Annotated in this window: 58 protein-coding genes (2 of these 58 cut by a window edge); 19 read left to right on the plus strand and 39 right to left on the minus strand. The window is 63.4% G+C overall.

Annotated features, from left to right (window positions below; translation table 11 throughout):
* Positions 1–1,159, minus strand: the 5' portion of a protein-coding gene (locus tag EG244_RS10995; protein WP_124965042.1) for an efflux RND transporter periplasmic adaptor subunit. 26 nt of this gene lie to the left of the window's left edge; only the first 1,159 of its 1,185 coding nucleotides appear in the window; it begins with the start codon at positions 1,157–1,159; the stop codon falls past the left edge of the window.
* A gap of 132 nt (positions 1,160–1,291) precedes the next feature.
* Here EG244_RS10995 and EG244_RS11000 point away from each other — a divergent pair, with 132 nt between their 5' ends.
* The 3 genes from EG244_RS11000 (at position 1,292) to EG244_RS11010 (ending at position 3,560) form a co-directional block, all read left to right on the plus strand.
* Entirely contained in the window at positions 1,292–1,945 is a 654-nt protein-coding gene (locus tag EG244_RS11000) for a GntR family transcriptional regulator (RefSeq protein WP_124965043.1), read from the plus strand.
* Positions 1,946–2,032: 87 nt separating this feature from the next.
* Positions 2,033–2,575, plus strand: a complete 543-nt coding sequence (locus EG244_RS11005) for a biotin transporter BioY (protein ID WP_124965044.1) — start codon at positions 2,033–2,035, stop codon at positions 2,573–2,575.
* Positions 2,576–2,858: 283 nt separating this feature from the next.
* Positions 2,859–3,560: a helix-turn-helix transcriptional regulator gene (locus EG244_RS11010; protein ID WP_124965045.1), complete on the plus strand. Its 702-nt coding sequence runs from the start codon at positions 2,859–2,861 to the stop codon at positions 3,558–3,560.
* 145 nt (positions 3,561–3,705) lie between these two features.
* Here EG244_RS11010 and EG244_RS11015 read toward each other — a convergent pair whose 3' ends face one another.
* The 7 genes from EG244_RS11015 to fliF form a co-directional block, all read right to left on the minus strand.
* The gene (locus tag EG244_RS11015) at positions 3,706–3,966 is read right to left on the minus strand and encodes a hypothetical protein (RefSeq protein ID WP_124965046.1); all 261 of its coding nucleotides are present in this window, start codon (positions 3,964–3,966) and stop codon (positions 3,706–3,708) included.
* An 89-nt stretch (positions 3,967–4,055) separates the two neighbouring features.
* Complete coding sequence (locus tag EG244_RS11020; protein WP_124965047.1) at positions 4,056–4,724, minus strand: acyl-homoserine-lactone synthase; 669 nt, start codon at positions 4,722–4,724, stop codon at positions 4,056–4,058.
* Between the two features lie 106 nt (positions 4,725–4,830).
* Positions 4,831–6,462 carry an MFS transporter gene (locus EG244_RS11025; RefSeq protein WP_124965048.1) on the minus strand — a complete coding sequence of 544 codons (1,632 nt, stop codon included), beginning with the start codon at positions 6,460–6,462 and terminating at the stop codon, positions 4,831–4,833.
* A 150-nt stretch (positions 6,463–6,612) separates the two neighbouring features.
* Complete coding sequence (fliP, locus tag EG244_RS11030) at positions 6,613–7,326, minus strand: flagellar type III secretion system pore protein FliP (RefSeq protein WP_124965101.1); 714 nt, start codon at positions 7,324–7,326, stop codon at positions 6,613–6,615.
* Positions 7,326–7,601, minus strand: coding sequence for a FliM/FliN family flagellar motor switch protein (locus EG244_RS11035; protein ID WP_124965049.1), 276 nt, complete (start codon positions 7,599–7,601; stop codon positions 7,326–7,328). Before EG244_RS11035 ends, fliP begins: the two co-directional genes overlap by 1 nt.
* Positions 7,594–8,181 carry a FliH/SctL family protein gene (locus EG244_RS11040; RefSeq protein WP_124965050.1) on the minus strand — a complete coding sequence of 196 codons (588 nt, stop codon included), beginning with the start codon at positions 8,179–8,181 and terminating at the stop codon, positions 7,594–7,596. The genes EG244_RS11035 and EG244_RS11040 overlap by 8 nt, the downstream gene beginning before the upstream one ends.
* The gene (gene fliF / locus EG244_RS11045; RefSeq protein ID WP_124965051.1) at positions 8,178–9,734 is read right to left on the minus strand and encodes a flagellar basal-body MS-ring/collar protein FliF; all 1,557 of its coding nucleotides are present in this window, start codon (positions 9,732–9,734) and stop codon (positions 8,178–8,180) included. The genes EG244_RS11040 and fliF overlap by 4 nt, the downstream gene beginning before the upstream one ends.
* A 107-nt stretch (positions 9,735–9,841) precedes the next feature.
* On the opposite strand from fliF, the gene EG244_RS11050 reads away from it, so the two are divergent.
* From EG244_RS11050 to EG244_RS11095, 10 genes are read left to right on the plus strand one after another with little or no spacing between them, the layout of a single operon-like run.
* Positions 9,842–10,309 (plus strand): flagellar basal body-associated FliL family protein, encoded by a 468-nt coding sequence (locus EG244_RS11050; RefSeq protein WP_124965052.1) that lies wholly within the window; start codon positions 9,842–9,844, stop codon positions 10,307–10,309.
* Positions 10,310–10,320: 11 nt separating this feature from the next.
* Positions 10,321–10,704 (plus strand): hypothetical protein, encoded by a 384-nt coding sequence (locus tag EG244_RS11055; protein ID WP_124965053.1) that lies wholly within the window; start codon positions 10,321–10,323, stop codon positions 10,702–10,704.
* The gene (locus tag EG244_RS11060; protein WP_124965054.1) at positions 10,704–11,294 is read left to right on the plus strand and encodes a MotE family protein; all 591 of its coding nucleotides are present in this window, start codon (positions 10,704–10,706) and stop codon (positions 11,292–11,294) included. Before EG244_RS11055 ends, EG244_RS11060 begins: the two co-directional genes overlap by 1 nt.
* 54 nt (positions 11,295–11,348) lie before the next feature.
* Positions 11,349–12,221 (plus strand): flagellar motor stator protein MotA, encoded by an 873-nt coding sequence (gene motA / locus EG244_RS11065; protein ID WP_124965055.1) that lies wholly within the window; start codon positions 11,349–11,351, stop codon positions 12,219–12,221.
* Between the two features lies 1 nt (position 12,222).
* A complete protein-coding gene (locus EG244_RS11070; protein ID WP_124965056.1) occupies positions 12,223–14,334 on the plus strand; it encodes a hypothetical protein in 2,112 nt (703 codons plus the stop codon).
* Positions 14,331–14,975, plus strand: coding sequence for a transglycosylase SLT domain-containing protein (locus EG244_RS11075; protein ID WP_124965057.1), 645 nt, complete (start codon positions 14,331–14,333; stop codon positions 14,973–14,975). The genes EG244_RS11070 and EG244_RS11075 overlap by 4 nt, the downstream gene beginning before the upstream one ends.
* Position 14,976: 1 nt before the next feature.
* A complete protein-coding gene (locus tag EG244_RS11080) occupies positions 14,977–17,046 on the plus strand; it encodes a flagellar biosynthesis protein FlhA (RefSeq protein WP_124965058.1) in 2,070 nt (689 codons plus the stop codon).
* Positions 17,043–17,816: a flagellar biosynthetic protein FliR gene (locus EG244_RS11085; RefSeq protein ID WP_124965059.1), complete on the plus strand. Its 774-nt coding sequence runs from the start codon at positions 17,043–17,045 to the stop codon at positions 17,814–17,816. Before EG244_RS11080 ends, EG244_RS11085 begins: the two co-directional genes overlap by 4 nt.
* The gene (gene flhB / locus EG244_RS11090) at positions 17,816–18,883 is read left to right on the plus strand and encodes a flagellar type III secretion system protein FlhB (protein ID WP_124965060.1); all 1,068 of its coding nucleotides are present in this window, start codon (positions 17,816–17,818) and stop codon (positions 18,881–18,883) included. Before EG244_RS11085 ends, flhB begins: the two co-directional genes overlap by 1 nt.
* On the plus strand, positions 18,883–19,254 hold the full coding sequence (locus EG244_RS11095; protein ID WP_124965061.1) for a hypothetical protein: 372 nt from the start codon (positions 18,883–18,885) through the stop codon (positions 19,252–19,254). Before flhB ends, EG244_RS11095 begins: the two co-directional genes overlap by 1 nt.
* Before the next feature lies 1 nt (position 19,255).
* On the opposite strand, the gene EG244_RS11100 is transcribed toward EG244_RS11095, so the two are convergent.
* The 9 genes from EG244_RS11100 to flgB are packed head-to-tail and all read right to left on the minus strand — an operon-like array spanning position 19,256 to position 23,721.
* Entirely contained in the window at positions 19,256–19,711 is a 456-nt protein-coding gene (locus EG244_RS11100; RefSeq protein ID WP_124965062.1) for a flagellar basal body-associated FliL family protein, read from the minus strand.
* 12 nt (positions 19,712–19,723) lie between these two features.
* On the minus strand, positions 19,724–20,446 hold the full coding sequence (gene flgH / locus EG244_RS11105; RefSeq protein ID WP_124965063.1) for a flagellar basal body L-ring protein FlgH: 723 nt from the start codon (positions 20,444–20,446) through the stop codon (positions 19,724–19,726).
* Positions 20,446–20,865 carry a flagellar basal body P-ring formation chaperone FlgA gene (gene flgA, locus EG244_RS11110; protein ID WP_199737935.1) on the minus strand — a complete coding sequence of 140 codons (420 nt, stop codon included), beginning with the start codon at positions 20,863–20,865 and terminating at the stop codon, positions 20,446–20,448. Before flgA ends, flgH begins: the two co-directional genes overlap by 1 nt.
* A 1-nt stretch (position 20,866) precedes the next feature.
* Complete coding sequence (gene flgG, locus EG244_RS11115; RefSeq protein ID WP_124965064.1) at positions 20,867–21,652, minus strand: flagellar basal-body rod protein FlgG; 786 nt, start codon at positions 21,650–21,652, stop codon at positions 20,867–20,869.
* Between the two features lie 10 nt (positions 21,653–21,662).
* Entirely contained in the window at positions 21,663–22,382 is a 720-nt protein-coding gene (locus EG244_RS11120) for a flagellar hook-basal body complex protein (RefSeq protein WP_124965065.1), read from the minus strand.
* 3 nt (positions 22,383–22,385) lie between these two features.
* The gene (locus EG244_RS11125; RefSeq protein WP_124965066.1) at positions 22,386–22,655 is read right to left on the minus strand and encodes a flagellar biosynthetic protein FliQ; all 270 of its coding nucleotides are present in this window, start codon (positions 22,653–22,655) and stop codon (positions 22,386–22,388) included.
* The gene (gene fliE / locus EG244_RS11130) at positions 22,655–22,939 is read right to left on the minus strand and encodes a flagellar hook-basal body complex protein FliE (RefSeq protein WP_124965067.1); all 285 of its coding nucleotides are present in this window, start codon (positions 22,937–22,939) and stop codon (positions 22,655–22,657) included. The genes EG244_RS11125 and fliE overlap by 1 nt, the downstream gene beginning before the upstream one ends.
* 21 nt (positions 22,940–22,960) lie before the next feature.
* Positions 22,961–23,338: a flagellar basal body rod protein FlgC gene (gene flgC, locus EG244_RS11135; RefSeq protein ID WP_124965068.1), complete on the minus strand. Its 378-nt coding sequence runs from the start codon at positions 23,336–23,338 to the stop codon at positions 22,961–22,963.
* Positions 23,338–23,721, minus strand: coding sequence for a flagellar basal body rod protein FlgB (gene flgB / locus EG244_RS11140; RefSeq protein ID WP_124965069.1), 384 nt, complete (start codon positions 23,719–23,721; stop codon positions 23,338–23,340). The genes flgC and flgB overlap by 1 nt, the downstream gene beginning before the upstream one ends.
* A gap of 81 nt (positions 23,722–23,802) precedes the next feature.
* Here flgB and EG244_RS11145 point away from each other — a divergent pair, with 81 nt between their 5' ends.
* Entirely contained in the window at positions 23,803–25,116 is a 1,314-nt protein-coding gene (locus EG244_RS11145; RefSeq protein WP_124965070.1) for a FliI/YscN family ATPase, read from the plus strand.
* Here EG244_RS11145 and EG244_RS11150 read toward each other — a convergent pair.
* From EG244_RS11150 to EG244_RS11170, 5 genes are read right to left on the minus strand one after another with little or no spacing between them, the layout of a single operon-like run.
* Complete coding sequence (locus EG244_RS11150) at positions 25,113–25,346, minus strand: formate dehydrogenase subunit delta (protein WP_124965071.1); 234 nt, start codon at positions 25,344–25,346, stop codon at positions 25,113–25,115. The genes EG244_RS11145 and EG244_RS11150 overlap by 4 nt on opposite strands.
* Positions 25,336–26,121: a formate dehydrogenase accessory sulfurtransferase FdhD gene (gene fdhD, locus EG244_RS11155; RefSeq protein ID WP_124965072.1), complete on the minus strand. Its 786-nt coding sequence runs from the start codon at positions 26,119–26,121 to the stop codon at positions 25,336–25,338. The genes EG244_RS11150 and fdhD overlap by 11 nt, the downstream gene beginning before the upstream one ends.
* Positions 26,118–29,000, minus strand: a complete 2,883-nt coding sequence (gene fdhF, locus EG244_RS11160; RefSeq protein WP_124965073.1) for a formate dehydrogenase subunit alpha — start codon at positions 28,998–29,000, stop codon at positions 26,118–26,120. Before fdhF ends, fdhD begins: the two co-directional genes overlap by 4 nt.
* Positions 28,993–30,519: a formate dehydrogenase beta subunit gene (locus EG244_RS11165; RefSeq protein WP_124965074.1), complete on the minus strand. Its 1,527-nt coding sequence runs from the start codon at positions 30,517–30,519 to the stop codon at positions 28,993–28,995. Before EG244_RS11165 ends, fdhF begins: the two co-directional genes overlap by 8 nt.
* A complete protein-coding gene (locus EG244_RS11170) occupies positions 30,516–30,992 on the minus strand; it encodes an NAD(P)H-dependent oxidoreductase subunit E (RefSeq protein WP_124965075.1) in 477 nt (158 codons plus the stop codon). The genes EG244_RS11165 and EG244_RS11170 overlap by 4 nt, the downstream gene beginning before the upstream one ends.
* 149 nt (positions 30,993–31,141) lie before the next feature.
* Between EG244_RS11170 and EG244_RS11175 the strand changes: the two genes are divergently transcribed.
* On the plus strand, positions 31,142–31,882 hold the full coding sequence (locus EG244_RS11175; protein ID WP_124965076.1) for a tyrosine-protein phosphatase: 741 nt from the start codon (positions 31,142–31,144) through the stop codon (positions 31,880–31,882).
* Here EG244_RS11175 and EG244_RS11180 read toward each other — a convergent pair.
* The 3 genes from EG244_RS11180 to EG244_RS11190 form a co-directional block, all read right to left on the minus strand.
* Positions 31,874–33,112 carry an Hsp70 family protein gene (locus EG244_RS11180; protein ID WP_124965077.1) on the minus strand — a complete coding sequence of 413 codons (1,239 nt, stop codon included), beginning with the start codon at positions 33,110–33,112 and terminating at the stop codon, positions 31,874–31,876. The genes EG244_RS11175 and EG244_RS11180 overlap by 9 nt on opposite strands.
* 63 nt (positions 33,113–33,175) lie before the next feature.
* Positions 33,176–34,126, minus strand: a complete 951-nt coding sequence (locus EG244_RS11185) for a hydroxyacid dehydrogenase (RefSeq protein ID WP_124965078.1) — start codon at positions 34,124–34,126, stop codon at positions 33,176–33,178.
* Positions 34,127–34,226: 100 nt separating this feature from the next.
* Entirely contained in the window at positions 34,227–35,090 is an 864-nt protein-coding gene (locus tag EG244_RS11190) for a LysR family transcriptional regulator (RefSeq protein WP_124965079.1), read from the minus strand.
* Positions 35,091–35,190: 100 nt separating this feature from the next.
* Between EG244_RS11190 and EG244_RS11195 the strand changes: the two genes are divergently transcribed.
* The 3 genes from EG244_RS11195 (at position 35,191) to EG244_RS11205 (ending at position 38,660) form a co-directional block, all read left to right on the plus strand.
* Positions 35,191–36,411 carry a pyridoxal phosphate-dependent aminotransferase gene (locus EG244_RS11195; protein WP_124965080.1) on the plus strand — a complete coding sequence of 407 codons (1,221 nt, stop codon included), beginning with the start codon at positions 35,191–35,193 and terminating at the stop codon, positions 36,409–36,411.
* A 75-nt stretch (positions 36,412–36,486) separates the two neighbouring features.
* Positions 36,487–37,434 carry a 2-hydroxyacid dehydrogenase gene (locus tag EG244_RS11200; RefSeq protein ID WP_124965081.1) on the plus strand — a complete coding sequence of 316 codons (948 nt, stop codon included), beginning with the start codon at positions 36,487–36,489 and terminating at the stop codon, positions 37,432–37,434.
* A 131-nt stretch (positions 37,435–37,565) separates the two neighbouring features.
* Positions 37,566–38,660, plus strand: a complete 1,095-nt coding sequence (locus EG244_RS11205; protein WP_124965082.1) for a TRAP transporter substrate-binding protein — start codon at positions 37,566–37,568, stop codon at positions 38,658–38,660.
* Between the two features lie 169 nt (positions 38,661–38,829).
* On the opposite strand, the gene EG244_RS11210 is transcribed toward EG244_RS11205, so the two are convergent.
* From EG244_RS11210 to EG244_RS11275, 14 genes are all read right to left on the minus strand, one after another.
* Positions 38,830–40,221, minus strand: a complete 1,392-nt coding sequence (locus EG244_RS11210) for a TRAP transporter large permease (RefSeq protein ID WP_124965083.1) — start codon at positions 40,219–40,221, stop codon at positions 38,830–38,832.
* A 5-nt stretch (positions 40,222–40,226) separates the two neighbouring features.
* Entirely contained in the window at positions 40,227–40,778 is a 552-nt protein-coding gene (locus EG244_RS11215) for a TRAP transporter small permease subunit (RefSeq protein WP_124965084.1), read from the minus strand.
* A gap of 169 nt (positions 40,779–40,947) precedes the next feature.
* The gene (locus EG244_RS11220; protein WP_124965085.1) at positions 40,948–41,913 is read right to left on the minus strand and encodes a pirin family protein; all 966 of its coding nucleotides are present in this window, start codon (positions 41,911–41,913) and stop codon (positions 40,948–40,950) included.
* Positions 41,914–41,997: 84 nt separating this feature from the next.
* Positions 41,998–43,497, minus strand: coding sequence for an aldehyde dehydrogenase (locus EG244_RS11225; RefSeq protein WP_199737937.1), 1,500 nt, complete (start codon positions 43,495–43,497; stop codon positions 41,998–42,000).
* Positions 43,497–44,633 (minus strand): zinc-dependent alcohol dehydrogenase family protein, encoded by a 1,137-nt coding sequence (locus EG244_RS11230; RefSeq protein WP_124965086.1) that lies wholly within the window; start codon positions 44,631–44,633, stop codon positions 43,497–43,499. Before EG244_RS11230 ends, EG244_RS11225 begins: the two co-directional genes overlap by 1 nt.
* Before the next feature lie 12 nt (positions 44,634–44,645).
* On the minus strand, positions 44,646–46,139 hold the full coding sequence (locus EG244_RS11235; protein WP_124965087.1) for a sugar ABC transporter ATP-binding protein: 1,494 nt from the start codon (positions 46,137–46,139) through the stop codon (positions 44,646–44,648).
* Positions 46,139–47,179: an SMP-30/gluconolactonase/LRE family protein gene (locus tag EG244_RS11240; protein ID WP_124965088.1), complete on the minus strand. Its 1,041-nt coding sequence runs from the start codon at positions 47,177–47,179 to the stop codon at positions 46,139–46,141. The genes EG244_RS11235 and EG244_RS11240 overlap by 1 nt, the downstream gene beginning before the upstream one ends.
* On the minus strand, positions 47,176–49,290 hold the full coding sequence (locus EG244_RS11245; RefSeq protein ID WP_124965089.1) for an ABC transporter permease: 2,115 nt from the start codon (positions 49,288–49,290) through the stop codon (positions 47,176–47,178). The genes EG244_RS11240 and EG244_RS11245 overlap by 4 nt, the downstream gene beginning before the upstream one ends.
* A 61-nt stretch (positions 49,291–49,351) precedes the next feature.
* Positions 49,352–50,374, minus strand: a complete 1,023-nt coding sequence (locus EG244_RS11250; protein ID WP_199737939.1) for a sugar ABC transporter substrate-binding protein — start codon at positions 50,372–50,374, stop codon at positions 49,352–49,354.
* Positions 50,375–50,412: 38 nt separating this feature from the next.
* A complete protein-coding gene (locus EG244_RS11255; protein WP_233588986.1) occupies positions 50,413–51,396 on the minus strand; it encodes an ABC transporter permease in 984 nt (327 codons plus the stop codon).
* A 206-nt stretch (positions 51,397–51,602) separates the two neighbouring features.
* Complete coding sequence (locus EG244_RS11260) at positions 51,603–52,565, minus strand: LysR family transcriptional regulator (RefSeq protein WP_124965090.1); 963 nt, start codon at positions 52,563–52,565, stop codon at positions 51,603–51,605.
* A 44-nt stretch (positions 52,566–52,609) separates the two neighbouring features.
* On the minus strand, positions 52,610–53,206 hold the full coding sequence (locus EG244_RS11265) for a hypothetical protein (RefSeq protein WP_124965091.1): 597 nt from the start codon (positions 53,204–53,206) through the stop codon (positions 52,610–52,612).
* A gap of 87 nt (positions 53,207–53,293) precedes the next feature.
* The gene (locus tag EG244_RS11270) at positions 53,294–54,247 is read right to left on the minus strand and encodes an acetamidase/formamidase family protein (protein ID WP_124965092.1); all 954 of its coding nucleotides are present in this window, start codon (positions 54,245–54,247) and stop codon (positions 53,294–53,296) included.
* A gap of 57 nt (positions 54,248–54,304) precedes the next feature.
* A complete protein-coding gene (locus EG244_RS11275) occupies positions 54,305–54,898 on the minus strand; it encodes a TetR family transcriptional regulator (protein WP_124965093.1) in 594 nt (197 codons plus the stop codon).
* A 176-nt stretch (positions 54,899–55,074) separates the two neighbouring features.
* Here EG244_RS11275 and EG244_RS11280 point away from each other — a divergent pair, with 176 nt between their 5' ends.
* Positions 55,075–55,828, plus strand: the 5' portion of a protein-coding gene (locus EG244_RS11280) for an efflux transporter outer membrane subunit (protein WP_124965094.1). It continues 632 nt past the right edge of the window; 754 of the gene's 1,386 nt are visible here — the first part of the coding sequence; the start codon lies at positions 55,075–55,077; its stop codon lies beyond the right edge, outside the window.

The following is a 55,828-nucleotide window of genomic DNA, read 5'->3' on the forward strand; positions in this document are numbered from 1 at the left end:
GACCACGCGAACCGGCGCCGCCACCCGCACCTGCACGGGTCGGACGGCCTGCGCTGACGACTTCTTCGCCCTCAGAAAGGCCTGACAGGATCGCCGCCTGGGTGGCCGTGGTCAGACCCACCTCAACCACGCGCTCAGCCGGCACAGCCGCGCCGGGGCTGAGAACCTTAACCACGCGCTGGCCGCCGGCATTGCTTGAAAGCGCCGCTGTGGGCACCGTCAGCACGTTTTCTGCCGAATCGAGCAGGATCGACACCTCCGCCGTCATCCCAATGCGCAGCACGCCATCGGGGTTGGGAACATCCAGCAATGCGTTGAAGTAAATGGCTTTTGAGGTGTCGATATCATCCGAGGTGGCGATGGAGGCCGGGGCGGGCTCGACCGCGCGAAGCGTTGCGCGAAAGCGCATCTCGGGCGCGCCCGGCAGGGTGAAAGTCGCCGGAAGACCGGGTTTGACGTTAATCACATCGGCCTCAGAGATCTCGGCCTTAACCACCATCGTGTCCAGACGCGCCAGTTTGATCACCGTTGGGCTGGACTGATTGGCGTTCAGGGTCTGCCCTTCCCGCACCGTCACCGCGACGACCGTGCCGTCTGAGGGCGCGGTGATTCGCGTGCGCTCCAGCGCGATGCGCGAGGATTGCACCGAAAGCTCCGCCTGCGCATGAGAGGCTTCGAGCGCCTTCAGATTGGCCTCTGCCACCTTCAGCTGCGTCTCAGCGGCCTCCAGATCCTGGGTGGTGGTCAGCCGCTTTTCGGTAAGCTGGCGTCTGCGATCAAGGGACTGGCGCGCCTCAACAATCGTGGCCTCCTGCGAGATGATCTGCGCATCGATCTGCGCCAGAGCGGCCTCAGCGCGCAACAGGGCGGTCTGCTGCTCTTCGGGATCCAGCTGCGCGACGAGGTCTCCGGCCTGCAGCACATCGCCCAGCTTCACCGGCAGCGACTGCACCTGGCCGCCGACCTGCGCCCCGACCGAGACGAGGCTGGCAGATTCGATGACGCCCGCGGCAAGCACCGACTGCCGCAGAGTGCCCCGCTGCACCGTCACGGTCTGCGGACGCTCAGCCGTTTTGGAGGCCGCATCCGCGCCCCAGACCCACCAGGCCGCGCCCCCCGCCAGTGCCAGCACCAGCAGCACCCAGATCCACCTGCGCATAAAGACCACTCCTTAAGTTCTTACCGCTCTATACGGATCAGCCCCGGCTTTCCGTCGAAAAACCTTGTGATCCGGCAAAGCGGGTTGTGGACAGGCTCGACAGACCGTCGCCGGCAGGATTATCTATAATTTATGAAGAAAGAAATGACCCTCTCGGAAGTGATCTTCGCCCGCCTCTCTGAGCGGATTATCAGCGGAGAGCTGGCCGCCGGAAGCCCCCTGCGCCAGGATCATATCGCGGCAGAATTTCAGGCAAGCCACGTCCCCGTGCGGGAGGCCTTTCGAGAGCTTGAGGCCAGGGGCCTCGCCCAAAGATTGCCCCGCCGGGGCACAAGGGTGGCCGAGGTCCCCGGCGGGGCCCTGCGTGAAGTCGCGGAAATGCGCGCCGTGCTTGAACCGCTCGCCCTGCGCCATGCCGCGCCACAGATCACCGGCGCGGTTCTGCAGCGCGCGGCAGATGCCAATCAAGAGGCTGAAAACGCAGACGATATTTACGCCTGGGAAGATGCAAACCGGCGCTTTCACCGCTCTCTTCTGGAGCCCTGCGGGATGGATCGGCTGCTGCGCAGCATCGATGATCTGCACCTCGCCTCGGCCCGCTTTCTCTTCGCGGGCAAAAGTCGCGAGTGGCAAAGCCCGTCGGACCGCGATCACCGCGCCATCCTGGCCGCCCTGCGCGCCGGGGATAGTGCAAGCGCCTGCTCTATTCTGGCGCGGCATGTGCAATGGACCCACCCGCGACTGCGCCTCCAGGGCAGCGGCTTCAACCCGCGGAACCCGCTCTGAATTATCTATAATTTGACAGGAGATCCTTTCAGCGACGCGCCGGGGCAGCAAGATCAGGCGCTGTTGTGACTGTTTTCGGAGGACCCCATGTCGATCCATTCCCCTGCTGCCCACCCGCTGCGCCGCCTGCCGCTGGCGCGTGAACTTTCAATCGCCTTCGCGGCCATTTTGCTGCTGGCGCTTTCGGCGCGGGTGCAGGTGCCGTTCTGGCCTGTTCCGATGACGCTGCAGACCCTGACCGTCATGGGCCTTGGCCTGACGCTTGGCGCGCGGCGTGGCGCGGCCATTACGGCGGGCTATCTGCTGGCGGGCCTTGCGGGAATGCCGGTCTTTGCCGGAGCGATGGCGGGACCTGCGGCCTTCATGAGTCCGACTGCGGGCTTCCTGATGGGCATGCCGCTGATGGCAGCGATCGCGGGCCTTGGCCGGGGGCGTGGCGCGCTGGTCCGAACCCTGGCTCTGATCGGCGCAAGCTTTGCGCTTTATGCGGCGGGGCTGGCCTGGCTGTCGCAATTCGTTGCGGCGGACCGCCTGCTTGCAGTGGGCCTGCTGCCCTTCCTTGTGGGTGACAGCGTGAAAATCGCACTTTGCGCACTTTTCCCGGCAATATCAGGCCGATTTACACGTTAAAATTGAGCGTCGTACCCCTTCGTCGCCGTGACGGAGGGGGATCCGCTTCACTCTTGTTAATAATTTTGCGCCCGTGCAGTATTGCGATTGACGGAGCCCGCGCCCAGGCGCACCTCCATCACACTGATGAGTTTCCCGCTTACCCCTAAGTCGACCACTGACCCCATGGCCGGATCGCTCCGCCATCACTGCAGGACCTGCCGATGCACACCGGCCCCAGCCCATCGCACCTGCCCCTGACGGCTCTTTCAGACCGGAGCTTTGCCATGTGGAGCGGCCGGATATGGAGCTGATAGACCTCGGCCATGATCCGGATGTGCCAGGGCAGATCGATGCCTTCCTGTTGCAGCTGCGCGAAAAACTGGAACTGGATCACCTGGCCTATGCGGGCATGAATCCGGTCTCCAACAGCGTGCATGGCTATGTGACCTATCCCGACGCCTGGAAAGCGCATTACGCCAGTTCCGGCTTTGTGACGATCGATCCGGCCGTGCATCTCGCGCGCCGCTCTATAGCGCCGGTCGACTGGAAGCGCTTTGATCGCAATGATGATTTTTCCAAAGTTTTCGCCAATGCCCGTGATTTCGGGATCAGCGATCAGGGGCTGACCATCCCGGTCCGTGGCCCCTATGGCGACACCGGCCTGCTCAGCGTGACGCGCGACTGCTCACCTGCGGAATGGCAGCTTTTAACGCGCAAGATCATCGGAGAACTGCAGTCGGTCGCGGTGCATGTCCATGATGCGGTGATGCGCTCGGACAAGCTGTCGCGGCTGTTGCGCACCCCGAACCTGTCGACCCGGGAGCGCGAGATCCTGCAATGGATCGCCGCCGGAAAATCGCAGCAGGATGTGGGGGATATTCTGGGAATTTCGCACCGCACGGTTGAGGTGCATCTGCGCTCGGCGCGCGACAAGCTTTATTCGCTGACCACGCCCCATGCCGTTGCCCGCGCGATTGCCTTCGGGCTGATTTATCCGATCTGAAAGAACCGTCCGTCCGTCCCGGGGAGCATCGGGACGGACGGACGGGAACATGCGCGCACCCGTGTTGGGGAACACCAGGCCCGGGGAGACCTGTCGGATGCCTTGCAGAGCGCTGTTGGCACCCTGCCGCCTGCTCAGAACAGGGTCAGGCGCTGCGTTCGAGGCGGCGACCGACGGTAGAGGTCGCCTCCTGCAGAGCCAGCAGATCGGCCTCAATTTCATAGGCCAGACGGTCACCGCAGGGGTTACGGTCGCCCAGCATCCGCATGAGGACAATCATGAACAACAGCCACGCGCCGCTGGTATAACTCAGCGCGATAAGGGAAAAGCCGGCCCCGAAAGCCCAGGCGATCAGGGCGCAGAACATTCCGAAGACGCTTGCGCCGATCAGTGAGATCAGTGCCATTTCAGCTTTCCTTCCTTCGCGCCGCCTGCACAGCGGAGCGGGTTTATCCACGGGTTCCGGACCATCCGGACTGTGGCTGTTGACAGGGCTCAGGCGGCGACCGGTTCGCGCAGTCGGGCCCGCAGAGCGACAACCTCATCTTCCGGTGCCATCACGTCATTATGGATGCCAGAGAAGGCCCGCACGCGGTCGATCCGCTCATCGCTGCAGTCCAGCAGCGCCGCCATCGCAGATACTTTGCCCATCGGATGGGTCGAGCCGAGATAGTCGTAAGGCGCGTTGTCCGACCGTTTGAGCACACGGTTCATCACCGGGTCGATCACGGTGATGATGTCGGTCACACCGGCATCACGGCAGTATTCCAGCGAACCGATCATCAGCTCACAGGTGGCCTGCGAGACGCCCTTCATGGTGCCGTCGCGGGTCAGACGCTCGGTATCGACGCAGAAACGGGTCGATTCCCAGATCTGCGAGGAGCGCAGCGGCGGCTCACCATCCAGAAGAACCTGAAAGACGTCCGAGAGCATATGCGGACCCGTGGTCTGCAGAGCGCGCACACAGGAAACCACATGGCCTTCGTCGTCCAGCCCGATGACATAAACCGGGTCAAGATGGTCAAACTGGTCGATTTCGCGACCGTTTTTCACATCGACTTCCCAGCCCAGACGGCCACCGAAAACCCGGCCGCGCAGCAGAAACATTTCATCCAGCAGATCGCTGAACCGGTGGCGATTAAGTGCGTCTACGACGATGATCATGTTGAGCTCCCTGACCCCTGTTATGAAGCCAGGATAGATCTGTCGTTCCGACCTGCCTATGCGGGAAATCCCGTAGAGGGCGAGCCGGGACCCGGTGCCGCCGCCGTCAAAGCGTCTTGGGCCGCTCAATAATCGGCAGATCGTCGTGCGAGGTGACGGCGCGGCGCTCAATCATACGGTGCACAACGGGGCGGCCGGGGCCTTTGTGCAGCGCCAGAAGGCGCTCAAAGTTCACCGCGTCGTTGCGGGTACGGCGTTGATTATGGCGGATATATTCGTCCCATGTCGGAACGTGATAGGCCTCCACCCAGATGTCAGGGTTCTCCAGATCACGCATGAGGGACCATTGCCGCGCCCCGTCCCGCAGCCGCACACGGCGGCGCTCAGACATCTCTTTTAAAAATTCTTCGGTCCTCTCAGCGGGGATTTCCCAGTCCAGCATGACCATAATCGGCCCCGAGCGCGCCTTCAGGTTCAGCCGAAGTGCCGGAGCGTGGAAGCTGTTGGCCGGATCAAGATCGACTTCCGAGAACTCCGGCATCGGAAAGAATCGCCCCCAAAGCGCGCCACCCAGCATGAAAAGCGCGGCCAGAAGCAGCGCCACCACCGGCCCCCAGACCTCTGAAACCGCGCCCCAGAGCCAGCTGCCAAAAGCCATGCCGCCGAATGTGGCGGTCTGATAAATCGCAATCACCCGCCCCACGACCCACCGCGGCGTGGCAAGCTGTGCCGAAACATTGAACAGCGAGAGGGCCATCACCCAGGCCAGACCCGCGATCATCAGCCCCGGGATTGCCGTCGCCACCGAATGCGACAGCCCAAGCAGCGTCACCCCCAGGGCAAAAGCCACGAAAGAGCCGGCAATGATCGTCTCAATCTGATAGTGCTGCCGCAGTTTTGGCGAAGCCAGCGCCCCGAAGATCGCGCCCACCCCAAAAGCGCCAAGCAGGATCCCGTAGACCTCGGCCGAAGCGCTTAAAAGATCGCGCGTCACCGCCGGCAGCAGCGCCAGCAGCACCACAGCCGCAATGCCGAAGATAAACCCCCGCGTCATAATCCGGATCAGGTTCGGCGAGAGCAGCACATAGCGCAGCCCCACCGCGATAGCCGATCCAAGCCGCTCACCGGGAAGGTTTTTCTCCTCCACCGGCCTTTTCCAGACCCAGAGCGCCCAGATCAGCGCCAGATAGCTGACCGCATTGATCGCAAAAGCCGCCGAAGGCCCGGACCAGGCCACCACCAGGCCGCCGATCGCCGGGCCGAGCGAGCGCATCATATTGAAACTCATAGCATTCAGCGTCACCGCTGAGGCCAGCTCCTCGCGGGGCACCAGATCTCTGACCGAGGCCTGCCAGGACGGCAGATGCAAAGCCGTGCCAAGCCCCAGCAGAAACGTGAAGCACAAAAGCGACCAGGGCGTCAGCACTCCGGCCCAGGCAGCTGCCGCCAGCGCCGCCGACACCAGCGCCATAAAGCTTTGCGAAACAAGCATCACTTTACGCCGGTCATAGTTATCCGCCATGGCCCCCGCCGGGATCGCCAGCAGCATGATCGGCAGCGTGGTCGAGGCCTGCACCAGCGCAATCATATCATGCGACGCGGTCAGACTGGTCATCATCCAGCCCGCCCCCACATTCTGGATCAGCGAGCCAAGATTGGCAAAGAGCGTCGATATCCAAATGATCCGATAGGCCGGGTAACTGAGCGGGGAGAAGGCGGAACGGTCTGGCTTGGTCATATCTCGACGCGGCTCTGGCGCCAAACGCGCCGGGATGAAGTTACGGGAACGCGGGCTCTCTCAACACCCGAACCGCCTGGCGACACGCCAGGCCCGGGCTGATCTGACACTGGCCCTGCGCCGCAACAGCGTCAACCGCCGAAAACCGGCTCAACCATAGCTTCGCACCAGGGCCGAAGCCACGAGCGTCCAGCCGTCCGCCACCACAAAGAAGGCCAGCTTGAACGGCAGGGCGACAATGGCGGGCGGCACCATCATCATCCCCATCGACATCAGAATCGCGGCCACCACCAGGTCAATGATGAGAAAGGGCAAAAATAAGATAAATCCGATCTGAAAGGCGCGCGTGATCTCGCTGAGAAGAAATGAGGGAATGAGCAGCGACAGATCTGCCTCAGCGGGATCAGCGATCGGGGTCAGGCCCGGGCGAAGCGCCTCGAGCGCGGCAAAGGTCTCCGGACTCAGGCGCGCCGCCATGAAGTGCCGAAAAGGCGTAATGGCCCTGGGGAAGGCTTCCTCAAGCGGCATTCGCCCCGCAGCAAAGGGCGCGCCGCCCGCCTCCCAAGCGGCGGTCAGCACCGGATCCATGACATACCAGCTGAGAAAAAGCGCAAGAGTTACAATGAGCATATTCGGCGGTGACGCCTGCAACCCCAGCGCCTGGCGCAAAATCGACAGCACCGTGACGATAAAGGGAAAACAGGTCACCATCACCGCAATGCCCGGCACAAGACTGAGCAGCGTCACCAGCACCAGCAGATGCAAAATCCGCCCGCTCGCGGCACCGCCCTCTCCGAGAGAGAGGGTCAGATCCTGCGCAGCGGCGGGTGTCGCGAGAAGCGCGATCAGAAGTGCAAGCCGGATCACAGCCCCTCCTGCCCGCCCGTCACTTCCGTCAGACGCACCGCAAGCGTGCCCGGCGGCTCCCCAGGCTGTTCCTGCAGCTCACCCCGCGCGATCAGCCGCCCGCCGACGTAAAGCTCAACCGGATCCTCGACCCGACGATCCAGCACCAGCACAGCATCCGGCCCGAGGCGCAGCAGGTCTTTCACCCGCGCCCGGGCTTTTCCGACGCAGACCGTGATCTCGATCGGCAGACTTGCGAAGGGGTTTTGCGGGGTCATCCTTGGGTCATCCATGGCGGCGCTCCTGCTCAGCCAGTGTAAAAAATTCTTCAATGCTGCGAGTGACTTCTGTCAGCGCCGCCGAGGTATCGATGCGCAGTTCGCCTGCAGCTGAGCGCAGCCAGACCTCTCCGGGCGGAGTAGCGGGATCTTCGTGCAGCAAAAGGCCTTCAACCGCAGCGCTCAGATCCCGCAGCAGGGCCATATCATCAGGATTGCAAAGAAGGATGATCCCCTCTGTGACCCCGGCCTCAATCCAGGGGGTCAGGGCCTCTGTGACCAGACCGGGAAGACCGCCGCGCGCGACCTGCGGCAGGCAGCGGGAGACCAGCTCATTGAGCAGGGGCGACAGCGCCTGAAGCACTTCTGCCCTTGCTGCCGTGAAGGTCAGATTAAGCGCTTTCAGAGCCGCAATAATGTCATCGCGCCGTGCCGATTCTGTCTGGCTGCGGGCAGCCTCGGCGTCGTCCCAGCCTGCCTGATAGCCGTTCTCGAAACCTTCGCGGTGGCTGTCTTCAAGAGCTGCGGCCTGGCCGGACATATCTGACAGCCCGCCAGAAAGCTGAAATTCTTCGAGCTTCAGGGGGAAATTCAATGAGTTTCCTCCTTCTCATCCATCCAGCTGCGGAGGATCTCAACCGATTCGGCCTGGCGTTCGGCGATCAGCAGGCGCAGGCGATCCACAGGATCAGCCGGGGCGGCGTGAGAGGTGCCCGGATCATGGCCCACGCGCAGCAGCGCACTCCCCGCGCCCGACAGAGTATCATCTTCATCCAATTCTCCGGTCAGCGCCGGAGGCATGGTCGCCGGAAGTGCCAGCGCCTCAGCCCCGGATCGGGGTGTCTTCAGGAGGGGGCGAATGACAAAAAGCCCGAGTGCGAGCGCCACGACAGCAATGATCGCCATCTGGATCAGTGTCATCAGATCAAGCGACCCAAGCAGGCCCGGCAACACACCTGGCTCCCCTGCCGGAAGAGGCTCAAACTCCAGAGATTTCAATGTAATGACATCGCCTCTCGCCTCATCATAGCCCACCGCAGAAGCCACCAGATCGCGCAGATCAGCGAGTTCCTCCCCGCTGCGCGCAGACCAGGTGCCGTCGGCTGCGCGCAGCCCGTCGACCAGCACAGCCACGGTCTGGCGGCGCACACCGCCCGGGCCACGCACCACTTCACGCGCGGTCTCTGAAACTTCGTAGTTTACCCGCTCACGGGACTGGGCTTCCTGACTGCGGGGGCCATCTGACGACTGCGCGTCCCCCTCGGGCAGGTTTGACGCCACGGTGACCCCCGGCGCTGCCCCGCTGGCCTGAGAGTTGCGCGATTCGCTGTCGGTAGAGATGGCAACGCGACTGTCAGGCTCAATCCGGCGTTCTTTTACCGATTCCTGATCCGTCAGAAGCTCAATCGCGACTTCCACGAGGGCGCGCCCCTGGCCCACGCGCGCGGCCAGAAGGCGCTCAACCGAACGGCGGATTTCTTCGGCACGGGTTTCTGCCCGCAGGGGGCCCGTGCCGGCCTGCTCTATCAGCCCACCTGCCGAATCGATCACTGCAACCTGGGCCGGTTCAAGCCCAGCCACGGCTGAGGCCACAAGATGCCGCAGCGCCTGGGCATGGGGCGGCGCAAGCCCGCCCGCCACCGTCGTCACCGTCACAGAGGCTGAGGGCTGCAGGTCACGCCGAAACGGCCGCGTCGCCGGGATAGCCAGATGCACCCGCGCAGAGCGGATCTGCGGACTGGCAGCAATGGTGCGGGCCAATTCCCCCTCTTTGGCGCGCAGCCAGGCGGCATCGAACATCTGCGCCGTGGTGCCAAAGCCCGACAAATGATCCAGCAACTCATAGCCGCCGCCGCCCGTTGCGGGCAACCCGTCCCCGGCCAGTGACAGCCGCAGCTCATCGCGCGTCCGCTCATCGACCCAGATCGATTCGCCGCGCACTTCATAGCTGACCCCGCGCTGTTCAAGCGCGCGGATCACCTCCCCTGCCGCGGCGGGCTCCAGCCCCGCATAAAGCAGGGTCATCGCCGGTGTCATGGCCAGTCGCGCCAGCGCGAAAAGCGTCGCGAGCAGAGCCGCCACGGCAAGGATCGACAGCGCCTGACGACGCGCGCCAAGATCCGTCCAGATTGCTAGCCCCTTTTGCATCGGCTTCTCCGATTGGTCCCTGTGATCTCTCATCAATGACCCATCGCGCTTAACAATCGGTTAGTGGCGACGGCGCTATAGCTGTGGAACGAAAAGGAGCCACAGCGATGAGCGACACCCCTGACACCACCGTGAAAGCGGCACAGCCCAAAAGCGGAAAAATGCCGGTCATGCTTGGACTTGCGCTGTCTCTTCCGGCGCTGGCGGCGGGATTCTGGCTCACCTGGTCGGGGATGATTCCCTTCGGTGGCGGTCAGGCTGCGGGCAGCCCGGCGGCGGTCAGCTATATTGAGCTTGATCCGCTGATTGTCGCGCTCAACCCCGGCAGCCGAAGCCGCCATCTGCGTCTGACGGCACACCTTGAGGTAGAACCCGGCGCCAGGGCTGCAGTGGAAAACCTGCGGCCGCGGATCCTCGACATGATGAACAGCTATCTCAGCGCGCTCACCCTCGGGGAGTTGGAAGCACAATCCTCAATGATCCGCCTGCGCGCGCATCTTTTGCGACGAATCGCCCTTATCGCGGGGGAGGGTCAGGTGCGTGACCTGCTGATCACCGAATTTGTTCTGAACTGAAAGGATAACCCATGCAGCTGATTTCTGACGTTTTTCTGGCGGCCGGGGCCTTTGGCGCGGCACTTTACTGCTTTGTTTTACAGCGGCGGCTGGTCCGCTTTACCGGCCTTGAGGGCGACATGGGCTCTGCCATCGCCATCCTGAGCGGCCAGGTGGATGATCTGACCCGCGCGCTCGCCAAAGCCCGCAAAGCAGCAGAGGGCCCGACCGGCGATCTCGAAGACCTGACCCGCCGCGCAGGTGCTGCGACCGCCCGGCTTGAATTGCTGATGTCCTCTCTTCACGACCTGCCAGCGCCTGCGAACCGCCGTGATTCGCCCCCCGAGCCCCCCCGCGGCGTCGCCCCCGCAAGGATACGCCGCTACCGCATCCGGCCTGCGCCAGGAGTGGCCTGATGTCCGTAAAGCACCCTGCCCCTGCGCGGGGAATCCTGATGTTTCTCATTGGATTGATGATCGCATCCGGCGTGATCCGGCTGGGCATGAGCTGGTCCGCAGCCCAGGCCCTGACGGCTCCCGCCTCCGGCACCGTGGCAGAGGTCACGCCGCAGCCTTCGTTGACTGCCGACACCTGCACGAAGACGACACCGGAAGTCCTCGCCGCCTTCCGTGAGCGCGAAGAGCTGCTGACCACCCGAGAGTTTGCAGCCGAAGAGCGGATTGCCGCTCTTTCAATGGCAGAAGATCTGATTCGAAAACGCCTGACTGAGCTTGAGGCCGCTGAAGCAGCCCTCGCAGAGACCCTGGCCCGCGCGGACGGGGCTGCCGAGGGTGATCTGACGCGGCTGACCTCGGTTTACGAAGCCATGAAGCCCAAAGAGGCGGCCGCGCTCTTTGCCACCATGGACCCGCAATTCGCCGCGGGATTTCTGGGCCGCCTTCGTCCTGAAGCCGCAGCCGCAATCCTCAGCGGAATGGAGGCGCAGTCTGCCTATGCCATCTCTGCAATTCTTGCCGGACGCAACGCCCGTGTTCCGACACGCTAGGGGAACATTAACCCCATTCGCGCAAACTGAGGCGTCTGTCGCCAGGGAGGTCCCATGACGGGAATTATCGGTATTGCCTGCGTCTTTGTCATGGTGTTCGGCGGCTATCTGGCCGCTGGCGGAAAGATGTCCATCATTCTCTACTCGCTACCTTTTGAGATGATGATGATTGGCGGCGCGGCGATCGGCGCGTTTCTTGTCGGAAATGCAGGACCCGCCATCAAACACACCCTCAGCGATGTCAAAAAGGTCTTTAAGGGTCCGATCTGGAAGGCCGCTGATTACCGCGATCTGCTCTGCCTGCTGTTTGAACTGGTCCGCCTTGCACGCGATAACCCGGTCGCCCTGGAAGAGCATATCGAAAACCCTGAGACTTCAGCCATTTTTGGCCGGTATCTGAAGATCCGCAATGACCATGAAGCGGTAAGTCTGATTGCCGACACTCTGCGGGCAGCCGCAATGAATTATGACGATCCCCATCAGGTCGAAGAGGTGCTCGACAAGCGGATGGAGGCTTTACGCCATCACGCCCTGCATCCGGCTCATGCTCTGCAGACTATGGCAGACGGTCTGCCCGCCCTTGGAATCGTGGCGGCTGTGCTTGGTGTTATCAAAACGATGGGATCTATCGACCAACCTCCTGAGGTTCTTGGAAAAATGATCGGCGGCGCACTGGTTGGCACTTTCCTCGGAGTGTTCCTGGCCTATGGCATCGTCGGCCCATTCGCGACACGGGTAAAATCCGTCGTCGAAGAAGATCAACACTTCTACGGTCTGATCCGTGAGGTACTGATCGCCAATCTGCACAGGCACCCCGCGACTATCTGTATCGAGGTAGGTCGGCAGAATGCTCCGCATCATCTGCGCCCGGCCTTCACTGACCTTGAAGGCGCGCTGCGCGGGCTGCGCCAGCAGGAGGCTGCATAATATGTTTATCCTGGTCCTACTGCTGTTTCTGCCCGCCTGGTCTGCCGGGGCGCAGGCTGTCACGGCGTTAAGCGGTGATCATCCTGGTTTCACGCGCATTGTGCTTGATCTGCCCCCGCAAAACCGTTGGGAACTTGGTCGCACCGGCGAGGGTTATGGCCTTCGCATCACCCCCGCCCCTGAGGCCGTGGATCTGAGCCGGGTTTACAGCCGTATCGGCAGAAACCGCCTGGCTTCGATCAATTGGCTGGCAGATGTGGGCGAACTGCAGTTGCGGCTGGGCTGCCTTTGCCATGCCCGCCTTACCGAAGATCGGCCTGGCCTGCTCATCGTCGATATTCGAATTGGGCCGCCCCCTGCTGATTCACCGTTCGAACAGATACTTACGCCACTGCTGCCTCCTTTGCGGCTGCCCAAAGAAACGCCCCGCGCCGGGCCGCCGCAGAAGGTCCCCTTTCGCCCGGTAACCCAACATGCCGAAGCGTTGTCAAAAAGTCTGATGGAGGACCTGTCACGCGGCATTGCCGCGGGCGCGCTTCGCCCGGTCGGTCGCATTCCGGGACCGGCCCCGGAAGTGCTGCCCTTCGACCCGCCAACTCCTGACCAGACAACAACCCCGCAACCCGGACAGATAACATTTCACAACCGACCTCCCGCAGGTGCCGGCGATCCACCCGCCACTGAAGTCCTTTGTATCACAGAAGACCGTCTTCATATCAGCAGCTGGTGGCCTGGCTCGGACCCGGCAGCGGCGCTGGCCGAAAGTCGGTCTCACTTGACCGCAGAAAGGGATGTGACAGACTCCGAAGGGCTGGCAGCCGCGGTCCGGCTCCACCTCGCCCTCGGGCTTGGCGCCGAAGCGCGGGCGATCCTTGCCCTCGCAGACACGGCAGATCCTGCAAGTCAGGCCCTGACTGAACGCAGCCTCTGGCTTTCCCTAAGTCATATCGTCGATTCCGAACCCGACGGGGGCTCTTTTAAGGACATGGCCGCCTGTGATGGCCCCGCAGCACTCTGGGCCGTGCTGTCCGATCCAGAAGGCGCACTCCCTCCCGACCTGAATGAGGCCGCACTCCTTCGCGCCTTCAGCGCCCTTCCTGCTCCGCTGCGCCAGACACTTGGCCCTGGCCTCGCCACCCGTTTCCTGAGCTCGGGCAGACATGACGCCGCTCACTCACTGCACAACGCTGCGGCCCGCGCAGCCGGCCCTCAAAGCGGTGCAATTGCTCTCTCAGATGGCAGGCTGAACACGGCATTAACCTCCCCCGGGCGGGCGGAAGCTGTTTTTAAGAACGTCATTCGCACCGATGCGGGCAGCGCCGCGGCCGCACTGGCAGAACTCGCAGAACTGGAGTTAAAAAAGGGGCGGACCCCGGACGCCGACCTGGTTGCAGCGCTCGAAGCTATGGCGCGCGACCATTCCACCGGTCCCGACAGCCGTCCGCTCGCCGCAGCGCTTGCCAAAGCGCGCCTGCTCAGCGGGGCCCATCTGCAGGCGTTTGCGGATATTTCGCCAGCTTCAAATCCACTCAGGGCTGATCTCTGGCGTCTCCTTGCGGAGCGCGGCAGCGACTCCGCACTGGCAGAGACCGCATTACGCGCTGACAGCGCATCCACTGCCACGTTGCCGCCGGGCATTCAGCTCAAAATCGGGACAAGGCTTGCGGAACTCGGCTTTGCCAGCGCAGCACAACACTGGCTTGAACCGGTTGCATCAGAGGGGCGGGAACAGGCTCTCGCGCTCGCGGATCTTGCGCGGCGGGACGGCAGAGCAGCCCTGCGGCGTCTTGCGGGTCAGGAGGGCACTGAAGCGGCAAAACTGCGCGCCACGGCGCTTGAACTCCTCGCCGATGCAGCCGCCGCCGCCCGTGCATGGACAGAGGCCGGAGAGCCGGACCGGGCAGCACGGGCCGCGTTTATCGCCGGAGACCGAGGGGCAACAGCGCCCTGGCTGCCCCGCCCCCTTCGCGACGTCCTGCAGGAGCTCTCAACAGCTTCGCCCCCGGAAGAAACGGAGGGTCCACTTGCCACTGCCCGCGTCAGTCTTGAGGCGTCATCCGGCAGCCGACAGGCGATTTCAGAGCTTCTGGCAGCCAGGACAAAGCAGCCATGATCCGCTTGATTACTCTGCTCATACTCCTGCCCGCCTTAACTTCCGCGGCACCTTCGCTTTGCGATGACGCGGCCCGCATTGCGGCAAAGGAAAGTGGCGTACCACTGAGCGTATTGCTGGCAATCACCCGCGTCGAGACCGGCCAGCGCCGCGGCGGTGTGAATGAACCCTGGCCGTGGACCCTCAATGAGGCTGGCCAGGGTCGTTGGCTAACCACGCGCCGTGAGGCGGAAACCCACCTCGTAAACGCCCTGAAAGGGGGGGTGAGAAATATCGACATCGGCTGCTTCCAGATCAACTTTCACTGGCACGGCCACCATTTTAGCTCTGCGGCTCAGATGCTCGACCCGCTTGTAAACGCACGATATGCCGCTGCATTTCTCTCAAAGCTTTACGCCGAAAGCCGGGACTGGCAGGTGGCCGCCGGCCGATATCACTCACATACCCCCGAACTTGCCAGGCGTTATCTCGCCCGATTGAATGCTGAGCTGCCTGAACAGACCGCCGGGAACCTGCAGCGCGGCCCTGGCACGCCCCTTTTACGGGGCGGCACCGCGCTGTCGGTGGGATCACTTTTGCGGGTAAGTCCAGGCGCCCGCGCGCTGCTTCCCGGTCCCCGTCCACGTTTTTTCGGAGGCTGATATGCTCAAAAATGCCCTGCTTCAGCCCACCGTCCTGCTCGCTCTGGCTTTGCTCACCATCATTCTGATGATGGTACTGCCGATGCCGGCATGGCTTCTTGATATTGGTCTGGCGGCCTCCTTTTCCCTCGCAATCCTGATCTTCACCGTCACCCTCTTTGTCGAACGGCCGCTGGATTTTTCGTCCTTTCCCACAATCCTTCTCGCCAGCCTGATGCTGCGCCTGGCCCTGAACGTGGCCTCCACGCGGCTTATCATCTCGCAGGGCCACACCGGTACCGACGCCGCAGGCAGCATCATCGAAGGCTTTGCCGGCTTCCTGATGAGCGGATCCGTCCTGCAGGGCGTCGTGGTCTTTTGCGTCCTGCTGATCGTGAATTTTATGGTCATTACCAAAGGTGCTGGCCGCATGGCTGAGGTCGGGGCCCGCTTTGCTCTCGACGGCCTCCCCGGACGGCAACTCGCAATCGATGCCGATATGAGCGCGGGTGCCATCGACGCCACCGAGGCGCGCCGCCGCCGTGAGAAAGAGCTGGCGGAGACGACCTTCTTCGGATCGCTCGACGGGGTGTCGAAATTCGTGCGCGGGGATGCCATTGCAAGCCTTCTGATCGCCGGCCTCAATATGGTGGTCGGCCTCTCCGTCGGGGTATTTTCCCACAGCATGCCGATTTCTCAGGCACTGAACACCTATACAATGCTTACCGTGGGGGATGCGCTTGTCGGGCAGATCCCGGCCGTCATCATCTCGGTCGCCTCGGCTCTGCTGCTCGCGCGCGGCGGTGTAACCGGTTCAGCCGACCAAGCCCTGTTTTCCCAGTTGGGCCGCTTTCCGGCAGCGCTTTTAACGGTGGCAGGCCTGCTCGCGGTCATTGCGCTGTTTCCCGGCCTTCCCTTCCTGCCATTCATCGCAACCGCAGGCCTGCTCACCGCCCTCGCCCTGAAGCGGCGCAGGGAAGAAAACCTGCAGGTAAACGAAATTGAGCCCCCGGCCCAATCGCGGCGCAAGCCGATCGGAGATATGATCGACCTTGATGAAATTCATGTCGAGGTCGCCCCGGACCTTGTCGCCCTTATCCTTGATCCCGGAACCGGACTTGATGCCCGAATTTCCTCGATCCGCACACATGTTGCCACGAATTTTGGGATCATCCTGCCCGAAATCCGTCTGACCGATGAGGCAACCCTGCCCGCAGGCACGTACCGCATCCTCATTCAGGGGGCAGAGGCTGCACGCGACAGCCTTCGGGCCGGCCGCGCGCTGGTACTTCAGCCAGCGGGAAGCGAGCTGCCCGCCCCGTCCGGCGAAGATGTCCGCGAGCCGGTCTACGGCGCCCCCGCCCGCTGGATTGCGGCAGAAAGCCAGGAGGCAGCAGTGCTCAGCGGATTAACCGTCGTCTCACCCTCCGAAGTTCTTGCCACGCACCTTCTTGAGATCATTAAAGAACATCTGCCGCGCCTCCTGACACTGCGCGGCCTCAGGCGCCTCTTCGACGAGCTGACCAGCCTCAGCGACCCGGCCCGGTCAGACGCAAACCGGAGGCTTCTGGATGATCTGGTCCCGGACAAAGTTGCCCCTGAGCAACTTCTCTCTGTACTGCGCCTTCTGCTTGAGGAGCGCGTCTCTGTGCGCAACCTCCCCCTTATCCTCGAAGCGATGTCAGAGGTTCGCCACGGCCCTCTGACCGCAGAAGCGATCTGCGAACATGTCCGCCGCCGCCTCAGCTTCCAGCTGATTGCCGCTCTGCGTCGTCCCGACGGAACCATCCCTCTCGTACAGCTTGCACCCGAATGGGACCAGGCCTTCACCCGCTACCAGATGGACGCAGAGCGCGGGCACAGTGATATCGCCCTGCCGCCTGAAGAGTTTCAAAGGCTCTCCAACGGCTTAAACGTTCAGATTACCCGCGCGACCGAACAGGGGCTGTCCCCGGCCGTGATCACCTCTGCACAACGCCGGCGGTTTTTGCACAGCGTTCTGACCGCCCGCCGCCTCCCCGTCCCGGTGCTGAGCTACGAAGAACTGGGAACCAGCGCCCGCCCCTCGCTGGTGGGGCAGGTGCCGGCATGACCCCTTTGGAAGAGCTGCTTTCCTGGGGGACGGGTGCCGGAAGCATCATAGTCCAGGCCGGCGTTCTTTGTTTTCTCCGAGCCGGCGCTTTCATAGCGCTGCTGCCTGCTTTGGGTGAGCAGATCATCCCCGCACGGATCCGTCTGGCAGCAGCACTCTGCCTGACTGCGGTCGTCACACCGGCCCTCAGCGCCCCGGCCGCGATCAGCATCGGGTCTCTGCTTGCAGAGGCCGGGAACGGCCTGCTCCTCGGGGCGGGCTTCCGCTTCTTTCTGATGGCATTGCAGGTCGCTGGCATGATGGCAGCGCAGGCCGGATCACTCGCTCAGATTTTCACCGGCCCAGGGTCTGAGCCTCAGTCGGGCATCTCAAACCTGCTAACCTACGCGGCCCTCGCGCTTCTGTGTGCCATGGGCCTGCCGGAGGCCGCTGCCGCCCTTCTGATCAGTTCTTACGAATTGCTGCCCCAGGGGGCCTCGCCTCTGAGCGCGGATGCGGCCGCCTGGGGAGTTACGGGTGTCTCCCGCAGCTTCCGGCTCGCACTTTCATTTGCGGCGCCTTTTCTGATTGGCGGCCTGCTCTATAACGTTGCCATTGGCGCGATAAACCGTGCGATGCCCATGCTCATGGTGGTATTGATCGGCGCGCCGGCTCTCACGCTTGGGGCGCTGGTCCTTCTGGTCAGCGCGACGCCGATCATCCTTGCCCTGTGGCTCACCGAAGTGCAGATCTGGCTGGACAATCCCTTCGCACCCGGCGGAGGTCTCTGATGCAGCAGGAGAATGGCGAGAAGGAATTCGCCCCCAGCCAGCGCCGCCTGGACGATGCGCGCAGCCGCGGTGAGATTGCCATCAGCCGCGATCTGGCGGCTGCTGCGACAACGGGTGGTCTTCTTTTTGCCGCCTGGGCCTGGCCCCAGGGAGCTGAGGGGCCGGCGGTCATCCTGCAGGGCCTGCTCGAACGCCCTGAAACTGCAGCGCATTACGGCGGAGAGGGTCTTCTGGCTCTCGCAGGCTCAGTGGCACTCCCGCTTCTGCCGTGGTTTCTGATCCCGGCGCTTTTCGTGCTCCTGTCGCTTTTTGCACAGCGCGGATTGATCTTTGCCCCTGATCGCCTGCAGCCGAAACTGAACCGCATCTCCCCATTGGCCGGGTTTAAACGAAAATTCGGCCTGACCGGGATCGTTGAATTTCTCCGCAGCGCTCTGAAGCTGACCCTGATCGCGGCGCTTCTGATCTGGTTGCTTTTGCAACAAAGCGGCACTTTGCTGCAAACCACCGCCCTGAGCGCGCGGCAGAACATCCTGCTGGGGGCCGAACTCCTGGGTGGTTTTCTATTCTGGCTGTTTTTGCTGCAGCTAAGCATCTCTCTCGCAGATCTGGTGTGGCAGCGATTTGATCATCACCGCCGGTTGCGAATGACCCGCAAAGAGATGACCGATGAACTCCGCCAGTCAGAAGGCGACCCGCATCTGAAGGCGAAACGCCGCCAGCGCTCGGAAGAGATTGCGACACGCACCATGATCGCCGATGTCGCGAAGGCAAGCGTGGTCCTTGTAAATCCTGAACATTATGCCGTCGCCCTTGCCTGGCAGCGCGGCAGCCGTCACGCGCCCGTCTGCCTTGCCAAAGGAACCGACGAGATCGCGCTGCGCATACGTGAAGCTGCAGAGCGGGCAAAGGTTCCGATCCGCCGTGATCCCCCCGCTGCACGCGCGCTCTACGCCTCAGTGGCAGTGGGTGAAGAGATCCGCCCTGATCACTACCGCGCGGTTGCAGCAGCCATTCGCTACGCGGAATCGCTGCGCAGCAAATCTGCCGGCCGCTGGAGAAGCTGATGAAAAGTACGCCCGACAGAACCCGCCTGAAAAACCTGCATCAGCTGTCCCGGATGAAGTCGGACCTTGCCCTCGCCGCGCTGACTGCGGCGCGGCTTGAGTGTGAAAAAACCACTGACCAACTGGCAGGCCTGAATTGCCCGCCCGGGATTCGCTTCGAAGGCGATGATGCAGCTGCGATGGAACAGCAGCGCCTGCTCTATCGCAGCTGGGCAGAGCGGCGTCGCATTGCCCTGAACGGCCTGCTGGCCCGCCAAAAGGCCGAAGCCGCAGAGCGGCTGACCGAAGCGCGCGAAGCTTTCGGGAAGGCGGATGTGATTGGGAAACTCTGCCCGGGATCGGTACGGAAACCCCGACCGGATCCCGGCTGAATTACTGATCCTGACGCAACAGATCCGTGATCAGGATATCTTCGATCGCCCCAGGCAAAACCAAACGGCCCGCCTCAAGGAGAGACTGTCGCAATTGGGCAACCTGGCTTTCGCCCGTAAAATTTCCACGAAAGCCGCCTACATTGGCGCGTTCAAAGAGCACTTTCAGAAACTCGTCGCGAAGCTTCGGCTCCTGAAAGGCCACCTGTTCGGTCGTTTCGCCCCGAAGTTGCACGGTCAGTGACATCAGGACAACAGATGCAACGCGCCCGCTCTCCACCACCGGCACGACAAACTGGTTGGGCAATTTGTAGTAGCTGATCTCGCCAGATGCTTCCTGTGCACTTGCCTCCTCCGTGGCTGCTACAGCCTCCGGAGCAGGACGAAGCCACCAGCCGGCGGCTGCGCCACCAAAGGATGACAGAAGGATCATAACAAGGGGGAACAGCCATTTCATTCTCGCATCTCCTTAAAATGGCAGCAGGCTGTCTGTGAGCTGTTGCCCCCAGCGCGGCTGTTGCACATCAGTGATCTGGCCCCGCCCGCCATAAGAAATTCTGGCGCCGGCGATTTTGTCATAAGTGATCTCATTGAGACGTGAGACATCCCCCGGCCTGACATAGCCGGTCACGATCAGCTCGCGCAGCTCAAAGTTAACGCGCACCTCCTGCTGGCCCTCAATGCGCAGGACACCGTGGGGCAACTCTTCCACCACCGTTGCGGCAATCCTCAGTGCCAGTTTTTCCTTGCGCGCCACCGACCCGTCCCCGGAATAGCTGGCGCTGCCACTGGCCTGTACCGCATTTGCCATTGAGGCACCCTGTGCCAGTTTTCGATCCAAATTCTGAGGCAGTCCAAAGAGTTGCGGCATTCCCATCGCGCTTTGACCGCTGCGCGAGCGATCCGTGGCGTTCGAAATCTCTGCAGAGTCGTCGATCTCAATGACCACCGTCAGGATATCACCCCGCCGCGCTGCGCGCCGATCGCCCAGCAGAGAGCCCCGACTTGCCCGCCAGAGTGACGCCTCCCGGGTCGGGCCGCGCACCTCGGCGCTGGCGGGAAACGGCGGGGCATACATGGCACCAAACTGTTCACCCTCCTGCAGCCCGCTGAACCGGGGCTGGCGCCCGGTGCTGCCCAGATCGTTGCAGGCGGCCAGCGCCAGGAGACAGAATAAACCCGGCCTGCGCATCAACGCCCCCCTGCGAACACGGTGCCATCAGGCAAAACCGTGCCAAAAATGGTGACCCGTGACTGCAGGTTCATAATCCGGATCCTTTCTCCCTCACCGCCACGGGCAAGGGCCCGGCCCTCCGCCAGAAGCGACAGCCCTCCAGCCCTGAAAACCAGCGTTACCAGTTGGTTGCGCTCAACTAAGGCGGGCGCCCGGAGGTCGGCGGAGCGCAGGGGCCGCCCGGCATAAAGCGTCACCCGCGCTTCGCGCCCGATGACCTCAGATGGGTCAGAGAGGCCCCCTGGCACGGCACGGACCGCAATCACATCGGCCTCACCCAAAACGGTGCCGGCCCGAATGACGCGCTTGGCTGCCAGCCCCTCGGCAAGGGCGGGACCTGCAAGCGCAAAAAGCACGAAAACAGCCAACTTCATCATGTCAGCGCAGCTGCGTTGTCGCCGCGAGCATCGCATCGGCGGCCGTAATGACTTTTGCATTCAGCTCATAGCCTCGCTGGGCGCGGATAAGCTCGGTGATCTCACGCACCGCATCGACGGAGCTTTCTTCAAGATAATGCTGGCGCAATGTGCCCAGGCCCTCCTGCCCTGGTGCACCACTGACCGGCGGGCCCGAAGCCTCAGTCTCAAGGTAGAGGTTCGAGCCGATCGCCTCGAGCCCGCGATCATTAATGAACGACGAAAGCGTCAGCTGTCCGATCTGCTGCGGCGCCACCCGGTCGGTGAAATTGGCCCAGACCTCACCCGCAGCGCTGATGGTAATGCTGCGGGTCTCGGGAGGAATGGTAATGCCGTCTCCGACGGTATGGCCGTCAGAGCTGACGATCACCCCTTCACCCGTGCGCTTCAACCCGCCGTCGCGGGTATAGGCCGTGACGCCGGACGGCAGGGTCACCTCCAGCCAGCCGCGGCCTTCGATGGCGATATCAAGATCCCCCCCCGTTGCAAGCACCGGACCCTGCTCAATAATCGGCGACACGGCAGTCGGACGGACGCCCATACCGATCTGAATTCCGGTCGGCAGCATGGTGCCATTTTCAGCCGAGATGGTGCCGGGCTTTGCGACCTGTCGGTAATGCAGATCGGCAAATTCGGCACGCCGCGCGTTATAGCCCGTCGTCGACATGTTCGAGAGGTTGTGAGAGACCACATCCACCCGCATCTGCTGCGCGGCCATGCCGCTGGCGGCAATCTGAAGTGCTTTCATTTGTCAGCTCCTATCGGCCAAGTGTCTGAATGACGCCGCGAATGCGCTGGTCTTCGCGATCAAGCAGCCCCTGCCCCAATTCATAGGCGCGCTGCACTTCAATCATCCGGGCAATCTCTGCGACCGGGTTCACATTGGAATTCTCAAGCCAGCCCTGCAGCAGCGCAGAGCCCGCACCAGGCTCGATCGGCTCAGTGGCATCAGCGCTGAAATAGGTGCCCTGCTGGTGACGCAGGCTTAACGGATCGACGGGTTGCCACAGCCCGATCAGCGCCAGCGGCTCACCCGCGGCAGAAAGTGTGCCGTCGCGTGCCAGCGAAAGCCCCGATGCACCAGGCGGAATGGCCACCGGCGTGCCGCCCGCATCCAGCAGCGCATAGCCGTCAGGGTTAACCAGAACGCCGTCCGGACCAGGTGTAAAATGGCCCGCCCGCGTCAGACGTTCCCCCTCAGGGGTGTCGATCAGAAGAAAGCCCTCTCCCTCGATCGCCATGTCGAAGGTGCCGCCGGTCTGGATCAATTCTCCGGGCTGAAGATCCACAACACGCGGTGAGGCCCGCGCCATCGAAAGCGATGGCACATCGGGAATCGCGCGCACGAATTCAGAAAAAACAACGCCTTCCCGGCGAAAGCCGGTGGTGGAAATATTGGCAATATTATTGGCGACCACATGCATCTCGCGCATGAGGCCAGCCTGGCGGGTGAGGGTCGCGTAGATCGCGTTTTCCATCACTCATCCTCCGGCAATGAGGGGGACCAGGGCCGTCGTGAAAAAATCGCGCAGCAGACTGGTCATGAAGCTCATCGTGGCCCAGAAGGTGACCAGAATAAGCGCGAGTTTAGGAACGAAGGTCAGCGTCATTTCCTGAACGGAGGTCAGGGCCTGGAAAAGCCCGACCGCCAGTCCGGCGACAAGCGCGACCGTCAGAAGTGGTGCGGACATCTGAACCGCGATCCAAAGTCCCTGCCGCAGCAGGTCAAAGAGCGCAGCTTCCGTCAGCATCAGACTGGCATCCGCAGCAGTTCCTGATAGGCCTCGACCACCCGATCGCGCACAACGACCACTGTCTCGACCGCCTGTTCCGTCGCGCTGAGCGCCTGGACAAGGGCATGGGGATCCGCCTGTCCGGTCATGGCGGCAAGGGCCGTCTGCTCACCCTGCTGCAGGACTTTGGTGAAATCCTGCAGGCTGCGGGTCATCAGGCCGGGGCTGCCCCCTTCTTCCGGGCTGGTTGCACTGCGCGCGCGGGCATAGGCCCCTGCCGCGTAAGAGGCTTGGATATCCATGGAAAACTCCTTTTTCCGGGGTCAGCGGCGCAGCAGTTCAAAAAGGCTCTGCGTCATTTGCCGTGACTGATCAAAAATTTTCAGATTGGCGTCGTAGCTGCGCTGCGCTTCACGGGCGTCAGCAATCTCAGTGATCATCTCCACATTGGAGCCGTCATACTGGCCAAGGGCATCGGCAAGCGGATGGCCGGGATCATGAATTTTGGTGAAGGGCGCTGGATCAAGCCGCATCGGACCCGGCCGCACGCCCCCCCCTGCTTCGGTTTGAAAATCAATGGTTTTTCGCCGGTAGCCCGGCGTGTCGGCATTGGCGATATTCTCAGCCGTATGGCGCAGGCGACGGGCCTGCGCGTCCATTCCCGAGGCGGAAACAGAGAGTGAGTTCAGCAGATCTGACATCAGCTTCTCCGCCCAAGGGCCGTTTTGAACAGGCCTGAGAAGCCCGACTGAATGGCCAGGGCCATGTCATGGCTCTGCCGCACCCGCGCCGCCTGCATCATCTCGGCCTCAAGCGAGACCGAGTTGTCGTTGGGATTGCCGTTGCCACGCTCTTCGCGCGCTTCGAAGCGGTATTCCGCAGGCCGGTGCAGATGCGAGGCGCGGCTGGCGCGGGGCCCTGGTGCCGGGTCACCGATCATCTCGGCAAAGTCAGTCATACGCCGGGCGCGAAAGCCTGGCGTATCGGCATTGGCGAGGTTCTTCGCCACCTCAACCTGCTGCGCGGCCGCATGCTTTGCGAGACCGCGGGCCATCTGCTGTACCAGAATTTGACTGCTGAACATCGGGGCTTCTCCCACTCCGGTTTCACTAAGGCTTAATGGTGATTCCTTTAGAAACCGTAATTGGCAGCAGCGAGTCGGGTCATGCAGAACGAGATTTTCGCCGGGCTTCGGGCTCGTCTTTCTGAGATTACTCCCACCCGGCAGATCGGGCGGATCAGCGAATTGTCAGGCGCGGTGCTGGAGGTCACGGGTCTTCAGGGCAAAGCCGCGCTCTCCGATCGGGTGGAGATTGAGGGGCCGGGCGGGCCGATCAGCGGCGAGGTGCTGCGCCTTTCGGCGGACAGGGTGACGATCCTGCCGGAGGGTCCGGCGGAAGGTTTGAGAATCGGCACTGTGGTCACAGTCGCAGGTCGCGCGGAAATTGCGCCCGACGACAGCTGGATCGGTCGGATTATCGATCCCGCCGGGCGGCCGCTGGACGGACGCCCCCTCTTTCGCGGGCGCGTCTCGCGACCTCTGCGCAGCCCGGCGCCAAAGGCCGCAGAGCGGCGGATGACAGGCCAGCGCCTTGAGACGGGAATGCGTGTTTTCAATACCTTACTCCCTCTGGTCCAGGGGCAGCGGATCGGGCTTTTTGCAGGCTCTGGCATCGGAAAATCCATGCTTCTTGCGAAGTTTGCCACGAAGCTGCAGGCCGATGTGGTGGTCTTTGCCCTGATCGGAGAGCGCGGCCGGGAGCTGCGGAACTTCACCGAAAAGGTCCTCGGGACGGCGGGAATGGCCCGCACCGTGGTGGTTGCCGCGACCTCGGATCAGGCCCCGCAGGTGCGGCGGCGCTGCGCCTGGACGGCCATGGCGATTGCTGAGCATTTCCGCGAACAGGGCCGTCATGTGCTGCTGATCGCCGATTCGATCACCCGTTTCGCCGAGGCACACCGTGAGATTGCGCTGGCCGCCGGAGAGACCGGCAGCCTGGACGGATTTCCGCCCTCGGTCTCGCATATGGTGATGTCGCTGGCCGAGCGGGCGGGGCCAGGGCCGGAGGGCGAGGGGGATATTACGGCCGTGTTCTCGGTGCTGGTCGCAGGCTCGGATATGGAGGGGCCGATTGCAGATATTCTGCGCGGAACGCTGGATGGGCACGTGGTTCTGGACCGCCGCATCGCCGAGCGCGGGCGTTATCCGGCGATCGATCTGCTGCGCTCGGTCTCGCGCAGTCTGCCCGAGGCTGCCACGGCAGAGGAAAACGCGCTGATCTTACACGCGCGGCGGCTGCTGGGGGCCTGGGACCGCTCAGAACTGATGATCCAGGCGGGGCTTTATGCCAAGGGCAGCGACCCGCTGACCGATCAGGCCATCACCGCTTTCCCCGATCTCGACGCCTTTCTGGCCGAGGATGAGCCTCAGGACAGCGCGGAGAGCTTTCGCCACCTCAAGACCTGTCTGCCAGATTAAGCCGCGCTGACAGGCCGGATCAGCGCCGAGACCCGCCGCACCAGGGGGTGCAGATTTTCATCGCCCGCTGCGATCTTATCAAGCAGCACACGCCGCATGGAGGGGGCCCAGAAGTCGTTGATATGGCCGGACAAACCCTCCAGCTGCTCTGCCTCAGGGCGGCTGGCCATAAAATCTGCGATCTGATTGGCCATCCGCACCAGTTTGTCCTGGGTTGCGTTATGAGACATGGCTGAACTCTCCCTTCACTCGTTCGGGCGCAGAAAAAAGGTCAAACCCTTCTGCCCCGGCATTGGCAATCAGCGTCAGCCCCAGGCTGCGCGCCCGGGCGACCGCCCCATCGGTGGCCGCTGACAATCCGATCAGCACCGGCACGCGCAGCGCCGCAGCCTTTTGCACCAGATCGACGGAAATCCGACTGGTCATCAGCACGGCACCCTGGCGCAGATCTGCCCCCTGCCGCACCAAGGCCCCGGCCAGCTTATCCAGCGCATTGTGACGTCCGACATCCTCGCGCAGCGTGGTCAATCGCCCGCCGTCCCAGAAGGCCGCGGCATGCATCGCGCGGGTGGCCTGGTGATGCAGCTGCAAGGCAGGCAGCGCCTGAACGGCCTGCAGAACCCCTTCTGCGGACAAAGAAAAATCCGGGAGAGGCAGAGGAGGCAGATCCCTCAGCGCCTCTGCCAGGCTTTCGCGCCCGCAGATGCCGCAGCCAACCGGACCAGGCCGCATCTGCCGCGCAAGGCTTTGGCGAAGCTGTGCGCCAGGCCGCAGCCAGATCCGCAGATCGAGGCCGCCCCCCTCTTCCACCGGCTCCACCTCTGCAATGTCCTCCACCGCGCAGATCCCCTCTGAGAGCGAAAATCCATAAGCGAAATCAACAGCATCCATCGGAGAGGCCATCATCACCGCCATGGTCGCCCCGTCATAGACCAGCGCCACCGGCACCTCCGGCGCAAGGCTGCGCGGGGGCCGGGGGCTGCCAAAGCGCATCCGTCCGGTCATGACACCTGCAAAATCCGGCGGGACTTCCCGGCATGGGAGGCATAGTCCCGCTGCCAGTCGGTCGGCCCGTTTGAGGGGCTGATCTGCACTGCGGTCACCTTGAATTCCGGGCAGTTTGTCGCCCAGTCGGAATAATCCGTGGTGATGACATTGGCCTGAGTCTCAGGGTGGTGGAAGGTGGTATAGACCACGCCGGGCGAAACCCGGTCGGTCACATCGGCCCTCAGCGTCGTCTCTCCCGAGCGGCTGACCAGATGCACCCAATCCCCCTGACGAATGCCGCGGGTTTCCGCATCATGGGGGTGGATCTCCAGCACATCCTCCGAATGCCAGGTGCTGTTGTCGGTCCGGCGCGTCTGCGCCCCCACGTTATACTGGCTGAGAATCCGCCCCGTGGTCAGCAAAAGCGGGTAACGCGGGCCGGTTTTCTCATCCGTCGCCACATAATCGGTGCGGATAAAGCGACCGCGACCGCGCATGAAACCGTCGATATGCATAAGCGGCGTCCCCTCAGGGGCGGCCTCATTGCAGGGCCATTGCACCGAGCCGAGACGGTCCAGCAGATCATAGCTCACGCCCGCAAAGCTCGGCGTCAGACGGGCGATTTCGTCCATAATTTCAGAGGGATGGCTGTAGTTCCAGCTTGCCCCCATCGCATTGGCAATAAGCTGCGTCACCTCCCAGTCGGCATAGCCGGCCTTCGGGGCCATGACGCGGCGCACCGGATTGATACGGCGCTCGGCATTGGTGAAGGTGCCGTCTTTTTCGAGGAAGGAGGCACCCGGCAGAAAGACATGGGCGTAAAGCGCGGTCTCATTCAGGAAGAGATCCTGCACGATCACGCATTCCATCGCCCGCAGCGCCGCGACCACATGCGTGGTGTCGGGGTCAGACTGCAGAATGTCTTCGCCCTGACAATAAAGCCCGCGGAAGCTGCCATCGAGGGCGGCGTCGAACATATTGGGGATGCGCAGGCCTGGCTCAGGATCAATCGCAACACCCCAGGCGGCCTCAAAGATCGCGCGCACTTCGGGGTTTTTCACGTGGCGATAGCCCGGAAGCTCATGCGGAAAAGACCCCATATCACAGGAGCCCTGGACGTTGTTCTGCCCCCGAAGCGGGTTTACCCCCACGCCCGGACGCCCGATATTGCCGGTCATCATCGCCAGATTGGCGATGGCGATGACGGTAGTCGAGCCCTGGGAATGCTCGGTCACGCCGAGGCCGTAATAGATCGCGGCACTCCCACCGGTCGCGTAAAGCCTTGCAGCGGCGCGGATTTCTGCGGCCGGAACGCCGGTGATCAGCTCAACGGCCTCCGGCGCGTGGCGCGGCTCGCGGATGAACTCGGCGTAGTCCTGAAATTCGTCCCAGTCGCAGCGACTGCGGATAAAGGCCTCATCAAAAAGGCCTTCGGTCACAATGACATGCGCCATGGCCGAGACCACGGCGACATTGGTGCCGGGCGTCAGCGCCAGATGATGGGCGGCTTTATAATGCGCCCCCTCAACCGTCTCGGTGCGGCGCGGGTCGAGGACGATGAGTTTTGCCCCCTGACGCAGGCGCTTTTTCATCCGGCTGGCAAAGACCGGATGCGCGGCTGAGGGGTTGGCGCCGATCACAAGGATCACGTCCGACTGCTCAACCGAGTCGAAATCCTGCGTTCCCGCAGAGGTCCCGAAGGTCTGACCCAGACCATAACCCGTGGGGCTGTGGCAAACACGGGCGCAGGTATCGGTGTTGTTGGTTCCAAAGACCGCGCGTGCAAGCTTTTGAACCAAATAGGTTTCTTCATTGGTGCAGCGCGAGGAGGTAATGACCCCCAGGGCATTGCGGCCATGGGTCTCGCGGATGGCATTCAGGCGGCCCGCAGCAAAGCTCAATGCCTCATCCCAGCTGACTTCACGCCAGGGCTCATCAATGCTGTCGCGGATCATCGGGCTGGTGATGCGGTCGCGGTGCCCGGCATAGCCCCAGGCAAAGCGGCCCTTCACGCAGGAATGACCGCGGTTGGCCCTGCCCTGTTTGGCGGGCACCATCCGCACCAATTCGTCCCCGCGCAACTCGGCCGTGAACTGACAGCCGACGCCGCAATAGGCGCAGGTGGTCAGCACCGAACGGTCGGGCGTGCCGATCTCGATGACCTTATTTTCCTGCAAAGTCGCCGTCGGGCAGGCCTGAACACAGGCCCCGCAGGACACACAGTCCGAGGTCAGGAAGCTGTCCGCCGGCCCGCCCGCCTTAATGCGCGAGTCAAACCCGCGCCCCTCCATGGTCAGCGCAAAAGTGCCCTGCACCTCTTCGCAGGCCCGCACGCAGCGCGAGCAGGCAATGCATTTCGCCGGATCATAGGTGAAATAGGGGTTCGTCTCATCCTTCGGCTGCCAGAGCGGATTGGCCATGCCGCTGGTGTCGCGGGCAAGAAAGTGATTGGCCTCAGGCAGATAGCGCTGCTCACGCAGACCCACGGCCCCGGCCATATCCTGCAACTCGCAATCGCCATTGGCCGCGCAGGTCAGGCAATCCAGCGGGTGGTCCGAGATGTAAAGCTCCATCACCCCGCGGCGCAGATCCTTTAGCTGCGTGGTCTGGGTGCGAACGCGCAGCCCCTCGGCCACCGGGGTGGTGCAGCTGGCCGGCGTGCCCGCACGGCCCTCAATTTCAACGAGGCACAGACGGCAGGAGCCAAAGGCCTCCAGGCTGTCGGTGGCGCAGAGCTTCGGGATCGGGATCCCCGCAAGGGCGGCCGCGCGAAACAGCGAGGTGCCCTCAGGCACCGTCACGTCAAAACCGTCGATATTCAGCGTCACCAAAGTGGTGCTGCGGCTGGCCGGAGTGCCAAGGTCACGGCTGTCATCTGGCAGGACGAAATCACGCATCTACCTGTTCCTTCACGGAAAAATCCTGTGGGAAATGGGTCAGGGCCGACAGCACCGGATAAGGCGTAAAGCCCCCGAGCGCACAGAGCGAGCCGCTTTTCATCGTGGCGCACAGGCTTTGCAGCAGCGGCACCGCCGCCGCATCGCCCCGTCCGATCCGGTCAATCACCTCAACCCCGCGCACCGCGCCAATGCGGCAGGGGGTGCATTTCCCGCAGCTTTCAACGGCGCAGAACTCAAAGGCAAAGCGCGCCATTTTCAGCATATCGGTGCCGTCATCCACCACCGTCAGACCGGCATGGCCAATGAGACCGCCGGCACCTGCAAACTCTTCATATCCAAAGGGAATATGGAAGAGAGAGGTCGGAAACCAGGCCCCCAGCGGCCCGCCCGCCTGCACCGCTTTGACCGCACGACCCGTCGCCGTGCCGCCGCCGATCTGGTTGATGATCTGCTCCAGCGTCAGGCCAAACGCGGTCTCATACAGCCCGCCGTATTTCACATTGCCCGCCAGCTGCAGCGGGATGGTTCCGCGTGAGCGGCCAATGCCGAAATCGCGGTAATGCGCTGCGCCTTTTGCGAAAATCACCGGCACCGTGGCGAGAGAAATCACGTTATTGATGACCGTCGGGCGGCCAAAAAGACCCTGCAGCGCGGGAAGCGGCGGCTTGGCGCGGACCACGCCGCGCTTGCCCTCAAGGGCGTTCAGAAGCGAGGTTTCCTCGCCGCAGACATAGGCCCCCGCGCCCACCCGCTGCTCCAGCCGGAAGCTGTGACCCGAGCCGAGGATATCCTCTCCCAGAAGTCCCGCCGCTTCGGCGCGGCGGATCGCTTCTTCCATCACCCTGATAACAATAGGATATTCCGAGCGTGTGAAGATATAACCGCGGGTGGCGCCGGTGCTGATCCCGGCGATGATCATCCCCTCGATCAGGGTGAAGGGATCGCCCTCCATGAGCATGCGGTCGGCAAAGGTGGCGCTGTCGCCCTCATCGGCGTTGCAGACGATATACTTCTGATCTGAAACGGCTTTTGCCACCGTCTGCCATTTGATACCGGTCGGAAAACCCGCGCCGCCACGGCCGCGCAGCCCCGACTGGGTGACTTCCTCCAGGCAGTCCTCACGGCTCATGCCCAGGGCGCGGCGCAACCCGCTTAGACCGCCATGGGCCTCATAATCCTGCAGCGACAGCGGGTCGATGACGCCCACCCGCGCAAAGGTCAGCCGGGTCTGGCCCGCCCAGAAAGGATGCGCCTCAACCGGGCCGATCGCTTTGGGGTGACGGCCAGGTTCATCAAAAAGGCCAGCAACATCCGCAGGTTCCAGCGGGCCAAAACCATGTCGGATGCCGTCGATCTCAAGCTCGGCCAGCGGCTCAAGCCAGGCCATGCCGCGAGAGCCGTTGCGGATGATCTGCAGATCAATCCCGCGCCGCGCCGCCTCTCCCCGCAGGGTTTCGGCGATCAGATCGGCCCCGCAGGCCACCGCAAAACTGTCGAGAGGCAGGTAAATCTTCATGCGACACCTGCCAGTTTTTCCAAAGAGGGTAAGGTCAGCCGCGCCACAGGACGGCCATCCACCAGCGCCGCGGGGCCACAGGCGCAAAGACCAAGGCAATAGACAGGCTCAATCGTCAGACGGCCATCCTGCGTGGTCTCTCCCCAGGAAATCCCGGCTTTCGCCAGCAGGCGCCCGGCCAGATCTTCACTGCCGCGGGCCTGACAGGCCTCGGCCCGGCAGAGTTTCACCACCCGCTCACCGGCGGGTTCCTGGCGGAAATCATGGTAAAAACTGACCACGCCCCAGACCTCAGCCTCGGTCATCTGAAGCGCCGCAGCGAGGGGCTTCAACACCTCAGCGGGGATCTGCCCCAGGGCGGCCTGCAGATCATGCAAAATCGGCAGAAGCGGCCCCTCGCGGTCAGCATGGGACACAAGGCTGGCGGCCAGCACCTCAAGGGCGCTGTCCGTCCGGACGGAAGTCAGGGTCATAGCAGTCTCCTCCGGTATCAGACTACTCCCCCGGGCCCGACGATCAACCGAGCGATTCCGTTACTTGATAGACAAAATCTATCAACTGCCGCTCTGGACCCCGGCTCCCGCCCGATTATGATCGCGTCAGATTTCGAAGGAATGCGATTATGCCCTATCATCCCGACCGCCGCCTGCCGATTGAGGGCGCTTTCAACCTGCGTGATCTGGGGGGCTATGCCCTGCAGGGCGGCGCGGAAACCCGCTGGGGCCAGGCTCTGCGGGCGGATGGTCTGGGGCGGCTGACCCACGGCGATATTGATCTGCTGCTCGCGCGCGGCCTGCGCCGGGTGATCGATCTGCGCGCCCCCGCCGAGGCCCGGCAGCATCCCGGGAAACTCAGCGGGATCAGTGGCATAGAGGTGATCAACCTGCCGCTTTACAACGATCTCGCCCCCATGCGTGAGATCACGGACCCCGAGCCTTTGCCCGGGTTTTACCGCAATATCATCGCCGCGCGCGGCGAAATGGTGGCCGAGGTCTTCCAGGCCATCGCAGAGACCGGCGAGGGCGCGGTGATGTTTCACTGCACCGCCGGGAAGGACCGCACCGGGCTGATCGCCGCGCTCTGGCTGGCGCTGGCGGGGGCGGAGCGTGAGGTGATCCTTGCGGATTACGCCCTGACCGGCGAGCTGATCCCGGGCCTGATTACACTTTTTAACGCAGATCTTGCCGCGCGGGGCATCGATCCTGAGCTGATCCGCCCCATGCTCGGCTGCGAACCCCACTACATGGAGGAGGCGCTGGAGTTTATTACCACCACATATGGTGATATTCCCGCCTATCTGCGCGAGATCGGGCTGAGCAGCGACGTGCTGACGACCCTGCGCGGACGGCTGGTCTCAGCCTGAGGCCAGCGCCAGACCGTCGACCACAGCGGTAAAGACCTCGGAGCGGTGCAGCGCCGCCCCGGGGCAGACCTCGCGCGCTTCCTCAGCGACAAGCCCCAGCAGGCTGGAGCCGCCGACCAGCACCACGGTGCCGATCTCAGCCGGGGCCACGCCCGCTTTCATCAGCACCTGCCAGAGCGCCGCGCGCAGATCCTGGCGGTACAGCGACAGCGCCGCATTCAGGCTGCCGGGCGTGATGCGCGCCGCAAGGCCGCGTTCAACCATGCCCATCGCGATGACGGCATCCGGCTCGGCCGCATTGGCTGCGATCTTGCCGCGCTCGACCGAGAACGCCAGATCATGGCCGCTCTGATCCTCAATCACCGCGCCCAGACGGCGCATTTTTTCCGGCTCGACGGCATGGCGGACCATGTCTTCGACCAGGCGTTCGGTCTCGCGGGTGTAGAGAAAGGGGATCATCGCCCAGGTCGAGAGATCGACATAGATCCCGTTCGGCACCGGCAAAAGCCCCTCGCCAAAGCTGCGCTTCAACTGCCCGCCAAGGCCCAGTTCCGGCATGGCGTGATGCATGGAGACCGCATGATCAAAATCCGTCCCGCCAAGGCGCACACCATGCGAGGCGATGATCTCAACCCCGGCCTCTCCGGCACGGTAGACCGAAAAATCCGAAGTACCGCCGCCGATATCGACGATCAGCCCCAGGGTGGCAGGCTGCCCCATGCTCTGGCAGGCATGGGCGGCGGCTTCGGGTTCATACATGAAATCAACGGCTTCGAATCCGGCGTCGAGATAGCAGGCGCGCAGATCGGCCTCAGCCTGGGCGTCCCGCTCGGGGGCATTGGTGTGAAAATGCACCGGACGGCCTGAGAGGGCACGGGTAAAACGCAGCCCGCTTTGCGCCTCAGCCCGGGCTTTCACTTCCGCCAGAAAGCCCGTGATGATCTGCGCCACCGAGCGGCGTTTGCCGCCGATCAGGCGCGGCTCATGCAGCAGCGGCGTGCCGAGCACCGATTTCAGCGCCCGCATATAGCGGCCCTCTTCGCCGTCGATCAGCGCCTCTGAGGCGGCCTCGCCGATCTTCATCGCGCCGCCTTTGGCGGGGAAAAAGACGGCCGTCGGCAGGGTGGCCGCGCTGCCTTCCAGCGGCAGGCGCGTCAGTTTGCCCTCCAGCAGCACAGCCGCAGCCGAGTTGGAGGTTCCGAAATCGATGGCAAGGACGGGACCGGTCATGGCGCGCTCCGGGCTTTGGGGGAGTGGCCTCGTAGCCGATCCCCCGCGCCCCCGCAAGCGGCCTCAGCCCGCAAAACGCCAGTCGGCTGCGTTCAGCGCCGTGGCCGGGACCTCTCCGCGCAAGGCGGTCAGGACCGAATCGACCGCGCCGAGGACCACACGCTGCAGCGCCTCTTCGGTGCTCGCGCCCAGATGCGGCGTGAAAATCACCTGATCGAACCCGCCCAGCGGCCCCTGGGGCGCGCCATGTTCATAGACATCAAGCCCGGCACCGCCGATGCGGCCATCGGCCAGCGCCTCGGCCAGCGCCACCTCATCCACCAGACCGGCGCGGCCGACGTTCACCAGAACCGCGCCAGGCTTCACGCCCGCCAGGCTCTCGCGCCCGATGATATGACGGGTCTCAGGACGCAGCGGCGTGTGCAGCGAGATCAGATCGGCGCGGGCCAGCCCCTCCGCAAGGCTCGCCACTTTCTCAAAACCCTCGGTGTCGGTGACCCGGGGAGAATGCACCAGGATCTCCATTCCGAAAGCGCGGTGCAGGATCCGCGCGGTATCGCGACCGATCACGCCAAAGCCCACGATCAGCGCGGCCTTGCCGGAAAGCTCTGAAAAGACGGCACTTTCCCGAAAGCCTGCTCGCCCCGCACGCTCCCAGGCATCCGCCGCAGGAAGGCGGCGCGCCGCCGAAAGCGCCAGCCCCACCGCCAGCTCCGCCACCGAGCGCGCATTGGCGCCGGGGGTATTGGCGACCAGAACGCCCCTGGCAGAGGCCGCCACTTTATCCACCGCGTCATGGCCCGTGCCATGGACCACCACAACCCGCAGCCTGTCCGCCGCGGCAAAGGCCTCAGCCGTCAGCCCGGCATCGCGGGTGATGACCGCATCACAACCCGGCAGCGCCGCCGCCACATCCGACATCCCAGGCGAAGCGGGAAAGACCGGCTCGACGCCCTGCGCACGCAATTTTGCAAGCCCGACTTCATGGACAGGCTGGACGATCAGGCATTTCATTTTCATTCCCCGGGGCTTTCTGCGACTCGCGCGCAGGCTGTCACAGCGCGAATGCATGTGAAAGAGCGCCCGAAGGCGCAAACTCCCGCCTGCCCGAAATTCAGGCACAGCGCAGGCAGGCCTCGCGGAAAGCGCTGATTGCGGGGGCACGCGTGCTGTGGCTTTGACAAAGCAGCCCCAGATCCCGCGCCATGCCGCCCGGCAGCGGCAGCCGCGCGACCTGCAACCCCTCGGGCCAGGGCGGGGCAAAATCGGGCAGGACCGAGACCCCAAGACCGCGGCTGACCAGCGCCAGAATGGCATCAAGCGCGTCAAGCTCCAGCCAGTCACGCGGGGCAAATCCTGCGCTGCGCAGCCATTTCTCAGCCAGCTGCCCGCCCCACTGGTTGCGGTCATAGCGGATAAAGGGCTGATCTTTCAGCAGATCCTCAACGGACTGCCCCGCCAGATCCTGCGGCACCACCAGCACCAGCGGCTCAGAGCGCAGGGTGATAAAGCCCGCCGATTTCGGGATCGCAAAGGGCGGGCGCAGGATCAGCGCGGCGTCCAGCTCCCCCTCAATCACCGCATGATAAAGATCGACCGAAGAGCCGGGCCGGATGAAATAATCCACCTCCGGCCAGCGGGTCCGCATATCCTCCAGCACCGCCGGAAGCTGGCTGGTCAAGGCGGTGGCAATCGCGCCAAGGCGCAGCTGCCCCGCCGGCACATCCTGCGCGGCCGCCGCGCGCAGATCCCGGGCCGCCTCCAGCAAGGGGCGCGCCCGGATCAGAACGGCATCCCCCGCCGCCGTGGGCCGGGTGTGGCGGCCCACCCGCTGCACCAGCGGGCGACCCAGATCGCTTTCAAGCGCCCGCAGCCGCTGCGCCAGGGCCGCAGGGGTCAGGTTCAGCCGCCGCGCGGCCCCCGCAATAGAGCCGCAGTCAGCCACGGCCACGAATGTTTCCAGAAAGCGCAAATCCATAAGATAGATTTTCTATCTTCTGAACGCAGGAAAAGCGAGATTTTCCGGAGTCTCAATTGCCGATAAACCCGCAGTCAGCAGAATCTGAGGAAGCGCCCCCATGTCCGTCGAACAGAAATTTCAAAAGCTTGCCACCGACAACGCCCCCGGCCAGGAAGTGCGCCAATCCTCTGAGGGTCTGGCCGAGGTGACGCGCGGCGACAAACTTGCGGGTCGCGTGGTCGATTTCTCGCATGGCGATGTCGATGCGCATCCGCCGACTCCGGGCAGCTTTGATCTGTTCTCGGCCGGGTTTCAGGCGGGCGGCTCGCAGGCCTATACCGAATATCGCGGCGACCAGAGCATCCGCGATCTGATCGCGCCGCGTCTGGCCGAATTCACCGGCGCGGGCGTTGATGCCCAGGACGGGCTGATGATCACCACGGGCACGCAGGGCGCGCTGTTTCTGGCGATCGCGGCCAATGTCGGGCGCGGCGATAAGGTCGCCATCGTGCAGCCCGATTATTTCGCCAACCGCAAGCTGGTGGAATTCTTTGAAGGCGAGATGATCCCGGTTCAGATGGATTATCTGAACGCCGGTGAGGCGGAGGCCGGTCTTGATCTGAACGGTCTGGAAGCGGCCTTTAAGGCCGGGGCGCGGACCTTCCTGTTCTCCAACCCCAACAACCCGGCGGGTGTGGTGTATTCCGCAGCCGAGATCCGCGCGATTGCCGATCTGGCGGCGCGTTATGATGCCGTGGTGATCGTCGATCAGCTGTACTCGCGGCTGCGCTATTCCGGGGTCAGCTATACCCATCTGCGCGCCGAAGCCGCGATGAACCCTGACAATGTCATCACCATCATGGGGCCGTCGAAAACCGAATCCCTCTCGGGCTTCCGTCTGGGCGTGGCCTTTGGTGCGCCGCGTCTGATCGCGCGGATGGAGAAGCTGCAGGCCATCGTCGCGCTGCGCGCGCCGGGCTACAGCCAGGCGGTGCTGCGCAGCTGGTTCGCCGAAGAGCCGGGCTGGATGGAGGCCCGCATCGCCGCCCATGAGGCGATCCGCGATGAGCTGCTGTCGGTTCTGCGCCAGTGCGAAGGCGTCAGCGCCCGCACCCCGCGCGCGGGCAGCTATCTCTTCCCGCAGATGCCGGAACTGGCGGTCAGCCCCGGCGATTTCGTGAAGCTGCTGCGCCTGCAGGCCGGGGTGGTGGTGACACCGGGCACCGAGTTCAGCCCGCATACCGCCGCCAGCCTGCGGCTGAACTTCAGCCAGGATCACAAGGCGGCTGTTGCGGCGGCGGAACGGATCACCGAAATGGTCAATCGCTACCGCCGTTGAGGCAGCGCCTCTCTGCCCGGGCCGGTCGCGCCCGGGCAGCGTTTTGAAATCGCTTCGTTTCTCTGAAAGACCCCGATGTCACATTCCCTCCTCGCCCTCGTCACCCGCAGCTCTGACGCCGAGGAGGACCGCTGGCTCGCGCATCTGCGCGCCGCCATGCCCGGCGAAGAGATCCGCTCGCTGCGCGGGCTGAGCGAGGATGAGCGCGCCAGGGTGGATGTGGCCATCGTCGCCAATCCGGATCCGGCGGATCTGGAGTTGCTGCCCAATCTCAAATGGGTGCACAGCCTCTGGGCCGGGGTGGAGCGGCTGGTGGCCGAGCTGCAGGGCTTCACCGCCCCTGTGGTGCGGCTGACCGATCCGGAACTGGCGCGCAATATGGCCGAGGCGGTGCTGGCCTGGACCTATTATCTGCAGCGCGACATGCCCGCCTATGCAAAGGCGCAGCGCGAAAAGACCTGGGCGCCGCGGCCCTATGTGAAACCCTCGCAGCTGCGGGTCGGGCTTCTGGGGCTTGGCAAACTGGGCGGCCGGGCGGCAGAGCGGCTGCTGGATGCGGGCTTTCAGGTCTCGGGCTGGTCGCGCAGTCTGAAGAGCCTTGCAGGCGTCACCTGCCATGCCGGAGAGGCGGGGCTGAGCGAGATGCTGGGAGAGGCCGATATCCTTGTCTCGCTGCTGCCGCTGACGGCGCAGACCCGCGGGCTTTTGAATGCCGCGCGCTTTGCGCAGATGAAGCCGGGCGCGCAGATCATCAACTTCGGCCGCGGCCCGGTGATCGACGATGAGGCCCTGCTGGCGGCGCTGCGCAGCGGACAGATCGGCCATGCGGTGCTCGACGTCTTTGCGGTCGAGCCGCTGCCGCCGGAGCACCCCTATTGGAGCACCCCGGGCGTCACCGTTCTGCCGCATATCTCAGCCGAGACCGACCGGGTGACCGCCTCGGCTCTGGTGGCCGGAAATATCGCCGCCTGGCGCGCCGGCGGGCAGCTGCCTGAGACGGTGGATTTCGCCGCCGGCTACTGAGCGGCCTTTGCCGTAACGTCAGCCTCTGCCGGGCGCTTCGGGCGGACGGCGGGGGCATTCTGCTTATAATTTGCGCTGGATTTATGGTGATCCCCGGATAAGCTGACCGCATGTTTCAGGGAGGAAACCTAATGGACAGACGTTCGTTTCTGACGAAATCGGCTGCGCTTGGCGTGGGCGCATCGGCTGCGGCCCTTGCCACCCCCGCGCTGTCGCAGGGCCGCCAGCAGTGGCGCATGGTCACAACCTGGCCGAAGAACTTCCCCGGTATGGGCGTAGGCGCCCAGCGTCTGGCCGATCGCATCACCGCGGCGACGGATGGCAAGCTGTCCATTCAGCTTTACTCGGCAGGCGAGCTGGTGCCCGGCCTGCAGGCGCTGGATGCGGTCATCGACGGCAATGCCGAGATGAGCCACGGGGCCTCTTATTACTGGCAGAATAAATCCCAGGCGCTGAACTTCTTTACCGGTGTTCCCTATGGCATGACCTCGCGCGAGCTGACGGCCTGGGTGCACCATATGGGCGGCCAGCAGATCTGGGATGAGGTCTATGACCAGTTCGGCGTGCAGGGGTTCCTTTCGGGGGATACGGGGACCCAGGCGGGTGGCTGGTTCCGCAATGAGCTGACCGGCGTCAAAGACATCCAGGGCCTGCGCTTCCGCACCCCGGGTCTGGGCGGTCAGGTCTGGCAGAAACTCGGCGCGACCGTGACCAACCTCGCGGCGGGCGAGATCTTCCAGGCCTTCCAGTCGGGCACCCTTGATGCGGCGGAATTCGTGGGTCCGCTGAACGATCTGGCGCTTGGTTTCTATCAGGTGACCAAGAACTACTATTTCCCGAGCTTCATTGAGCCGGGTCTGGCGACCGAACTGGTTGTGGATAAGACCAAATTCACCGCGCTGGATAAAGGCACCCAGGAGATCATCCGCTCGATCTGTCAGGCGGAATATGACATGGTGGCGGCAGATTTCGCGGCCAATGACCCGCGCGCGCTGGCAACCCTTGTCAATGAGCATGGTGTGCAGGTGAAACGCTTCCCCGAGGAGATCATGGAAGCGGGCGCGGTGGCTGCGAAAGAGATCCTGACGAACCTGCTCGATTCCGGCGATACGCTGACGAAGAAAACCGCTGAGAGCTTTATCGCGGCCTTCAATGTGGTGCGTCAGAAGACCGAAGGCACGGATTCGCTTTATCTGCAGGCGCGGGAGAAATACTTCCACCTCTGAGATCAGAGGCTTTGAAAACGGCAGCGGCCCGGGGTGTGAACCGCCCCGGGCCGTTGTGTTTCCGGTGACCCCGGGGAGGGCTGCCTGCCCTCCCCGGACCCCGCCCGGGAGTATTTTTAAAAGCCAAAGTCAAAGAAGAAGGCCCGCCGCTGGGGCGGGCCTTCCGGCGTTATTTATAGATCCAGCCCGGCAGCCAGGTGGCGAGGCCGGGGAACATATAGACCATCAGCAGCGCGCAGAGCTGCACGCCCACGAAGGGGATCACCCCGCGGTAGATCATGCCGGTGGTGACCGAGGCCGGGGCCACGCCGCGCAGATAGACCAGCGCGAAGCCGAAGGGTGGCGTCATGAAGCTGGTCTGCAGGTTCACCGAGATCATCACCCCGAGCCAGACCGGATCGACGCCCATGTGCAACAGCACCGGGGCCGTGACCGGCACGACGATGAAGATGATCTCGAAGGTGTCGAGGATGAAGCCGAGCACAAACATCAGCGCCATGACGACGAAGATGGCCATGCCGGTGCCGCCCGGCAGCGCGTTAATCATCTCATGAACGAGGTTTTCGCCGCCCATCATCCGGAAGACGATGGAGAAGACCGCAGCCCCAAAGAGGATGACAAAGACCATCGAGGTGATGACGGCCGTTGAATAGACGCATTCTTTCAGCACTTCAAAGGTGAAGCGGCGGCGCAGGGCGGCGAGCACCATGGCACCCACGGCGCCCACCGAGGAGGCCTCGGTCGCGGTGGCAATGCCGCCGAGGATCGAGCCGAGCACCGCCACGATCAGCGCGAGCGGCGGGACCAGCGCGACGATGATTTCTTTGAAGAGGCCCTTTTTCTCTGCCGCGGGCACCGGGGTCGCCGGGCAGGACTTCGGGTCGATCATTGCTTTGATGATCAGCCAGCCGACATAGAGCGTGATCAGCAGCAGCGAGGGCACGATGGCCCCGGCGAACATATCACCGACCGAGACGGGTTTGGGTGAGAAGTTGCCTTTGGACATCTGCACCTGGGCGTTGATGCCCGAGAGCATATCGCCCATGAAGATCAGCACCGTCGAGGGCGGCACGATCTGCCCGAGGGTGCCTGAAGCACAGATGACGCCGGTGGCAAGACGCGGGTCATAGCCCGCGCGCAGCATGGCCGGCAGCGAGATCAGGCCCATGGTGACCACGGTCGCGCCCACGACGCCGGTCGAGGCCGCCAGCAGCGCGCCGACCAGCACCACGGAGAGGCCGAGGCCGCCGTTGATATTGCCAAAGAGCTTGCCCATGGTGGTCAGAAGCTGCTCGGCGATGCGCGAGCGCTCCAGCATGACGCCCATGAAGATGAAGAGCGGCACCGCCACGAAGACCTCATTGGTCATCGTGCCTAAGTAGCGGTTGGCGATGGAGCCGAAGTTCGACGGGTCAAAGGTGCCGAAATGCCAGCCCACCATGCCGAACATGAGAGAAACCCCGGCGAGGGTGAAGGCCACCGGGAAGCCCAGCATCAGAAAGCCGATGATGCCGAAAAACATAACGCCGGCGAGGATCTCGCCAATCAGGACAGGATCCATGCCGCTCACTCCCCGTGTGTCTTATAGCGCAGATGCGGTGGCAGCAGATCCTCGCGCCCCGCGAGAACCAGGATCGAGCGGGCCGCCATGGCGATGCCCTGCAGCGAGACAACCACCACGAAGACCAGAATAAAACTTTTCAGGAGATAAAGGCCCGGCATGCCTCCCACATTGGCCGAGCCCTCCATCAGACGCCAGGAGCGCAGGATGTAATTCCAGCTGTAGCTGTAGACGACCCAGCAGAAGGGCAGCAGAAAAAGCAGCACCCCCATCAGATCGATCATCGCCTTGCGGCGCAGAGGTGCCGGGGCGTAGAGAATATCCACCCGCACGTGATCGTCACGCAGCAGCGCATAGCCTGCCACAGCGGTAAACATGAAGCCGTTGATCCAGACATAAAGGTCCTGCATCCACAGAATGGATGTGGCGAAGACATATCTCTGAACAACGACGGTAAAACAGACAATCACCATCGCCAGCGAAAGCCAGGCGAAGGTCTTGCCGATCACGAGATTCAGCCCGGATATAATCCGGACCAGCGCGGCCAGTAGCTGCATATATTTACTCCCTCGGAGTGCTCCGTAGAGCCAAAATGCACAGCCTCCGGCTTTCCTCCAAGAAAAAACGGGAGTGCTGTGATCTGCCCTTACGCAACTTTCTTAATGCCCGGCGCAGGTGGGTCGGGAGATCGAGGGAGTTTTAAATAAATTCAAACGGTTGCCGGATTTACCAGCTTTTGGGACGGGTGCGGTCCAGTTCCGGCGAGATCGGGATGAACTCCTGATCGTCGCCCGGCGGCAGGGTAAAGGGGCCCTTTTGCCAGTCGGCACGCTTCCAGGCTTCTTTCGCTTCTTCGATCCGGTCTTTGGAAGAGGAGACGAAATTCCACCAGATATAGCGCTGCTCATTGAGCGTGGCGCCGCCCAGCGCCATCAGGCGGGCCCCGCGCGGACCGGCCTTGACCGAGATGCGATCGCCGGGGCGAAAGACCATCATGCGGCCCGCCTCAAAGGTCTGGCCTGCGACCTCAATCTCGCCTTCGGTCACATAGATGCCGCGGTCTTCGTGGTTATCGGGCAGCGGGAAGGGCGCGCCCGGCTGCAGCACCACATCAAGATAGAAAGTCTCGCTTTGCATGGTGACCGGACTGCTGGTCCCGTAAGCCGAGCCGAGGATCAGCCGCGCTTCGGCGCCGCCATCGGAGAGCATGGGCAGCGCGCCCTTTTTGTGGTGCTCAAACTCGGGCGCCATCTCTTCGCGGTTTTCCGGCAAAGCGATCCAGGTCTGGATGCCGAAAAGCTTTTGCCCCGGGCGGGCGCGGTCTTCGGGGGTGGTGCGCTCGGAATGGGTGACACCTTTGCCGGCGACCATCCAGTTCACCTCACCTGGCTCAATCATCTGCTGGGTGCCCAGGCTGTCGCGGTGCTCAAACTGGCCCTGATAGAGATAAGTCACCGTGCCAAGGCCGATATGGGGATGCGGGCGCACGTCGATGCCGCCTGCGGTCAGAAATTCTGCCGGGCCCATCTGGTCGAAGAAGATAAAGGGCCCGACCATCTGCCGCTGCGGTGCGGGCAGCGCGCGGCGCACCTCAAAACCGCCAAGGTCATGCGCGCGGGGGATGATCAGCGTTTCAATCGCGTCATCGCCGGTGACGGAATCGCCCGGCTTATGGGTGGGGTTCCAGCTCATCTCGCGTCCTCCTGGCCTGGGTCTGGAGGACAGTTAAGCATTGTCGGGCGGGTCTGACTATGCCCGCCCGCGCACAGCCTCCGTTCAGCGCAGCACAAAGGGGTTGGCAGGCCCCGCGCCATAATCCATCCAGACGGCCTTGGTTTCGAGATATTCATGGATCGCCGCCTGCCCGCTTTCGCGGCCCTGGCCGGAGTTTTTGAACCCGCCGAAGGGCGACATATAACTGACGGTGCGGTAGCAATTGGTCCAGATCATGCCCGCGCGCAGCTTTTTGGCGGCGCGGAACATGCGGGCCTGATCCTGGGTCCAGACCCCGGCGGCCAGACCATAGGGGGTGTCATTGGCCATCGCCCAGGCATCTTCCTCAGTGCGGAAGGTGATAATGGAAAGAACGGGGCCGAAGACTTCGGTCTGTGCGATCTCCATCTCATTGGTGACATGGGTGAAAACCGTAGGCTCAATAAACCAGCCGTCGCCGCATTCCGGGCGCGTGGCACGGGTGCCGCCCATGACCAGCTTTGCGCCGCCCGATTTCGCAATGCCAATGCAGTCAAGGATGCGGGCGAACTGCGGACGGGTCGTCACCGGCCCGACCTGGGTGTCAGGGTCCAGCGGATCGCCCATGCGGGCCTGTTTCGCCATGGCGGTGAACTGCGCCACAAAAGCGTCATGCAGGCTTTCGTGGATGATCACCCGCGAGCCCGCGATACAGGTCTGCCCGGTTGCCGCAAAGATGCCCGAGACCACGCCTTTCACGGCATTCTCAAGGTTCGCATCCTCAAAAATCACCTGAGCGGATTTCCCGCCCAGCTCCAGCGTCAGCCGCTTGAAGGTATCGGCAGCGCCTTTGGCGATCATGCGGCCCGAAGCTTCGCCCCCGGTAAAGGCGATCTTATCGACGCCAGGGTGGTTGGTCAGCGCCGCCCCGCAATCGGGGCCAAAGCCGGTCACCACATTGATGACACCCGGCGGAAAGCCCGCCTCTTTCACCAGTTTCATCAGTTCAAGCGTGGAGGCGGAGGTGAATTCTGAGGGCTTGATCACCAGGGTGCAGCCCGCCGCCAGCGCAGGGGCCAGCTTCCAGGTCAGCAGCAGCAGCGGCGAATTCCAGGGCGTGATGGCCGCGACCACCCCCACCGGCTCATGGCGGGTATAGGTGAACATATCGGGCTTATCGATCGGCAGCACCGCGCCCTCGACCTTATCGGCAAGGCCGCCGAAATAGTAAAACCACTGCGGAAGATAGCCACATTGGCCGCGCATCTCGGCCCAGAGCTTGCCATTGTCGCGCACCTCTGCCAGCGCCAGCTGGTCCGCATCCCGCGCGATCAGATCGCCGAATTTGCGCAAAAGCGCGCCGCGCGCGGTGGGATGCATCTCGGCCCAGGGACCGCGCTCAAGTGCGGCCCGGGCGGCTTTGACGGCGCGGTCAACGTCTTCTTCACCACAACGCGGCAGGGTGGCCCAGACCTTCGCGGTGAAGGGATCTTCGCTCTCAAACCGCGCGCCTGAGGCGGCATCGACCCAGTCGCCGTTGATGAAGGCCTGATAGGCATGGATCTGATCGTCGCGCTGTTGCATCAGAGCGCCTCCTCAAAGGTGATGACCTGGCGGATCGCCTCGCCATGGTGCAGACGGTCAAAACCCTCATTGATCTCTGAGAGCTTAATCTGATGGGTCATCAGCTTATCGACCGCCAGTTTGCCGCGCCGGTAAAGCCCGAGGAAACGCGGAATATCCCGCGACGGCACGCCCGAGCCGAGGTAGCTGCCGCGCAGGGTCCGCTCTTCGGCCACCAGCGCCAGGGGCGAGATATTCAGCACCGCCGAAGGATTCGGCAGACCCGCCGTAATGGTGGTGCCACCGCGCCGCGTCATGGCGAAAGCCGCCTCCAGCGCCCGGGCCGATCCGGCAAATTCCAGCGCCGCATCCACGCCGCCTGAGGTGGCCTCTTTGATCTTTGCCGCAAGATCGGGGTCCTGAGCCTCAAAGACATGGGTGGCGCCCAGCTCCTTCGCCAGGGCCAGTTTAGCGGGCAAAGTGTCAACGGCGACAATGGTTTCCGCCCCCCCCGCCGCCGCGCCAAGGATCGCCGCAAGGCCCACGCCGCCCAGACCCACCACGGCGGCACGCCCGCCAGGTTGCACCGCGCCCATATTGAACACCGCCCCCGCCCCGGTCAGCACCGCACAGCCCATCAGCGCCGCAATCGGCAAGGGCAGATCGCGGTCGACCTTCACAAGGCTGCGGCGTGAGATCACCGCATGGGTGGCATAGCTCGACACCCCGGTCATATGGCTGACCGGCCGGCCATCCCGCGACAGGCGCGTCCCGCCGCCCAGCATCTCGCCCCGGCCATTGGCCGCAGCGCCCGGCTCACAAAGCGCGGGACGCCCGGCCTGACAGGGCCCGCAATGCCCGCAGGAGGGGACAAAGACGAAGACCACATGATCGCCCACCACCAGATCGGTGACGCCCTCGCCAAGGACTTCGACTACCCCCGCGCCCTCATGGCCGAGCACCATGGGCACCGGACGCGGGCGATCGCCATTAATAACGCTGAGATCGGAATGGCAAAGCCCCGCGGCTGCCACCCGCACCAGAACCTCACCGGGTTGCGGCGGGGCCAGATCCAACTCACAGATCGTCAGCGGACGGCTTTGTGCATAGGGACCGGGGCGGCCGATCTCCTCCAGAACGGCTGCGGTGATTTTCATGGTCTTCCCCCCTCAGTGTACGGCCGCGTACATGATCTTTTCTTCCGTGGCCTCTTCGATGCCGAACTCCTCCACCACCCGACCCTGACGGGCGACCAGCACGCGGTCGGCCAGATTCATAATCTCAGGCAGGTAAGAGGAGATGACCACAACCGCGAGGCCGCTGTCAGCCAGTTCATTAATGACGGCGTGAAGTTCCGCGATGGCACCAACATCCACCCCTCGCGTCGGCTCATCAAAGATCACCAGTTTCGGGTTTTGCACCAAAGACTTGGCGATCACGACCTTCTGCTGATTGCCCCCTGACAACTCAATCACCCGGGCATTGCCATCAATGGCGCGCACCTTCAGACGGTCGGTCCACTGCTTTGAAACCTCCATCATCTCTTTGTAAGAAATGGTGGAAGCGCGGTTCAGATCGGCCCCCAAAAGCCCGGTATAGATATTCTCGGCGATGGATTTCGTCTCAAAGAAGCCCTCAAGCTTGCGATCCTCGGTGACGTAAACGATGCCGTCTTTCACCGCCGGGCGCGGCGTGCGGTAGCGCACCGCCCTGTCGCCAAAGCGCAGCTCGCCGCCATGCAGGAAGTCGCGCTTCACCACACCGGCGATGATCTTCGCCGTCTCCGTCCGCCCCGAGCCGATCAGCCCGAAAATCCCGGTGATCTGCCCCGCATAGACGGAAAATGAGGTATTTCTGACCATCCGCCCCATCGAGAGGTTCTGCACGCTGAGAACCTTCTCCCCAAGCGGCCGCGCCTGGCGCGCGCCCTTTTGGTAGATCTCTTCCGTCAGCGTGCGCCCGACCATGCTGGAAACAATGCGGTCGCGATCAAAATTCTTCGCCTCATCGGTCACCACATGCTGACCGTCGCGCAAAATGGTGATCCGGTCCGAGATCATCAGCGCCTCTTCCAGCGCGTGACTGATGAAGATGATCGACACCCCATCGGCCTTCAGCCGGTTCACCAAGCCGAAAAAGTGGTGCTTTTCCTCAGGGGTCAGAGTGGCGGTCGGCTCATCAAAGATGATGACGCGGGCCTTGTGATGCACCGCGCGGGCAATCTCAACCATCTGCTTTTGCGCCGCGCCAAGCTGGCTGACAAACATCGTGGGATCGACGTTGAAGTTCAGCGATTGCAGAAACTGTTGAGCGGCAATGTAAATTCCGCGCAGACGGTTCAGGAATTTCTCATTCCCCAGATAGATATTCTGCGCCACCGTCAGCGAGGGGACCAGCGATGTCTCCTGAAACACCATCGCGATACCGTTGTGCAAAGCATCCGCGGGCCTCGAAAACGCAAGCTTCTCGCCGCGCAGCAGCACCTCTCCCCTGGTCGGGCTGTGCACCCCGGCGATGATCTTGGTCAGCGTCGATTTTCCGGCCCCGTTTTCGCCCAGAAGCGCGTGAATCTCGCCGGGGCGCAGGGTGAAATTCACATCCCTCAGCGCAGGCACGCCGTGAAATTCCTTGGTCACACCGCGCAGATCAATGATCGGCTCCATCAGCGGGCCTCCTCTCGCACAGAGATGCGCAGCACCTCATCGCCGCCGGTCACCGCCAGCCACAAAGAACCCTCCGCCTCTGCCAGCGCCGTGACGCCGTGGCGGCGGCCCCCGGCGCGGCTGTGCAGACTTTGCAGCGGCGTCCAGGCGGCGTTAAACTCCGCCACCAGCCCCGCCGAGCGTGAGGGGGCCCAGGGTTTCAGAATGCCCATCTGCTTCAGCGCGCCCCCCTGCATCGGCTCCAGAAAGCTCCGCCCCGAAGACAGGGCGGGCGCGATCCAATAGTCGGGCGGCACCTCCGCCATCATCTCGCGGCGGTATTTCGGCTCGCGCAGCACCAGTTCCAAAAGCGGGCTGCGCGGGGCAAAAAGCGCAAGCCAGGCCCCGCCTGAGGGCGTGGCGGCAAGCCCCGCCGGATAGCCCGGAAGATCTTCGGCAAGCACCCGGCGCTGACCGGATTTATCAATCCAGATCAGCCGCTTGCACCAGGATTCCGCGACCACCATCCCGCCGTCGCGCGGCATCAAACCCCAGGGAAAGCCCAGCTTCTCAGCCACAGTGCTCAACTGCCCATCGGCCCAGCGCAACAGCTTTCCGGCGCGGCGCTGTTCCAGGAAATCACGGCTCCGCTCTGCAAATCCATGCAACTCAGAGCCGATGGCAATCCAAAGCGCGCCTTCCGCGTCCCAGGCCAGCGCCGTGATGCAGCGAAGACCCGCCAGGGCTGCGGGCCGCTCCCCGCCAATGGCAATGCCGTCAGAGCCAACCGCCAGCACCCCCGCAGGTGAGAGCGCCATGGCCGTCACAACCCCCGGCTCAATGCGGATCTCTCCCGCCGCAGACATCACCCGCGCGCCTTCCGCCCAGAGCGGGCGACCGTCCTGCAAAACCAGCGCCATGGGCGCGCTGGCGCCATGTCCGGCGGCGGCCTCTTCCAGGCGGTTGTTCGGCTTCCAGGCCCCGTCCAGCGGCGGGACCGTCAATGCGGCCTCTCCGCGACCGAGAAGGCGGTCAGATACCCTGCGCAAAGCCCCGATCATGCGCCTTTCCCCCAATAATCGCCAAAGCCCGTCCAGGTCGGATCCGCCCCCGGCAGACGCACGCGGCCGATGCGGTTGTTGGTAATGCCACCAAGGTAAAGCCAGCCCTTATGCTCGCGCATCGAGGTGATCATCGGATGGTTCTTCGCGCCCTGATCCCAGAGCGTCTCCAGCACCTCCCCACGCTCATTAAAGCGGATGACGCAGCCGATATTGAGGTTCGGGTACAGCCACTGATCGGGCGCAATGCGGCGCGACATGCGGCGGCGGAAGCCCGGATTGCGCAAAGCCACATCCAGCGCCGGGGTCCGCATCCCCATGATTGCACACCAATAACTGCCGTCAGAGGCCCGGTTGATATTGTCCGGATAGCCCGGCAGGCGGTCGAGCACGGTCTCAATCTGACCGGCTTTCGGCCCATGGGTCCAAAGGCGGCGGATGCGGCAGGCCCAGCTTTCCGCAAAAAGGATCGACTGCCCGTCCTGCGTGGTACAGATGCCGTTCGGGAAGATCAGCCCCCGCGCCATGGTGCGGGTTTTGCCGGTGGCCGGATCATAACAGACGATCCGCCCGTTGCCGCGGCTTTCCAGCGCATCGACCGGCCAGTCGTGCATCTCATAGCGCACGGTGGCTTCCGAGAACCAGATTTTGCCGTCCGGCGTGATATCGCAGTCATCGGCCAGACGCAGGCGGCTGTCATCCACCACCGACAGCGCCGAGCGGTTGGTCTCATCGGTCAACCGGCTGACCACGCGCTCTGGCGTGATCTGATAAAGCCCCATGCCGCCGACGCAGACCACCAGATTGCGGTCTTTGTCGAAAGACATCCCCAGCGGTGAGCCGCCGATATGGGCAAAAACCTCATGGCGGCTGTAATCCGGGGCAAAGAAGCGCAGGATATCGCCGTGACGGGTGCCGCAATAAAGATGGTCCTCCTCATCAAGGATGACATCTTCCGGGCTTTCCACCGCGCCAAGGCCAATGATCTCCACCTCGCCCAGACGGTCGTTCAGGGCAAATTCCCCCTCACCCGCCACGCGCGGCTTTGGCAGCTCAATCAGCGTGGGCGAGACATAGACCTTATTCAGCAGCTTATCGCGGTTCTTCAGCCAGCGCACATCAATGAAGACCGCCGCCATCAGCGTCAGCCCCAGCACCATCTGGCCTGAGCCCGAGTTCAGCCCCAGCCGCAGCACGCCATTGGTCATCACCAGCACGATCACCGCGCCAATCATCGCCTTCACGATGGAGCCGCGGCCACCGCCCAGCGAATTGCCGCCCAGCACCGCCGCCGTCAGCGCCATGATCTCCATGCCGATGCCGGTATCTGACCCCGCCCCCGAAAGCCGCGCCGCATAAAGCACCCCCGCCAGCCCGCAGAGCATCCCCGAGATCGTATAGGCCGCGCAGACCAGCCCCTTCACCGGCAGCCCGATGTTATGCGCCGAGCGGCGCGAGCCACCGATCGCCATCATCCGCCAGCCCGGGCGAGAGCGGGTCATCAGCACATGGCCGACCACCGCCACCACCACCAGCAGCGCAAAGGAAAACGGCAGCCCCAGCAGATTGCCCATCCCCATGAGATCCCACCAGGGATTGTCATAGAAACTCAGCGACATCGCCTGGGCGTATTTCAGCAAAAGCATATCCACCACGGCGCGCACGATGATCAGCGTCACCAGCGTGGTTAAAAAAGCCCTCAGCCGCAGATAGCCGATCAGCACCCCGTTGATCAGCCCGACCGAGCCGCAGATCAGCACCACCGCCGGCACCGCCACCCAAAGCGGCCAGCCCGCGAGGTTCAGAAAGGCCAGCGCCAGAAAATTCCCCAGCGCGAAGTTTGACCCGACCGAGAGATCAATCCCGCCGACGATAATCACGATGGTCATGGCCAGGCAGACAAGGGCAAATTCCCCCAGCTGCCGTGCGGTCATGGAAAGATTTCCACCGGTCCAGAAGTTCGGCAGCAAAGCCCCGAAAACCAGGATCACCAGCACCAGAACCGTGAAGGGAATGGCGTTGTCGATCCATTTCTTCGACAGGATCTCGCCGATCAGATGATCAGGGATAAAGCGGTATCTCAGACGTGTCAGGGTTCCGGCCTGCGCCACGGTCTTCCTCCTCAGGTCTTATCGGGCGAAGAAGGGGGGCAGCCCTGCCCCCCTCACAGGCTCAGCGCAGGATTTTCGCGTAGTCTTCAGCGTTCCAGCAGGTGCCGTCTTTGACATCAGCAGCGGTCATATAGCGGTAGGGGCTATACATCTGGGTCTTGATCGCGCCCCCGCCCTGCTTGTTTTGCAAAGCGACCATAATGGCGGTCCAGGCATCCCGGCCCATGCCAACGGCGTTATAGTTGTAAGCCGCCGAGAAGGTGCCATCCTTCAGCATGTCGCACATCGACTGCGCACCACCACCCGAGGTGATGAAGAAGACCTTTTCCGACAGCCCCGCCTGTTTGATCGCAGCGCCGGTGCCCACACCCTGGCCGTCCCAGACATCAATCACCGCGCAGACATCGGGATGCTGCTGCAACACGGTCTCGGTAATGGCGCGTGCTTTCGAGGCATCCCAGTCCGCCGCCTGGCTGGAGACAAGCTGGATTTCCGGGTTCTCTTTGAAGACTTTCTCAATGCCCTGAACCTGATAGAAGCTCACGCCTCCGGTCAGCACGCCCTGAACCAGCGCGACTTTATGCGAGGTGTCGGTGCCCTTGCCGCATTTCTCGACGACCTTCTGCGCGATCTGCTCGCCCATGCCGATGAAATCGGGGGCCACCACCGCATCGGTCTGCACAGCCCCGGCCATATTCAGCTGCACCACCACGATGCCCTGGGAATTAGCCTGTTTCATCAAACGCGCAAGGCTTTGCATATCGGGGTTCTGGGTCACGATGACATCGGGCTTTTCCGCCAGCAGCGCGGTAAAGCCCTGCGCCATGGCATCGGTGCTCCAGTTCGGGTCCTGGGAGGAGAATTCCATCCCATAGACCTGTGACTGCTGCTTCACGACGCCGCCCCAGGCCTGCGCGAGGTCAAAACCGATCGAGATCGGCAGATAGGCAATCTTTTTGCCCTTCAGGCTTTCGAGCGCCGCATCGCGGAAGGGATCCTTCATCTCCTGCGCCAGCGCAGGCAGCGCCGCCGTCAGAGCCACGGATGCCGTCAGCGCAAGGCTGAGAGCTTTCATTACACGCATGTCTTCCTCCCAAGTCTGTTGAAAAAGGCCCTGGCGCTTCAGATGTCGCCCTGCTGGCCGGTTTGTTCGTCACGCGGATTGAGGATGCTGTCGGCCACGATCGCCAGCAGCAGGATCAGGCTTTTAATGACGTTCTGGACGGTGAACTGGATGTCCATGATGGTCATGCCGTTCATCAGCACGCCGATCAGCAGCGTGCCGACGATCACATTGCGCACATTCCCGCGCCCGCCCGACAGGCCCACGCCGCCCAGAACGACCACCAGAATGACGTCGTAGATCATGTTGGAATTGACGATGCGGGTGTTCATCGCCGCCACCGAAGTGGCCGTGATCAACCCGGCGATGAAGGCGATGCCCCCCGACATCACATATTGCATCACCAGCGTCGGGCGCAGCGGAATCCCGGTGATCCGCGAGGCCGCCGCATTATCGCCCACTGCAAAGATAAAGCGGCCCGGCTTGGTAAACTTCAGGAAAAGCCAGACCACAGCCGCCACCATCAGCGCGACAAGGATCGGCATTGGCACGCCGAGAAAATATCCCTGGCCCAGAAATTTGATCCAGCCGATGTCGTTGGACATATAAACGACATCCGTCCCGGTGATCAGATAGGCCCGCCCGAAGCCATAGACAAAGGTCGCCATGGCGAGCGTCGCAAAAAGCGGCGGGATCTCGGCATAGGCGATCAAAAGCCCGCAGACCAGGCTCATGACCAGGGCAAAGAGCAGCCCATAGGTCAGCGCCGTGCCCAGACCCGCGCCGGTATTCACCAGCTGCAGCGACCAGGCGACCGAGATGGTCATCATGGCCACCATCGAGAGATCCACCCCCCGGCCCAGCACCACAATCAGCATGCCGATGCCTAAGATACCCAGCACCGCCACAGAGCGCAGCAGCGACAACATATTGTTGGCATTGGTAAAATTCGGCAGCGTCATGGCAAAAATGAGAAACAGAAGCACCGTGAGCGCCAGCACGATGCGCTCCTGGTTGAACTGCCTGACCAGCGATCCCGGCACCTTCGCTCCTCCCTGAAACGGCCACAGACCATCGGCCGCGCATGGCTCATGCGGGGCAGAACGTGTCGCTGCGGCAGATGTAAGTTCGTCGCCTCCGTCGCACCCCCTCCCCGGGGTCAGACGGACGGCCTCTCCTGAGGACAAAGGCTAGCAGGGGGCGTTAGAACCGGAAATTATAATTTATCTATCTGGTCCATCGCCTGATGTTATGGCTCGGTCTCCGGCAGCGGCAGGGGCCGCGCCCCCGCCCAGCTGCCCGAGCGGGCCAGATTTTGCAAAACCTCACAGGCGAGGCTCTGGATCGCGGCCACGGAATTGCTCATCGGGCGGCCCGTGGCATGGGCCAGCCAGACCGAGCGCAGGATCTCAGGATCGCGGATCTGCCAGCCCTGCAAACGCCCCTCAGAAATCTCGCGGTGAACGGCATTGCCCGGCAGGATCGAGCAGCCAAAGCCCGAGCGCACCAGCTCTTTGATGCTGTGATAGCTGTCGACTTCAATCACCGTACTCAGGCTGACCCCGGCGCTGATGGCATAGCGCGTCAGCAGCTCGCGCAGCCCATGCGCCGCTCCGGGCAGGATCATCGGGATATCGGCCAGATCACCCAAGGCCACCGCACCGCCAGGCGGGGGCAAAACCACCCCCTCCGGGGCTGCGGGGGGCGCAAAGAAGACCAGCTCTTCGTCCAGCAACCGCACGGAATCGATGCCGCTTTCATTGACCTCACGGTAGACGACCGCCAGATCGATCCGCGCCTCGCGCATCCAATCAAGGACAAAGCCGCTCATGGCCTCGGCGATCCGCAGGCGGATATTGGGATAGCGGATATGCGCGGCGCGAATCAGCGGCACCGACAGCACCTCTCCGATCGTCCCTGGCAGGCCCAGACGCACCTCGCCCGAGGGATCGGCCTGCTGGCCGCGGATTTCCTCTTCCGCCACGGCCAGTTGCCCGATGATGGTGCGCGCATTGCGCAAAAGGATCGCGCCCGCCTCGGTGGGCACCACGCCTTTGGGGCTGCGAAACAGCAGTTTCGTGCCCAGATCGGCCTCCATATTGCGCACATGCAAAGACAGCGCGGGCTGCGCGACATGCAAAAGCGCGGCTGCCCGGGAGAAAGATCCCTGTTCGGCAATCGCCACGAAATAGCGCAGCTGGCGGATATCCATGCGGTCTCTCTGCTCGATATGCGGTCCGGGGAAGAGGCTTCACGCTAGCGCCCGGGCGCGCCTCCGGCAAGCGTCCAGCAGATCATCGGCTGAAGAAGCGCCGCCCCCCCCGGATCAGGGCTGATCTGCCCGCGCCAGGCGCGCCTGAGGTCCGGCCCCGCCGCCGCAAGGCTGGCCGCATCGGTCAGGCCCTGATCCATCAGCGCCTCGGTAAAGCCGGGGAGGCCGGAAAAGACAAAGCGTTCCTCCCAGCGTGTCAGATCGCGCAGATCGGCGCGGCCACTGGCCGTCAGATCGGCAATCAGCGCCGGGGCATCGGGGCGCGGCGGGCGCAGAACCCGCAGCATGCGGTGCAGACTGCCCCAGGGCTGCGCCTCGATGATCCAGAGCTCACAGCCGCGGTCGAGCAGCCCCGGCAGAACGCCCGCCCACTCGGGCAGAGCGTGCAAAAGAACCAGCAGCCGCCTGTCAGGATCGGGCGCAGGCCGCGTTGAAAACCCGCCCTCGGCCAGCGCCCGCGCCACGCCGGCACTCACCTGCCCGACCACTGAAACCTCTGCCGGCTGGCACAGCCGCAGCCGTCCGCGCAAAAGATCAGCGGTGTCTTCGGGCACGGACGGGGCGGGGCTGCGATCAGCCATGATCTCCTCGGGCTCAGACCCGTGGATGATCCCCGAGCGCCCCCTCGCGATCAAATACCGGCTTTCTCAACCCGCCATAGCAAAGTCCTATAGCCCGCCCGCCCCTTCAAGGCTGCCAAGATCAAGCAGGCAGTGAACGCCCTTCACCCCGTTCACCACCTGGGTGATGCGCAGGCTGCCAAAGAGGCTGCAATGACGAAAGGCCTCGGTCCGGGTCAGGGGGCTGCGGGCGCAGATATTATCGATCATCCGCGCGGCAGCGGCCTCGGCAGCGCGGTCGAGATCTGGATCAAATCCCATTGTAATCAGCCGGTTGTCATAAAGGATCTCCGGCGCTGAGGGCGCGGTGCCCTTCTCCAGCTGAAAGCGGAAACGCCCGTTCAGCGCCGTCTCCAGCGCGGTGTCGCAGATCTCACCATCGCCCTGCAGCGCATGGCCATCCCCCGCCATAAAGAGCGCTCCCGGCACAAAGACCGGCAGCGAGATCACCGCGCCCGCACGGGCAAGGCGGTTGTCGATATTGCCGCCAAAGCCCCCCGGCGGGACTGAGGACAGCCGCCCGCCCGCCCGTGGCGGGGCCACGGCCAGGATGCCGAAAAAGGGCGCAAGCGCCGCCTCCGGCCCCCAGGGCAGCTGCGCGGTGCCGCGGTCCCGGTCAATGGCGACGGTCAGATTCTCATAAGCGGTCGCGAGATCGGGGAACATGCCAAAGCCCGGCTCAATGGCGTTCCAGCCATAGTCCTGGGCAAAGCGGATCTCTTCGATCTCAACCACCAGCCGGTCGCCGGGCATGGCCCCCTCAACAGCGATCGGGCCGGTCAGCATATGCGGCCCGAGCTCGGGGGATTTCGCTGCAATGACAGCCAGATGCGCAGGCAGCGCCGTGCCGGGCTGACCCGCGGCGGGCAGATTGCGCGCCCCGCCCGACAGCGTCTCAACCTCAACGCTGTCGCCAGGGCGGATGCGCAGAACCGGCGCGGCATCGGGGTCCAGATGGCCCCAGAGAATGGTGTCAGGGCGCGCGGGCAAATGGTGCAGCATCAGGGCCTCCGTCAGATCGCGCGGAGGGTGGCGGCAGCGCTGCACCGCCGCAAGGGCTTAGTGCGGGATGCTGCGCAGGCTGCGCATATGGCGCGCGATCAGCCGGGTGCCGGTCTCGGGCAGATCAAAGGCGCGGTCCGAGGCCATCCACTCCGCCATCAGCCCGCGAAACAGCGCCACCAGCGACAAAGCCGCCTCCACCGGGGTCAGATCCCCGGCAAGATGGCCGTTTTCCTGCGCCCGGGTCATCAGACGCACCATCAGCCCGAAGCCCTCCGTATTCGGGCCGGGACCGCTGTCGGGCGGGCTCTGCTCCAGGATGGTGAACATGCGCTGGCGGCTTTCCTCACCCGCGAAGGTCGCAAGACAGGGCCGGGTCTGCGCCAGGATGACCTCAAAGACATCCTCAGGACGGGTGTCCAGCGCCGCCTCCATAATATCGACCTCCGGCGGGCGATAGCGGTCGCGTAGGGCAGCAAGCAGGTCGCGCTTATCACGAAAGTGCCAATAAACCGCCCCCCGGGTCACCCCGGCAGCCCGCGCGACCTGGTCGAGCGAAGTGGCCTGAACGCCTTTATTTGCAAAGAGTTGCTCGGCCGCATCCAGGATGTCGGCGCGCGTTTTCTCTGCCTCTTCTTTGGTGCGGCGCAAAGTCCCCTCCCGGCGTTTCTGACTTTACATACAAGCATGAATGTATGAAAAGGTCCACACGGCTCTGACCGGCGGACTGAGAGATGGCGCGAAATTGTGGCGCGGTTCCGACCGCCGCCCCGCCCGCTTCTTCGCTCCGGCCTCCGGGATCGGGCGAACAAGTAAAGCGGAAAACCATGAAAAGCCTTAAGGCCACCGAGCAGTTACCGCGGCGCAGCTTTCTTCTGGGAACGGCCCTGCTGGCTGTTGCCGGATGCGCGCCGGCTGCCTTTCGCAGCCATGAAACCGAAACCGGCGCGACTTTCGACACTGCCGCACCGCCCCGCACCGCGGCGACCGCCCCCTGGTTCCAGGCTTTCCGCGATGCCCAGCTGAATGAGCTGGTCACCGCAGCCCGTGCCCGCAACCTCAGCGTTCAAAACGCGGTTGAGGCGATCCGCGCGGCAGAGGCCGCTTCGGGTCAGGCCGGCTCCGGGGCCTTCCCCTCGGTCGGCGCAAGCGGCGGGGCCACGCGCTCGGAAAATGCCGCCGGTGCGATCTCGGAATCGAGCTCGGCCGGATTGAATGTCTCGTGGGTATTGGACCTCTTCGGGGCCAATGCGAACGCCCGCAAGGCGGCGGCTGCGCGTCTTGACGCAAGCCGCCTGACTGCCGATGCCACCCGCCTGGTGATTGAGGGGGCGGTGGCATCGGCCTATGTCGATCTGCGCTATTATCAGGAGAGCATCGCGCTGACGCGCCGCTCGCTGACCAGCCGCCGCAAATCGCTGGAGATCACCCGCACGCGGTTTGATCTGGGCGATGCGGCGCAGATGGATGTGCTGCAGGCCGAGCAGCTGGTCGCCGAGGGTGAGGCACAGCTGCCCGCCTATGAGATCGGCTTTGATCAGTCGCTGGCGAAACTGGCGACCCTGGTGGCAGGCCGCAGCG

The sequence above is a fragment of the Falsigemmobacter faecalis genome (assembly GCF_003863335.1).
In the GTDB taxonomy this organism is placed as follows: Bacteria; Pseudomonadota; Alphaproteobacteria; order Rhodobacterales; family Rhodobacteraceae; genus Wagnerdoeblera; species Wagnerdoeblera faecalis.

Coding starts and splice junctions, on each gene's coding strand:
- EG244_RS11000 (WP_124965043.1), top strand. CDS start 1,292: ATGAAGAAAGAAATGACCCTCTCGGAAGTGATCTTCGCCCGCCTCTCT.
- EG244_RS11005 (WP_124965044.1), top strand. CDS start 2,033: ATGTCGATCCATTCCCCTGCTGCCCACCCGCTGCGCCGCCTGCCGCTG.
- EG244_RS11010 (WP_124965045.1), top strand. CDS start 2,859: ATGGAGCTGATAGACCTCGGCCATGATCCGGATGTGCCAGGGCAGATC.
- EG244_RS11015 (WP_124965046.1), bottom strand. CDS start 3,966: ATGGCACTGATCTCACTGATCGGCGCAAGCGTCTTCGGAATGTTCTGC.
- EG244_RS11020 (WP_124965047.1), bottom strand. CDS start 4,724: ATGATCATCGTCGTAGACGCACTTAATCGCCACCGGTTCAGCGATCTG.
- EG244_RS11025 (WP_124965048.1), bottom strand. CDS start 6,462: ATGACCAAGCCAGACCGTTCCGCCTTCTCCCCGCTCAGTTACCCGGCC.
- EG244_RS11035 (WP_124965049.1), bottom strand. CDS start 7,601: ATGGATGACCCAAGGATGACCCCGCAAAACCCCTTCGCAAGTCTGCCG.
- fliF (WP_124965051.1), bottom strand. CDS start 9,734: ATGCAAAAGGGGCTAGCAATCTGGACGGATCTTGGCGCGCGTCGTCAG.
- EG244_RS11050 (WP_124965052.1), top strand. CDS start 9,842: ATGAGCGACACCCCTGACACCACCGTGAAAGCGGCACAGCCCAAAAGC.
- EG244_RS11055 (WP_124965053.1), top strand. CDS start 10,321: ATGCAGCTGATTTCTGACGTTTTTCTGGCGGCCGGGGCCTTTGGCGCG.
- EG244_RS11060 (WP_124965054.1), top strand. CDS start 10,704: ATGTCCGTAAAGCACCCTGCCCCTGCGCGGGGAATCCTGATGTTTCTC.
- motA (WP_124965055.1), top strand. CDS start 11,349: ATGACGGGAATTATCGGTATTGCCTGCGTCTTTGTCATGGTGTTCGGC.
- EG244_RS11070 (WP_124965056.1), top strand. CDS start 12,223: ATGTTTATCCTGGTCCTACTGCTGTTTCTGCCCGCCTGGTCTGCCGGG.
- EG244_RS11075 (WP_124965057.1), top strand. CDS start 14,331: ATGATCCGCTTGATTACTCTGCTCATACTCCTGCCCGCCTTAACTTCC.
- EG244_RS11080 (WP_124965058.1), top strand. CDS start 14,977: ATGCTCAAAAATGCCCTGCTTCAGCCCACCGTCCTGCTCGCTCTGGCT.
- EG244_RS11085 (WP_124965059.1), top strand. CDS start 17,043: ATGACCCCTTTGGAAGAGCTGCTTTCCTGGGGGACGGGTGCCGGAAGC.
- flhB (WP_124965060.1), top strand. CDS start 17,816: ATGCAGCAGGAGAATGGCGAGAAGGAATTCGCCCCCAGCCAGCGCCGC.
- EG244_RS11095 (WP_124965061.1), top strand. CDS start 18,883: ATGAAAAGTACGCCCGACAGAACCCGCCTGAAAAACCTGCATCAGCTG.
- EG244_RS11100 (WP_124965062.1), bottom strand. CDS start 19,711: ATGAAATGGCTGTTCCCCCTTGTTATGATCCTTCTGTCATCCTTTGGT.
- flgH (WP_124965063.1), bottom strand. CDS start 20,446: ATGCGCAGGCCGGGTTTATTCTGTCTCCTGGCGCTGGCCGCCTGCAAC.
- flgA (WP_199737935.1), bottom strand. CDS start 20,865: ATGATGAAGTTGGCTGTTTTCGTGCTTTTTGCGCTTGCAGGTCCCGCC.
- flgG (WP_124965064.1), bottom strand. CDS start 21,652: ATGAAAGCACTTCAGATTGCCGCCAGCGGCATGGCCGCGCAGCAGATG.
- EG244_RS11120 (WP_124965065.1), bottom strand. CDS start 22,382: ATGGAAAACGCGATCTACGCGACCCTCACCCGCCAGGCTGGCCTCATG.
- EG244_RS11125 (WP_124965066.1), bottom strand. CDS start 22,655: ATGCTGACGGAAGCTGCGCTCTTTGACCTGCTGCGGCAGGGACTTTGG.
- fliE (WP_124965067.1), bottom strand. CDS start 22,939: ATGGATATCCAAGCCTCTTACGCGGCAGGGGCCTATGCCCGCGCGCGC.
- flgC (WP_124965068.1), bottom strand. CDS start 23,338: ATGTCAGATCTGCTGAACTCACTCTCTGTTTCCGCCTCGGGAATGGAC.
- flgB (WP_124965069.1), bottom strand. CDS start 23,721: ATGTTCAGCAGTCAAATTCTGGTACAGCAGATGGCCCGCGGTCTCGCA.
- EG244_RS11145 (WP_124965070.1), top strand. CDS start 23,803: ATGCAGAACGAGATTTTCGCCGGGCTTCGGGCTCGTCTTTCTGAGATT.
- EG244_RS11150 (WP_124965071.1), bottom strand. CDS start 25,346: ATGTCTCATAACGCAACCCAGGACAAACTGGTGCGGATGGCCAATCAG.
- fdhD (WP_124965072.1), bottom strand. CDS start 26,121: ATGACCGGACGGATGCGCTTTGGCAGCCCCCGGCCCCCGCGCAGCCTT.
- fdhF (WP_124965073.1), bottom strand. CDS start 29,000: ATGCGTGATTTCGTCCTGCCAGATGACAGCCGTGACCTTGGCACTCCG.
- EG244_RS11165 (WP_124965074.1), bottom strand. CDS start 30,519: ATGAAGATTTACCTGCCTCTCGACAGTTTTGCGGTGGCCTGCGGGGCC.
- EG244_RS11170 (WP_124965075.1), bottom strand. CDS start 30,992: ATGACCCTGACTTCCGTCCGGACGGACAGCGCCCTTGAGGTGCTGGCC.
- EG244_RS11175 (WP_124965076.1), top strand. CDS start 31,142: ATGCCCTATCATCCCGACCGCCGCCTGCCGATTGAGGGCGCTTTCAAC.
- EG244_RS11180 (WP_124965077.1), bottom strand. CDS start 33,112: ATGACCGGTCCCGTCCTTGCCATCGATTTCGGAACCTCCAACTCGGCT.
- EG244_RS11185 (WP_124965078.1), bottom strand. CDS start 34,126: ATGAAATGCCTGATCGTCCAGCCTGTCCATGAAGTCGGGCTTGCAAAA.
- EG244_RS11190 (WP_124965079.1), bottom strand. CDS start 35,090: ATGGATTTGCGCTTTCTGGAAACATTCGTGGCCGTGGCTGACTGCGGC.
- EG244_RS11195 (WP_124965080.1), top strand. CDS start 35,191: ATGTCCGTCGAACAGAAATTTCAAAAGCTTGCCACCGACAACGCCCCC.
- EG244_RS11200 (WP_124965081.1), top strand. CDS start 36,487: ATGTCACATTCCCTCCTCGCCCTCGTCACCCGCAGCTCTGACGCCGAG.
- EG244_RS11205 (WP_124965082.1), top strand. CDS start 37,566: ATGGACAGACGTTCGTTTCTGACGAAATCGGCTGCGCTTGGCGTGGGC.
- EG244_RS11210 (WP_124965083.1), bottom strand. CDS start 40,221: ATGGATCCTGTCCTGATTGGCGAGATCCTCGCCGGCGTTATGTTTTTC.
- EG244_RS11215 (WP_124965084.1), bottom strand. CDS start 40,778: ATGCAGCTACTGGCCGCGCTGGTCCGGATTATATCCGGGCTGAATCTC.
- EG244_RS11220 (WP_124965085.1), bottom strand. CDS start 41,913: ATGAGCTGGAACCCCACCCATAAGCCGGGCGATTCCGTCACCGGCGAT.
- EG244_RS11225 (WP_199737937.1), bottom strand. CDS start 43,497: ATGCAACAGCGCGACGATCAGATCCATGCCTATCAGGCCTTCATCAAC.
- EG244_RS11230 (WP_124965086.1), bottom strand. CDS start 44,633: ATGAAAATCACCGCAGCCGTTCTGGAGGAGATCGGCCGCCCCGGTCCC.
- EG244_RS11235 (WP_124965087.1), bottom strand. CDS start 46,139: ATGGAGCCGATCATTGATCTGCGCGGTGTGACCAAGGAATTTCACGGC.
- EG244_RS11240 (WP_124965088.1), bottom strand. CDS start 47,179: ATGATCGGGGCTTTGCGCAGGGTATCTGACCGCCTTCTCGGTCGCGGA.
- EG244_RS11250 (WP_199737939.1), bottom strand. CDS start 50,374: ATGCGTGTAATGAAAGCTCTCAGCCTTGCGCTGACGGCATCCGTGGCT.
- EG244_RS11260 (WP_124965090.1), bottom strand. CDS start 52,565: ATGGATATCCGCCAGCTGCGCTATTTCGTGGCGATTGCCGAACAGGGA.
- EG244_RS11265 (WP_124965091.1), bottom strand. CDS start 53,206: ATGGCTGATCGCAGCCCCGCCCCGTCCGTGCCCGAAGACACCGCTGAT.
- EG244_RS11270 (WP_124965092.1), bottom strand. CDS start 54,247: ATGCTGCACCATTTGCCCGCGCGCCCTGACACCATTCTCTGGGGCCAT.